This window comes from Streptomyces sp. NPDC088097 (assembly GCF_044741845.1).
GTDB lineage: Bacteria > Actinomycetota > Actinomycetes > Streptomycetales > Streptomycetaceae > Streptomyces.
Genome location: NZ_JBIUTJ010000007.1, coordinates 248,088 through 304,195, shown reverse-complemented (window position 1 = coordinate 304,195; position 56,108 = coordinate 248,088). Strand labels below are relative to the sequence as shown.

The following is a 56,108-nucleotide window of genomic DNA, read 5'->3' as shown; positions in this document are numbered from 1 at the left end:
GGGCGCCAAGACCGTACCCACCCCGAAGGACCTGGCCTCGCTGCGCGCGCCCGGACCGGCCGGCCCCGCGGCCAACGGCCACGGCGCGCCCGGAGCCCCGGCCCCGGCCCCCGGCAGCGCCCTGCGGTGGTCCTCCGACAAGGGCTGGATCGACCGCGCCGGCCCGCTCGGCGAGCCCGCCGAGACCGCCTCGCTGCCCACCCTCGCCCAGCTCACCAGCGCCGAACAGCGCTGGGCGGACCGCGAGGAGGACATCACCACCGTCGGTGGAGACCCCTTCGAGGTCGGCCAGGTCTTCGCCCGCCGCTGGATGGAACGCCTCCCCGAGACCGTCCACCTGCAAAAACTCGCCACGATGTACCCGCGCGTCCCCCACCGCATCGACGGGGAACTGCTCCGCTACGCCGCCCGCTTCGGTCTCCTCGCGCACAAGGACGACCAGATCGACGAGCACGACCGCTACGCCATCCGGGCCGGCTTCTGGCGGGAGATCGACGTCCGCGCCGCCGCCGAACACCTGCCCGGAGCCCCCGCCGCCCCCGGTGCGCCGGGCGCCGCCGTACCCGCCGGCCCGGCGACCCCGACGGCCGAGTAGGGCCGGGAGCCGCGTAGGCTGCTCCCTCGTGAGTACGGGCACAGCACAGGCAGGGCACCCCACGGCGACAACCGCCGGAGCGGCTTCCGACGTGGTCTGCGCGGTGCGTGACCTGGTCAAGACCTACCCCGCGGTACGCGGCCGGCGCGGAGCCCCCGCCCTGTCCGAGACCCGGGCCACCGACGGGATCTCCCTGGAGGTCCGGCGCGGCGAGGTCTTCGGCCTGCTCGGCCCCAACGGCGCCGGCAAGTCCACCCTGGTCCGCCAGCTCACCGGCCTGATGCGCCCCGACTCCGGATCCGTCACCCTCCTCGGCCACGACCTCGTGCGCCACCCCGAACGGGCCGCGCGCCTCCTCGCCTACCTCGGCCAGGAGTCCACCGCCCTCGACGAGCTGACCGTCTCCCTGGCCGCCGAGACCACCGGCCGGCTGCGCGGGCTGACGGCGCGCGAGGCGCGGGCCGCCCGTGACGACGTACTCGAAGAACTCGGGCTCACCGACATCGCCGCCCGCCCCCTCAAGAAGCTCTCCGGCGGCCAGCGGCGCCTCGCCTGCTTCGCCGCCGCGCTGGTGGGGGAGCGGGCCGTGCTGGTCCTCGACGAGCCCACCACCGGCATGGACCCCGTCGCCCGACGGGCCGTGTGGTCCGCCGTGGACCGGCGGCGCGCCGCGCACGGGGCGACCGTCCTGCTCGTCACCCACAACGTCATCGAGGCCGAGACCGTCCTCGACCGCGTCGCCGTCATCGACCAGGGCCGGGTCATCGCCTGCGACACCCCCGCCGGGCTCAAGGCGAAGGTCTCCGACGAGGTCCGCCTCGAACTGGTGTGGCGCACCGCCCCGCCGCTGGACGTCCCCGAGGTCGCGGCACTCGCCCCGCGCGCCGTCGAGTCCGGACGCCGCTGGGTGCTGCGGCTGGGCCAGGACGAGGCCCGGTCCGCCGTCGCCGCCGTCACCGGGAGCCCGGCCTTCGCCGCCCTCGACGATTTCACGTTGGCCACGCCGAGCCTGGAGGACGTCTACCTCGCTCTGGGCGGCCGGATGAAGGGTCTGGTCAAGTCGTGACCACCGCTGCTCATGTCGTGACCACCGCCGTCGTACCCGTCCCACCGGGCGTGCTGGCTCCCCGAGCCCGGTTCTTCCCCGCGCTCGCCGCCGTCTACCGGGCCCAGCTGTCCCGGGCGCGGGTCGCGCGGATCCCGCTGCTGTTCGTCGCCACCTTCCAGTCCGTCGGGATCATGGTCCTGATGCGGGGCGTGGTCGACGGGGGCGGCGGCTCCGAGGCGCGGGCCGTGGTCGCCGGTTCCTCCGTGCTCGTCGTCGCCTTCGTCGCCCTGAACCTGCTCGCGCAGTACTTCGGGCAGCTCCGGGCCGGCGGCGGACTCGACCACTACGCCACCCTGCCGGTGCCGCCGGCCTCGGTGGTGCTCGGCGCCGCCGCCGCGTACGCCTCCTTCACCCTGCCCGGGACGCTCGTCACCGCCGTCTTCGGATGCGTGCTGTTCGGGCTGCCGATGAGCGGGCTGTGGATCCTGGCCGCGGTCGTCCCGATGGCCGGGGCCGCGCTCGCCGGGCTCGGCGCCGCGATGGGGCTCCTCGCCCCCCGGCAGGAGCTGGCCACCCTGGCCGGGCAGCTCGGCATGTCCGCCGCGCTGCTGCTCGGCGTACTGCCGGCCGAACGGATGCCGGACCTGGTCGTCTGGGCGCGGGACCTGCTGCCGTCCACGTACGGGGTCGAGGCCTTCGCGGAGACCTTCGCCCCGCACCCCGACTGGGCGGCCGTCGTCCTCGACCTCGGGATCTGCGCCGCCGTCGGCGTCCTCTCGCTGGCCCTCGCCACCTGGGCCTACCGCCGCGCGGCGGTCCGCTGACGCCTCCGGCGCGGGCACCTGGCACGATGTGGGGGTGACCGAAGCCGTGACCCCGTTCCCGCCGCCGCCGTCCCTGCCGGACCTCCCGGAACCGGAGCCCGTCCTCACCCCGGCGGACGTCCGGGACGGGGCCGCCGTCGCCCTCGTGGTGGGGGTGGCCGGAGTTCTCCTCGGAGCCCTGTGGGCGTGGCTCGCGCCGCGCGTCCAGTACGTCTCCAACGGTGAGGCCGTCTTCCTGCGCGACACCGAGAGCGAGGCCCGGATCGGGGCCGACGGCACGTTCTTCCTGCTGGCGCTCGGGCTCGGCCTGCTGAGCGGGCTCGCGGTGTTCCTGTGGCGCCGGCGCGGGGGCGTCGCGCTCGTGGTCGGGCTGGCCGTCGGGGCGTGCTTCGCCTCGCTGGTCGGCTGGCGGACGGGGCTGTGGTTCGGACCCGGCTCCGACCTGGTGGCCGCGGCGACCAAGGCCGGCAAGGGGGTCCCCTTCGACGCGCCGCTACAGCTGCTCGCGCACGGGGCGCTGCTCGTGTGGCCGATGACCGCGGTCTTGGTCCACCTCGCGCTGACCGCCGTCTGGAGTCCGAGGGACGCCGAGCCGGCGAAGGACCTTCCCCCCGCGGAGTACCCCCCGGCGCACGTCCACGCCGACCCTTCCTGATCTCCTCGGACCCGCCCCGGACCCCCCGGCCGCGCTGGGCTACGGGCGGGCGATGGGGGCCAGGGTGGCCGCGGTGAGGGCGGCCAGGGCGGTCGGGGTGAGTTCGACCTCCAGGCCGCGCCGACCCGCCGAGACGCAGAGGGTGGGGTGCGCCGCCGCCGAGGCGTCCAGGACCGTCCGGAGGCGCTTGCGCTGCCCCAGGGGAGAGATGCCGCCCAGGACGTAGCCCGTGGTCCGCTCCGCCAGGGCCGGGTCGGCCATCGTCGCCCGCTTGGCGCCCAGGGCCGTCGCCAGGGCCTTCAGGTCCAGGGAGCCCGACACCGGGACCACCGCTACGGCCAGCGCCCCGTCGACCTCCGCGACCAGGGTCTTGAAGACCCGCTCGGGGGAGACGCCCATGGCCTCGGCGGCCTCCTCGCCGTACGAGGGGTGCGCCGGGTCGTGCTCGTAGGCGTGCGTGGTGAAGGGCACCCCGGCCGCCGTCAGGGCGACGATCGCGGGGGTGCCGGCCGACTGCTGCTGCTTCTTCTTCGCCATGGGTCCGGGGTCAGTTCGGGCTGGTCGGGGCGCGGGTCAGCTCCACCGCCGGGAGCGACGGCAGGTGGCGGATCACGGCGGTCTCGGCGCGCAGCAGCTTCAGCTCCTCCGCGAGGCGCGTCGCGGTGTCCGGGGCCTGGAGGAGGCGCTGCTTGGACGGGATGTCCAGGACGGCGGCGGCCGCCACCAGGTAGGAGACCACCGAGGGCTCGTCCGGCAGGTCGGGCGCGGAGGCCAGCGTCCGCTCGCGCGCCCCGGCCAGCCGCTTCTGGTAGCTCCGGAAGGCCCGCAGGACCCCCTCCGAGAGCGCTCCCGCCCCCTCGCCGGAGTCCTCCGGGAGTTCCTCCAGCTCGGCGACCAGGAACGGCCCCGTCGCGTCGACGGACAGCAGCCGGACCCGGGTGGTGCCGGTGGCCAGGACCTCGTAGCTGCCGTTCTCGCGTTCCCGGATCGTCGCCGCGTCCGCGACGCACCCCACCCGGTGGAAGGCCTGGATCGGGTCCGCGCCGAAGCCCGCCGACGGGCCCCGCTCGGGGAGCGCGGTCTGGTCGGGCAGTCCGGGCGCGGTCGGGGCGACCTCCCGTCCGTCGCGGATCGCGACGACCGCGAACCGGCGCGGCTCGTCCTCACCGGTCTTCAGCAGCTCGCGCATCATGGCGCGATAACGCTCCTCGAACACGTTGAGCGGCAGGACGAGGCCGGGGAACAGAACCTGGTTCAGCGGGAAGAGGGGAAGGCGAACGGTGGTCACGAGGCTCAGGGTAATGGCCCGGCGCCACCGCGTGTCACCCCCGACGCAGCAGCCGGGAGGCGCCCGCCGCCACCGTCGTGGCCAGGATCCACCCCAGCAGGACCAGCGCCGCCGCACCCCACTGCCAGCCGCCACGCGGATCCCACCGCCCCTCCTGACCGAGATCGATCACCGGCAGCAACAGGTCGAGCGCGTACAGGGCCGCGTTCCAGACGGGGTGCTCGTCCGCCTTCATCGGAGCCGGGCGGTGCCGGGCGAACAGCAGGGCGCCCGCCGCCCACAGCAACGCCATCCACAGGGCCGCCCGCCCCGGGCGGTACCCGTAGACCACCGTCCAGTCCTGTACGTACCCCCAGGCGCGGGCCGCCGGCGGCAGCGTGGCCCGGCGGCGTCGCTGCTTGGCCACCAGCACCTCGCGGGCCTCCGCGTCCTCCCCGCCGGCCCGCAGGACCGCCGCGAGCCGCTCGTACGGCTCCGGCGAGTACTCGGGGGTGGCCGCCGCGACCCACGCCAGGCGCAGGGCGAGCGGGAAGGGGCCCACGGGCACGAGGGCCTCGTAGGAGAACCCGTCCATCGACAGCCGGCCCGGTCCCGGCCAGCTCGCGACGCGGTCCATCAGCTTGACCACCTTCGCCCCGGACAGCACCACCCGCCCCCGCGCCGGCGCCTCGCCGACGAAGCGGAACTCTGGGGTCTGGATCCGGCGCAGGGAGACCTCCTGCTCCGGGGCGAGGTCGAAGACGGCCCCGTGGAAGTCGACGGAGTCCCCGAAGCGGCCGTCGTCCAGCCGCAGCCCGCCCCGGCAGTCGAAGCTCCGCGCCGGCTCCCCCCGCACCGGGGTCCGGCTCCCGTCGTCCGGGCCCGCCGCCCCGCCGCCGGCCGGACCCAGCGCGATCGAGGACAGGTACAGGGTCCGCTCGACGGTCAACGTCGGAGCGTTCAACGCCCGTCGCCCGTCCGGGTTGCGCAGCCGGGCACCGCGCAGGCTCATCGAGGCGCCGACCTTCGCCGCGCGCAGGCTGACCTCCCCGTACGCCTCCATGAGGTCGGCCTGCACGTCCTGCGCGACGGACATCCCGTCGGCGGCCAGCGCCCGGCCCTGGTTGTCCCGGCGCAGCACCGCCCGGCTCAGCACCAGGTCGGTTCCTATCTGCGCGTCGGTCAGCCGGATCCCGCGCGCCACCCGGGAGGACGCCAGGTGCAGGTCCCCCTCGGTGTGCAGCCGGGCCGCCTCCAGCCGGGGCACCGCGCAGTTCTCCATCCGGAGGGTCCCGCACCGGGTCTCGGAGAGCCGGACCTCGCCGTCGAAGCGGCAGGAGCGGATCTCCACGTACGGGGCGACCGTGCCGCCGGACAGGTCCAGACGCCCGGTGATCCGGGCCCCGCGCAGTTTCAGCCGGCCCACCCGGCCCGGGACCGGCACCGGCCCGGCCAACAGCAGCAGCGCCACGACCTCCGCCCGCACGCTGCGCCCGGGCCCCCACGCCGGGCCGGAGTGCGGATCGTCCCGCTCGGCGTGGTGCTCGGCCAGGTCGCAGACGGTGCCCGCGCGGAACGCCTCCCACATCCGGCCCTCGGCGTCGGTGAGGTCGCCCGGTCGCCCGTCGCCCCCGCCGTCGTGCCCCTCGTTCATCGCGGTCCCCCCGCTCCCAGGTACGTGTGGGGCGAACGCTAAGGGCAGGGGGTGACGCCCCGGTGACGTCCCTGACGTGTATCAGCCAGTGATACGGGCGAACGGTGGCGGGAGACGGTCTGAGAGAATTGGGAGGTGATCTCTCGTATCGACCTGCGCGGTGCCCCCCTCCCCGAGGGTGGCGCCCTGCGCGATCTGCTGCCCCGTGCCGAGTTCGACGTGGAAGCCGCCCTGGACAAGGTGCGGCCCATCTGCGAGGACGTCCATCATCGTGGCACGGCGGCGCTGATCGAGTACGCGCGGAAGTTCGACGGGGTGGAACTGGAGCGGGTCAGGGTGCCCGCCGAGGCGCTCAAGACCGCCCTCGAAGAGCTGGACCCGGCCGTCCGCGCCGCCCTGGAGGAGTCCATCCGCCGGGCCCGGATCGTGCACCGCAACCAGCGCCGCAGCGAGCACACCACCCAGGTGGTCCCCGGCGGAACCGTGACCGAGAAGTGGGTTCCGGTGGAGCGCGTGGGCCTGTACGCCCCCGGCGGCCGTTCGGTGTACCCGTCCTCCGTCGTCATGAACGTCGTACCGGCCCAGGAGGCGGGCGTCGAGTCGATCGCGCTCGCGTCCCCGCCGCAGGCGGACTTCGGCGGACTGCCGCACCCGACGATCCTCGCCGCGTGCGAGCTGCTCGGCGTGGACGAGGTGTACGCGGCCGGCGGCGCCCAGGCCGTCGCGATGTTCGCGTACGGCACCACCGGACCCGACGGGTGCCCCCCGGCGAACATGGTGACCGGCCCCGGCAACATCTGGGTGGCCGCCGCCAAGCGCTACTTCACCGGGAAGATCGGCATCGACACCGAGGCCGGCCCGACCGAGATCGCCGTCCTCGCCGACTCCACGGCCGACCCGGTCCACGTCGCCGCCGACCTGATCAGCCAGGCCGAGCACGACCCGCTGGCCGCCGCCGTGCTCGTCACGGACTCCGAGGAGCTGGCGGTCGCCGTCGAGCGGGAGCTGGAGCCTCAGGTCGCGGCCACCAAGCACGTCGAGGACCGGATCAAGCCCGCCCTCGCGGGCAGGCAGTCCGCGATCGTGCTGGTCGACAGCCTGGAGGACGGCCTCAAGGTCGTCGACGCCTACGGCGCCGAGCACCTGGAGATCCAGACCGCCGACGCCGCCGCATGGGCCGCCCGCGTGCGCAACGCCGGTGCGATCTTCGTCGGCCCCTGGTCCCCGGTCTCGCTCGGCGACTACTGCGCCGGCTCGAACCACGTACTGCCCACCGGGGGCTGCGCCTGCCACTCCTCCGGCCTGTCCGTACAGTCCTTCCTGCGCGGCATCCACATCGTCGACTACACCCGCGACGCCCTCGCCGAGGTCACCCACCACGTGGTGACGCTGGCCGAGGCCGAGGACCTGCCGGCGCACGGCGCCGCCCTCAAGGCGCGCTTCGGATGGAAGGTGCCGACCCAGTGACCTCCGCAGACCTCGGGATCGACGACCTCCCCATCCGGGACGAGCTGCGCGGCCAGACCCCGTACGGCGCGCCCCAGCTCGACGTGCCCGTCCAGCTGAACACCAACGAGAACCCGTACGGGCTCCCCGAGGAGCTGGTGGCGCGCATCGCCGAGCGCGTCGCCGACGCCGCCCGCACCCTCAACCGCTACCCCGACCGGGACGCGGTCGAGCTGCGCACCGAGCTGGCCGCCTACCTCACCCGCACCGGGAAGCACCCGGTGGCCCGGGAGAACGTCTGGGCAGCCAACGGCTCCAACGAGGTCCTCCAGCAGCTGCTGCAGACCTTCGGCGGACCGGGACGCACCGCGATCGGCTTCGAGCCCTCGTACTCGATGCACGCGCTGATCGCCCGGGGCACCGGCACGGGCTGGATCTCCGGCCCGCGCCGCGAGGACTTCACCATCGACGTGGAGGCGGCCGAGCGGGCCATCGCCGAGCACCGGCCGGACGTCGTCTTCATCACCTCGCCCAACAACCCCACCGGCACCGCGGTCGCGGCGGAGACGGTCCTCGCCCTCTACGAGGCCGCGCAGGCCGCCAAGCCGTCCCTGGTCGTCGTGGACGAGGCGTACGTGGAGTTCAGCCACCGCGACTCCCTCCTCCCGCTGATCGAGGGCCGCCCCCACCTGGTGGTCTCCCGGACCATGTCCAAGGCCTTCGGCGCCGCCGGACTGCGCCTGGGCTACCTGGCCGCGCACCCCGCCGTGGTCGACGCCGTCCAGCTGGTGCGCCTGCCGTACCACCTGTCGGCCGTCACCCAGGCGACCGCGCTGGCCGCCCTGGAACACACCGACACCCTGCTCGGCTACGTCGAGCAGCTCAAGGCCGAACGCGACCGCCTCGTCACCGAGCTGCGGGGCATCGGCCACGAGGTCACCGAGTCCGACGCGAACTTCATCCAGTTCGGGAAGTTCGAGGACTCGCACGCGGCATGGCAGAAGATCCTCGACCAGGGCGTCCTGGTCCGGGACAACGGAGTACCGGGGTGGCTGCGCGTCACCGCCGGCACCCCGGCAGAGAACGACGCGTTCCTGGAAGCGGTTCGCGCACTGAAGAAGGAGCAGCAGGCATGAGCCGCATCGGACGGGTCGAACGCACCACGAAGGAGACCTCGGTCCTCGTCGAGATAAACCTCGACGGCACCGGCAAGGTCGACGTGGCGACGGGCGTGGGCTTCTACGACCACATGCTCGACCAGCTCGGCCGCCACGGTCTCTTCGACCTCACCGTCAAGACCGACGGCGACCTGCACATCGACAGCCACCACACCATCGAGGACACCGCGCTGGCGCTCGGTGCCGCCTTCAAGCAGGCCCTCGGCGACAAGGTCGGCATCTACCGCTTCGGCAACTGCACCGTGCCGCTGGACGAGTCCCTCGCCCAGGTCACCGTCGACCTGTCGGGCCGCCCCTACCTCGTGCACACCGAGCCCGAGAACATGGCGCCGATGATCGGCGAGTACGACACCACGATGACCCGGCACATCTTCGAGTCCTTCGTCGCGCAGGCCCAGATCGCCCTGCACATCCACGTCCCGTACGGGCGCAACGCCCACCACATCGTGGAGTGCCAGTTCAAGGCCCTCGCCCGGGCCCTGCGCTACGCCGCCGAGTTCGACCCGCGCGCGGCCGGCATCCTGCCCTCCACGAAGGGCGCCCTCTAGTCGTGAACGGCCTCAACACCATCCTGATCGTCGTCGGCCTGTTCCTGGCCGGAGGCGTCTACTCCTTCCAGAAGCAGAAGATGCCCGTGTCGGTCATCGTCCTGCTCGCCATCGGCTCCGTGATGTGTCTCGTCTCCGGAGTCCTGCGGATCCAAGGAATCTGGGAATGAGCACTGCCGGCACCAAGAAGGTCGTCGTCTTCGACTACGGCTTCGGCAACGTCCGCTCCGCCGAGCGCGCCCTCGCCCGCGTCGGCGCCGACGTGGAGATCACCCGCGACTACGACAAGGCCATGGACGCCGACGGCCTCCTGGTCCCCGGCGTGGGCGCCTTCTCGGCTTGCATGCAGGGCCTCAAGGACGCCCGCGGTGACTGGATCATCGGCCGCAGGCTCTCCGGCGGTCGCCCCGTCATGGGCATCTGCGTCGGCATGCAGATCCTCTTCGAGCGCGGCATCGAGCACGGGGTGGAGACCGAGGGCCTCGACGAGTGGCCCGGCACGGTCGGCCCGCTCAAGGCCCCCGTCGTCCCGCACATGGGCTGGAACACCGTCGAGGCCCCCGCCGACAGTCAGGCGTTCGCCGGTCTCGACGCCGACGCCCGCTTCTACTTCGTGCACTCCTACGCGGCGCACGAGTGGAGCCTGGAAGTCACCAACCCGCTGATCCGCCCTCCCAAGGTCACCTGGGCCACCCACGGCCGGCCCTTCGTCGCGGCGGTGGAGAACGGGGCCCTGTGGGCCACCCAGTTCCATCCCGAGAAGTCCGGCGACACCGGCGCCCAGCTCCTCACCAACTGGATCGAGACCCTGTGATGACCGCACCCACGCTCGAACTCCTCCCCGCGGTCGACGTCCGTGACGGCCAGGCCGTGCGCCTCGTGCACGGAGTCTCCGGCAGCGAGACCTCCTACGGCTCCCCGCTGGAGGCGGCCCTCGCCTGGCAGCGCTCCGGCGCCGAATGGCTGCACCTCGTCGACCTCGACGCCGCCTTCGGCACCGGTGACAACCGCGCCCTGGTCGCCGAGATCACCCGCGCCATGGACATCAAGGTGGAGCTGTCCGGCGGCATCCGCGACGACGCCTCGCTGGCCGCGGCCCTCGCCACCGGCTGCACCCGCGTCAACCTCGGCACCGCCGCCCTGGAGACCCCCGAGTGGGCCGCCAAGGCCATCGCCGAGCACGGCGACCGGATCGCCATCGGCCTCGACGTGCGCGGCACCACCCTCAAGGGCCGCGGCTGGACCAGCGAGGGCGGCGACCTCTACGAGACCCTCGCCCGCCTGGACTCCGAGGGCTGCGCCCGCTACGTCGTCACCGACATCGGCAAGGACGGCACCCTGACCGGCCCCAACCTGGAGCTGTTGAAGAACGTCTGCGCCGCCACCGACCGGCCCGTCGTGGCCTCCGGCGGCATCTCCTCCCTGGACGACCTGCGCGCGCTCTCCGAGCTGGTGGCGCGGGGCGTCGAGGGCGCGATCGTCGGCAAGGCCCTGTACGCCAAGGCCTTCACCCTGGAAGAAGCCCTGAAGGTGGTCTCCGCATGAGCACGTCCCCCGACTCCCCGACCCCGGCCGCGGTGCGCCGCATCTCCTCCGGCGGTCCCTACGAGGACGTGATCGGCTACTCGCGCGCCGTGCAGCTGCCGAACGGGCTCGTGCTCGTCTCCGGCTGCACCGCGGGCGACGCCGGCGGTCCGTACGACCAGACGGTCAAGGCCTTCGAGGTGGCCTTCAAGGCCCTGGCGGAGGCCGGTCTCGGCCCCGAGGACGTGGTCCGCACCCGCCTGTACCTCTCGCACGCCCGTGACGTGGACGAGGCGGGCCGCGCGCACAAGACGCTGTTCGACGCGATCCGCCCCGCCGCCACGATGATCATCGTCTCCGGCTTCGTCGACCCGTCGATGGTCGTCGAGGTGGAGGTCGAGGCGTACCGGGAGCCGTCCGCATGAGCCTCGCCGTACGCGTGATCCCCTGCCTGGACGTGGACAACGGCCGGGTGGTCAAGGGGGTCAACTTCCAGAACCTGCGCGACGCCGGCGACCCGGTGGAGATGGCCAAGCTGTACGACGCCGAGGGCGCCGACGAGCTGACCTTCCTCGACATCACCGCCTCCTCCGGCAACCGCGAGACCACCTACGACGTGGTGCGGCGCACCGCCGAGCAGGTCTTCATCCCGCTGACCGTGGGAGGCGGCGTCCGCGCCGCCGACGACGTGGACAAGCTGCTGCGGGCCGGGGCCGACAAGGTGGGCGTGAACACCGCGGCCATCGAGCGCCCGGACCTCATCCGGGAGATCGCGGAGCGCTTCGGCCGGCAGGTCCTCGTGCTGTCCGTGGACGCGCGCCGCACCGCTTCGGGCTCCTTCGAGGTCACCACCCACGGCGGCCGTCGGGGCACCGGCATGGACGCCGTCGAGTGGGCGCACCGGGCGGCCGAACTGGGCGCCGGGGAGATCCTGCTGAACTCGATGGACGCCGACGGCACCAAGGACGGCTACGACACCGAGATGATCGCGGCCGTGCGGGCGCACGTCTCGATCCCGGTGATCGCCTCCGGTGGCGCCGGTCGGCTGGAGCACTTCCCGCCGGCCATCGAGGCCGGCGCCGACGCGGTCCTCGCCGCCTCGGTGTTCCACTTCGGTGACCTGCGGATCTCCGAGGTCAAGACGGCCCTGCGGGAAGCGGGCCACCCGGTCCGCTGATCGGGCGCTTGCGGGTCCGGCGAAGGGGCCCCTGCGGCCCGCGAAATCACGGTGACGCCGTCGCCCGCCCCGCCTAGTCTGGTCCGGACCAGATCCGGGGGGTGGGGTGGGCGTGGCGGCTGCCGTGTGGCGTGACGGGAACGTACTGCGCTGGCTCGGGGCGTACGCCGCCTCGCTCGTCGGCGACGGGATCTACTTCCTCGCCCTCGGCTGGGCCGCGGCCCAGACCGCGGGCCCGGCCGAGGTCGGCGTGGTCATGGCCGCCGGCGCGGTGCCGCGCGCGCTGCTGATGCTGGGCGGCGGGGTGGTCGCGGACCGCTTCGGCCCCCGCCTCGTGGTGATCTCCTCCGACGCGGTGCGCTGCGCGGTGGTCCTGGCACTGGCCGTCGTCCTCGCCCTCACCTCGCCCGGGCTCTGGGCGCTGGTCCTGGTCGCCCTGGTCTTCGGGGCCGTCGACGCGCTGTTCATGCCGGCCGTGGGGGCCCTGCCGCCGAGGGTCGCCGCCCCGGGGCAACTGGTGCGCGTCCAGGGGATGCGCAGCCTCGCCGAGCGGGTCGGCCACACCGTCGGACCGCCGGTGGCCGGGCTGGCCATGGGGGTGGGCGGGCCGGCCACCGCCTTCGCGGTGGCGGCCACGCTCTTCGGGCTCTCGTTGGCCCTGCTGCTCACCCTGCGCATCGCCCCGCTCCCGGTCGCCGCCGGCGCCGGTTCCGCCCCGGTCGACCCCGCTCCTCCCGTCCGGCCCGAGACGTCCTGGGGGCAGCTCCGCTCGGGCCTCGACTACATACGGCGCCACGGGCTGATCGGGCCCCTGGTGGTCTCCGGGGCCCTGAGCCAGCTCGGCACCTCGGCGCCGCTGACGCTCGGGCTGATCCTGCTGGCGGGGGAGCGGGGCTGGGGGCCGGGCGGGATCGGCTGGATCGTCGGCGGGTTCGGGGTCGGGGCCGCGTCGAGCGCGCTGGTGCTGGCGCTGGTGCCGCGCTTCCCCCGGGCGGGGGCCTGGCAGAACGTCACCCTGATCGTCGGCTCGGCCGGCATCGGCGCCGTCGCGCTGGTCCCGAGCCTCGCCTCGGCGGTGGCGCTGGCCCTGGTCACCGGGCTGGTCTGCGGGATCTGCGGGGGCCTGGCGGTGGCCCTGATCCAGACCGCCACCGATCCCGCCTACCTGGGCCGGGTGAGTTCCGTGATGGCCTTCACGGCCGTGGGCCTGGCTCCGCTGGCCTATCCCGCCTTCGGGCTGGCGGCGGACCTGTGGGGGATCACCCCGGTGTTCCTGGCGGGGGCGGCGGTGAGCATGGCGGGCGCGGTGGTGGGCGTCAGTGCCCCCGCGGTCCGCCGGGCGGAACTCTCCCTGGCGGTGTAGGGGTCAGACGCGGGCTTCGTCGAGGTAGGTGCGGGCCATGGAGCCGGCCCGGGTGAACCAGTCCGTGAGCACCGCGACCTCGTCGGGCGTGTACTGCGCGAAAAGTCCGCCGAGGAGCGCGTAGTAGGGCTCGTAGATGGCCCTCACCCGTTCGGCCGCTTCCGGTACGGCGACCACGCGCACGCGGCGCCGGTCCGCGGAGTCCGGCTGCCGGGTGACGAATCCGCCGCGTTCGAGCCGGTTGACGATGCCGGTCACGGCTCCCGTGGTGACCTCGGCCCGCGTCGCGAGGTCCCCGGCGGTGACGGGGGTGTCCCCGGCCTCCAGGACGTACGCGAAGCAGATCAGGTCGGTGACGCCGATGCCCAGGACCCTGGCGAACTCGGACTGCGCGGTGATGCTCGTCGCGATGAGGCCGTCCATCGCGCGGATCGCCTCCAGGGGGGTGGCGGCGGGGCGGGGGTGGCCCTCCATTGAAATCCCTTACTGACTAAGATAAATTTCTCTTACTAGCTAAGATAATTCGGCCGGGCGCCCCTGGCGTCGCCGAGGCATGTCCTGACACACCCTGACATGCCCGCCCCGGCCCCGGAGAGGAGGCCGGCGCATGAGCGCACACCACTACGACGAGGGTCACACGGTCGCGGGCTGGACCGGCTGCGCCGTGGCACTGCTCGGGACCACGATCGCGGGCGTCGGCGTCTGCGGTTGGACCCCGGGCATCTGGATCGGCACGGCCGTCACGGTGGCCGCGCTCCTGATCACCTGGGTCCTGCACCTGGCCGGCTGGGGCAAGCCCTCCGGCCCCCGACCGGTCTCCCAGTGGGCCATGGGCGTACGGGACCGCACGGCCCGCGCCGGCCACCCGGGCTGCGTCGGCTGCCGCCTGGCGGGCCGCGACCCGGCCCGCCGGACCGCCGCCGCGCCCGCTCCAGAGCAGGCCCGCCCAGAGCAGGCCCGCCCAGAGCCGGCCCGGGCCTGAGGGCGGCCGGGCCCGAGGCGGGGGGCCTGAGGCGGCCGGGCCTGAGGGCGGGGGTGGGGGCCTGCCTCAGATCCCCAGCTGCGCCGTCGTCAGGCGGGACACCGCCTCCTTGTCGCCCTCCAGCAGCACCGCCGCCGACGCCTGGCGGCCGAAGCAGAACAGCGTCAACTCGCCCGGCTCGCCCGTCACCGTCACCACCGGCACCCCCTTGTGGGCCACCGCCGTCCGCCCGTCGGGACGGCGCAGCACCAGGCCCACCGGGGAGCGGCGGCCCGTGAGGCGGGCGAGCTTCTCCAGCCGGGACCACAGCGAGTCCGAGAACACCGGATCCAGCTCGCGCGGGGACCAGTCCGGCTGGGCGCGCCGGACGTCCTCCGCGTGGACGTAGAACTCCACCGCGTTCGCCGCCTCGTCCACCTGCTTCAGCGCGTACACGGAGAACTTCGGCGGACCCGTGCGGATCAGCTGGACCAGCTCCTCGTACGGCTTGGCCGCGTACTCCTCCATCGCCTTGTCCAGGCGGGACTTCAGCACGTTCAGCAGGATCCCGCCCGCCGCGTCCGGCCGCCGCTCCCGCACCACGACGTGGGCCGCCAGCTCACGGCAGGTCCAGCCGTCGCACAACGTCGGCGCCTCCGGTCCGGCCGCCTCCAACAGGTCCGCCAGCAGCAGGCGTTCGCGCTTCGCATGGGTAGACATGCGGGCCAGCCTACGGGCGGGCGCCGTCCCCCGCCCGCTCATCAGGCGGACAGGAATCCGTGCCCGCGGGCAACTCGCGGCACAATGGCACGCATGAGTACGTCCCCCCTCGACCCCGCCGTCGCCGCCCGCCTCAAGCGCTCGCCGGACGGCCTCATCCCGGCCATCGCCCAGCAGTACGACACCGGAGAGGTGCTGATGCTCGGTTGGATGGACGACGAAGCCCTCCACCGCACCCTGACCACCGGCCGCTGCACCTACTGGTCCCGCAGCCGCCGGGAGTACTGGGTCAAGGGGGACACCTCCGGCCACTACCAGCACGTGAAGTCCGTCGCGCTCGACTGCGACGCCGACACCGTGCTCGTCAGGGTCGACCAGGTCGGCGCGGCCTGCCACACCGGTGCCCGGACCTGCTTCGACGCCGATGTCCTGCTCACGACGGCCGAATAGGTAGGGTCCCACCCCATGGATCTCGACACGTTCCGCAAGCTGGCGGTGGACCGCCGCGTCATCCCGGTGAGCCGCAAGCTGCTGGCCGACGGAGACACCCCCGTCGGGCTCTACCGGAAGCTCGCGGGGGAGCGCCCCGGCACCTTCCTGCTGGAGTCCGCCGAGAACGGCCGCTCCTGGTCCCGCTACTCCTTCATCGGCGTGCGCAGCGACTCCACCCTGACCGTCAAGGACGGACAGGCACACTGGATCGGCACCCCGCCGGTCGGCGTCCCCACGGACGGCGACCCGCTCGAAGCCCTGCGCGCCACCGTCGAGGCCCTGCACACCCCCCGCGACGTCGCGGGCGGCGCGCCGCCCTTCACCGGCGGCATGGTCGGCTACCTCGGCTACGACATCGTGCGCCGCCTGGAGCGCATCGGCGAGCAGACCACCGACGACCTGCGGCTGCCCGAACTGACGATGCTGCTCACCTCCGACCTGGCGGTCGTGGACCACTGGGACGGCACCGTCCAGCTCATCGCCAATGCGATCAACCACAACGACCTCGACACGGGCGTCGACGAGGCCCACGCCGACGCCGTCGCCCGGCTCGACGCCATGGAGGCCGACCTCGCGCGGCCCGCCCCCTACACCCCGACCCCGCTGCCCGCCTCCGAGCTGCCGGAGTTCTCGGCGCTGTGGGGCGGCGAGAAGTACCAGGCGGCCGTCGAGGACGTCAAGGAACGCATCCGCGCCGGCGAGGCCTTCCAGGTCGTGCCCTCCCAGCGGTTCGAGACCCCCTGCGCGGCCTCCGCGCTGGACGTCTACCGGGTGCTGCGGGCCACCAACCCGTCCCCGTACATGTACCTCTTCCGCTTCGAGAACGGCTTCGACGTCGTCGGCTCCAGCCCCGAGGCGCTGGTCAAGGTCGAGGACGGGCGGGCCATGGTCCACCCCATCGCGGGCACCCGCCACCGCGGCGCGACCCCGCAGGAGGACCACGACCTCGCCGTGGAGCTGATGGCCGACCCCAAGGAGCGCGCCGAGCACCTGATGCTCGTCGACCTCGGCCGCAACGACCTGGGCCGCGTCTGCGAGCCGGGCTCCGTGGAGGTCGTCGACTTCATGTCCGTCGAGCGCTACTCGCACGTCATGCACATCGTCTCCACCGTCACCGGCCGCGTCGCCGAGGGCAAGACCGCCTTCGACGTCCTCACCGCCTGCTTCCCCGCCGGGACCCTGTCCGGCGCGCCCAAGCCGCGCGCCATGCAGATCATCGAGGAGCTGGAACCCACCCGCCGGGGCCTCTACGGCGGCTGCGTCGGCTACCTCGACTTCGCCGGGGACTCCGACACGGCCATCGCCATCCGCACCGCGCTGCTGCGCGACGGGACGGCGTACGTGCAGGCCGGCGCCGGGGTCGTCGCGGATTCGGTGCCCGAGCTGGAGGACGCGGAGTGCCGCAACAAGGCCGCTGCCGTGCTGCGCGCGGTGGGAGCGGCGAACCGCCTCCACCGCGCCTGAGGGCGTAGGGGATAGTGGGGGACGTGAGTGCCGTTCCCCCGCCCCGAACCGATGCCGAGGCGCCCGAGAGCAACCGAGGCCGCCGCAGCGTGGCCGTCGCCCTGCTGCTCGGCGCGCTCGGCGCCACCGTCGTCCTGCTCTCGTCCGGCCGTGTCTGGGCCAAGGGCAACGCCCTCCTGGCCGGAGCCTCGCTCCCGCTGACCGCCGACGGGCAGGCCGTCACCGGCCTCCCGGCCGCCCTGGCCATCGTCGGCCTGGCCGCCCTGGTGGCGGTGTTCGCCGTCCGCGGCCGCAGCCGGCTGCTGGTCTCCGCGCTGCTCGCCCTGAGCGGCCTCGGCGCGGCGCTGTCCGCGCTGGCCGCCGCCGACGACCACCGGGCGCTGGACGAGCGGGCCGCCACCGCGACCGCCGACACGGCCGCACGGGTGGTGGACCTGAGCCATACGGCGTGGCCGTACGTCGCCGCCGCCGGAGCCGTCCTGATCCTGCTCGCCGGGCTGCTGGCCCTGCGCTTCGGCCGGAGCTGGCCCGCCATGGGGGGCCGCTACGAGCGTGACGGCAGCCCCCGTGCGAGGACACCCGCGGCGGTGGACCCCGACCGGCCGGAGGACCTGTGGAAGGCTCTGGACCGCGGCGAGGACCCGACCCGCTGAACACCCGCTCAACAGCCCACCCAGTGCGGGAACCTCCCGCGCCGTGCGGGACAATGACCAGCGAGCGTGCGACACAGCACGTGAGACAGAGCAACGAGGAGCAACTCATGGCGGGCACGAGCCACGGACACACCCCGGCCGCCTGGACCGGTGTCATCATCGCCTTCATCGGTTTCTGCGTCTCCGGCGCCTTCATGGTGCTGGCGAACCCCCTGGGCTTCTGGGCGGGCCTCGTGGTCATCGCCCTCGGCGGAGTCGTGGGCCTCGGCATGAAGGCCGCGGGCATGGGCGCGCCGAAGGTCGCCCACCGCGACCTCGCCGACGTCATCGCCGCCAACCGGGTTCCCGCCAAGGTCTGAGCCCGGCCCGCGAGACGGTGTTCGAAAGGCGCGGCCCCGTCGGGCTGCGCCTTTTGTCATGACCGGAGAGAATCGGCGCGTGGAACCCACTCACAGCCCTTCCGCCCCCGCCCCGGCCGGTGCCCCGCACCCGACGCCGGGCGCGGCCCACGCCCCGCCCGAGGGACCCGTACGAGCCTCGCGGGCCCGCCGGCTGGCCGCCCCGTTGCTCACCCTGACCGGGGCCGTGGCCGCCTTCGCGTACGTGGGCGCCGTGGACCCCAACGAACCGGGGCACTACCCGGTCTGCCCGCTGCTGCGACTGACCGGCATCCTCTGCCCGGGCTGCGGAGGGCTGCGCAGCGCGCACGCCTTCGCCCGCGGCGATCTGGTCACGGCGCTGGGGGACAACGCGGTGGCCGTCGCCGGCTACCTCGTCTTCGCCGCGTTCACGGCCCTCTGGCTGGTCAGGGCCTTCCGTGGCGGACCCACACCGCGCCCGGGCCTCCCGCCGGTCGCCTGGTGGGCGCTGGGGGGCCTGGTGCTGGCCTTCGCCGTGGTCCGCAACCTCCCGTTCGGTTCGGCCCTGGCTCCTTGAGGTCGGGCCGCAGCCCGGTCACCCCTAGGAGGAAGAGCGCCTTCCGGGTGTCCAGCAGCTGGGAAACGCTCAAGTCCGTGCGGAGGCCGCGGCGACCTGCGGATACCATTTGAGGGTCGACCTTGCCGGGGTACGTGTCCGCAAGGCGGCCGACCGTCATCAACCCGGAAGGGGGCCGCTCGCGTGAGTGTGCTCGACGAGATCATCGAAGGGGTCCGCGAAGACCTTGCCGAACGGCAGGCCCGCGTGAGCCTCGACGAGCTCAAGGAGCGTGCCGCCAAGGCGCCCCGGGCCAAGGACGGTGTCGCCGCCCTGCGTGGTGACAGCGTCAAGGTGATCTGCGAGGTCAAGCGTTCCAGCCCCTCCAAGGGCGCGCTGGCCGCGATCGCGGATCCGGCCGGGCTCGCCGCCGACTACGAGGCCGGCGGTGCGGCGGTCATCTCCGTCCTCACCGAAGAGCGCCGCTTCGGCGGTTCGCTGGCCGACCTGGAGGCCGTCCGCGCCCGCGTGGACATCCCGATCCTGCGCAAGGACTTCATCGTCACCGCGTACCAGCTGTGGGAGGCCCGCGCCTACGGCGCCGACCTCGTGCTGCTGATCGTCGCGGCCCTGGAGCAGGAGGCCCTCGTCTCCCTCATCGAGCGGGCCGAGTCCATCGGCCTCACCCCGCTCGTCGAGGTCCACGACGAGGAGGAGATCGAGCGCGCCGTCGAGGCGGGCGCCAAGATCATCGGCGTCAACGCGCGCAACCTCAAGGACCTCAAGGTCGACCGCTCCACCTTCGAGCGGATCGTCGGCGAGATCCCCGCCCACATCGTGAAGGTCGCCGAGTCCGGTGTCCGCGGACCCCACGACCTGATCGCCTACGCCAACGACGGCGCCGACGCCGTCCTCGTCGGGGAATCCCTGGTCACCGGCCGCGACCCGAAGTCGGCCGTCGCCGACCTCGTCGCCGCCGGCGCCCACCCCGCCCTGCGCCACGGCCGGAGCTGACCCACCCATGGCCCCCTGCCGCCCCGCCGTCCGCACCCACCCGGGCCACGCCCCGGTCGGTGCGCTGACGGCTCACGCGCCCTTGGCGCGCGGCTGCCGCCCCCGCGGCTGCCGCGCCCCGGCCCGGCGCGTGCACGGCCGGCGGGTGCGCTACGTGATCGGCTCCGAGCCCGGTCAGGTCAACGGCATGCGATGGCGTGGCGGAGCCGCGCTGTAACGACGACCCTCCCGCCCCGGTGCGCACCGCGCACCGGGCGGCCGGTCGCGTACGGAACCCGCGCCCCGGACCCTCGGGGTCCCGGCGCGGACCGTTTCCGTCCGCAGGTCCCCACCCCCTCCAGCGGGGTGCGCGGACCGCGGGCCGACGGCGCCATACGGTGCATTCCGTCCTCCCCGCCGAGCAACGCCTCGCATTCCGCACCACGTAGGAGTAGTGGCCATGTCCACCAGCTCGTTCTTCATCCCGGACCCGGAGGGTCACGTCCCCAACGCCGAGGGGTACTTCGGTGACTTCGGCGGCAAGTTCATCCCGGAGGCCCTCGTCGCCGCCGTGGACGAGGTCGCCGTCGAGTACGAGAAGGCCAAGGTGGACCCGGCCTTCGCGGCGGAGCTCAACGAGCTCATGGTCAACTACACCGGCCGCCCCAGTGCCCTCACCGAGGTCCCTCGCTTCGCCGAGCACGCGGGCGGCGCCCGGATCTTCCTCAAGCGCGAGGACCTCAACCACACCGGCTCGCACAAGATCAACAACGTGCTGGGCCAGGCGCTGCTCACCAAGCGCATGGGCAAGACCCGCGTCATCGCCGAGACCGGAGCCGGCCAGCACGGCGTGGCCACCGCCACCGCCTGCGCGCTCTTCGGCCTCGAATGCACCATCTACATGGGCGAGATCGACACGCAGCGCCAAGCGCTCAACGTGGCCCGCATGCGGATGCTCGGCGCCGAGGTCATCGCCGTGAAGTCCGGCTCCCGGACCCTCAAGGACGCGATCAACGAGGCCTTCCGCGACTGGGTCGCCAACGTCGACCGCACCCACTACCTCTTCGGCACGGTCGCCGGCCCGCACCCCTTCCCGGCCATGGTCCGCGACTTCCACCGCGTCATCGGCGTCGAGGCCCGCCGGCAGATCCTGGAGCGCGCCGGCCGCCTCCCGGACGCCGTCGCGGCCTGCGTCGGCGGCGGCTCCAACGCCATCGGCCTCTTCCACGCCTTCATCCCGGACGCCGACGTCCGCCTGGTCGGCTTCGAGCCCGCCGGGCACGGCGTGGAGACCGGCGAGCACGCGGCCACCCTCACGGCGGGCGAGCCCGGCATCCTGCACGGCTCCCGCTCCTACGTCCTCCAGGACGAGGAGGGCCAGATCACCGAGCCCTACTCGATCTCCGCCGGTCTGGACTACCCGGGCATCGGGCCCGAGCACTCCTACCTCAAGGACTCCGGCCGCGGCGAGTACCGCGCGGTCACCGACGACGCGGCGATGCAGGCCCTGCGCCTGCTCTCCCGTACGGAGGGCATCATCCCGGCCATCGAGTCGGCGCACGCCCTCGCCGGCGCCCTCGACCTCGGCAAGGAGCTGGGCCCGGAGGGCCTGATCGTGGTCAACCTGTCCGGTCGCGGCGACAAGGACATGGACACCGCCGCCCGCTACTTCGGGCTGTACGCGACCGACGGCGAAGTCGCCGAGAACGAGTTCTCCGAGGGGGACGACAAGTGAGCGCCACGCACGGAGCCGGCAACACCGGCCACACCGGCAACATCGAGCTGCTGAGCGCGACCCTCGCCAAGGCGAAGTCCGAGGACCGCGCCGCCCTCGTCGCCTACCTCCCGGCCGGGTTCCCGACCGTGGACGGGGCCATCGAGGCCGTCAAGGCCGTCGTCGCGGGCGGAGCCGACGTCGTGGAGATCGGCCTGCCGCACAGCGACCCGGTCCTGGACGGCCCGGTCATCCAGACCGCCGACGACATCGCCCTGCGCGGCGGCGTGAAGATCGCCGACGTGATGCGCACGGTCCGCGAGGCGCACGAGGCCACCGGGGCCCCGATCCTCGTCATGACCTACTGGAACCCGATCGACCGCTACGGCGTCGAGCGGTTCACCGCCGAGCTGGCCGCGGCGGGCGGCGCGGGCTGCATCCTGCCCGACCTGCCGGTCCAGGAGTCCGCCCTGTGGCGTGAGCACGCGACCCGGCACGGTCTCGCGACCGTCTTCGTCGTGGCCCCCAGCAGCAAGGACGCCCGACTGGCGACCATCACCGAGGCCGGATCCGGCTTCGTCTACGCCGCCTCCCTCATGGGCGTCACCGGCACCCGCCAGTCCGTCTGCCAAGAGGCCGCCGAACTGGTCCGCCGCACCCGCGAGACCGAGGGGGCCCGCCGTGGGCTCCCCGTCTGCGTCGGCCTCGGTGTCTCCAACGCCGCCCAGGCCAAGGAGGTGGCCGCCTTCGCCGACGGGGTGATCGTCGGCTCGGCCTTCGTGAAGCTGCTGCTGGACGCGCCCGACGAGGCCGCCGGGCTGGCCGCCGTGCGCTCCCTGGCGGGCGAGCTCGCGGAAGGCGTACGCAGATCCTGACGCCGGACGGGTCCCGATGAGGGTTCTGTAGCCCGATCGGGTGGAAGTGGGAGCGGGGAGGCACGCGAGTGCCTCCCCGTTTCGTTTGGCCGAACGTGAGCGAGAAGAACGACGGTGCGAACCGCGATGCGACGAAACGATCGGCCCGCGAGCGACTCCAGGAGGAGCGGCTCCGGCAGAAGACGCGCGACAAGCGCCGGAGGACCCTCGTCGTGTCGGCGGCCGTGGTCGGTGTGCTCGGCCTGGCGGCCGTCGTCGGCCTGATCGCCGCCAACGCGGGGTCCGGCGACAAGTCCGAGAAGGCGGGTCCGGCGGTCGCCCCGTCGGGGGCCGTGGGCAAGGACGCCCTCGCCATCCGGACCGGGAAGGACGCGGCCAAGTCCCAGCTGACCGTCTGGGAAGACTTCCGCTGCCCCGCCTGCAAGGCCTTCGAGACCAACTACCGCGACACCATCCACGAACTGGAGGCCAAGGGTCTCCTCAAGGTCGACTACCACATCATCACCCTGATCGACGGGAACATGAGCGGCACGGGCTCGCTGAAGTCCGCGAACGCCGCGGCCTGCGCCCAGGACGCCGGCAAGTTCCCCGCGTACCACGACGTCCTCTTCGAGAACCAGCCCGAGGAGACCGTCGACGCCTACGGGAAGAACGCCAAGCTGCTGGAACTGGCCGGAAAGGTCGACGGGCTCGACACCCCGGCCTTCCGTTCCTGCGTGGAGGACGGGACCCACAACAGCTGGGTCGGCAAGTCCTACGACGCCTTCAAGGCCGGCAAGTTCCGCGGCACCCCCACCGTGCTGCTCGACGGCAAGGACATCTTCGGGGACCAGGCCGACCCGCTGACCCCGCAGAAGCTCAAGCAGAAGGTGGAGGCCGCGAGCGGGGCCGTCGGCGCCTCGGGGGCCCCGAAGGCCTCCGGCAAGCCCTCGGCCTCGGCTTCCGCCTCGCCGTCCGCGAAGGCGAAGGGTTCCGGTTCGGGCTCGACCTCGGGTTCGGGCTCCACCTCGGGCACCCTGTCGGGCACGAGCGGCACGGCCGGCACCAGCGGAACCGGTGCTTCCACCGGGTCCACCGGCTCCAGGGCCGTGTCCCAGGGGGCGGGGGAGGACTGAGCGAGCGGCCGTGGCGTGTGTGGTTTTGATTTCAGCTTGCCGGGCGGGTTGCGGTCGGTACCGCCCGGCAGGGTAGCGTCAGGTCTGCCATGACCCTTGCTTACATCCCCAGTCCGTCGACCGGCGTGATCCATCTCGGACCGATCCCGCTCCGCGGCTACGCGTTCTGCATCATCATCGGCGTCTTCGTCGCCGTCTGGCTCGGCAACAAGCGGTGGATCGCACGCGGCGGAAAGCCGGGCACCGTCGCGGACATCGCCGTGTGGGCCGTGCCGTTCGGCCTGGTCGGCGGACGCCTCTACCACGTGATCACCGACTACCAGCTGTACTTCGGCGAGGGCCGCAACTGGGTCGACGCCTTCAAGATCTGGGAAGGCGGCCTCGGCATTTGGGGCGCGATCGCGCTCGGCGCGGTCGGCGCCTGGATCGGCTGCCGACTGCGCGGGATCCCGCTGCCCGCCTGGGCCGACGCCCTGGCTCCCGGCATCGCCGTCGCCCAGGCCTTCGGCCGCTGGGGCAACTGGTTCAACCAGGAGCTGTACGGCCGCGCCACCGACCTGCCGTGGGCGCTGGAGATCAGCGAGGGACCCAACCGGGTCGCCGGGACCTACCACCCGACCTTCCTCTACGAGTCGCTGTGGTGCCTCGGCGTCGCCGCGCTGGTGATCTGGGCCGACCGCCGCTTCAAGCTCGGACACGGCCGGGCCTTCGCCCTGTACGTGGCCGCGTACTGCCTGGGCCGCGGTTGGATCGAGTACATGCGGGTCGACGAGGCGCACCACATCCTGGGCCTGCGCCTGAACGTCTGGACGGCGATCTTCGTCTTCGTCCTCGCGGTGGTCTACTTCGTGCTCTCGGCGAAGCTGCGGCCGGGCCGCGAGGAGGTCGTCGAGCCGGAGACCTCCGGCTCCACCGGTGCCGCGGACGCGGGCAAGGACGCTCCGGCCACGACCGCAGGGGCCGCCCCCGCCGACGCGAAGGCGGACGCCGGGGCCGGGCCGAAGAAGGACGCGGACCCGGAGGCCAAGGCCGAGGACGCCGCCCCGGCGGGCGCCGTCAAGACCGACCTGAGCAAGCCGGACGTGGCCAAGGCCGATCTGGCGAAGGCCGATTTGAGCAAGGCCGAGCCGGAGGCCAAGAAGAGCTGAGGCTCCCGTTCACGAGGAGGCGTGCCGCGGACGACGCGGCACGCCTTCCGTGCGTCCGGGGCCGGACGCCCCGCCCGCTCAGAGCGGGGACACGCGGCGGGAGAGGCCCAGGGTGCGGTGGGCCGCCGCCACCACCGCCGGGTCCACGAAGCGGCCGTCGGGCAGGGCCAACGCCCCCGGAGTGGCCCGGGCCGCGGTGACGATCTCCTCGGCGGCGGTCACCTCGTCCGGCCCGGGGAGGTAGGCCCGCTCGATCACCGGGAGCTGGCGCGGGTGGATCGCCGCCCGGCCGAGGAACCCGAGCGCGCGGCCCCGGGCGCACGAGGCGGCCAGGGACTCCAGGTCGCGGATGTCCGGGAACACCGACTGGGCCGGCGGCACCAGTCCCGCCGCCCGCGCCGCGACCACCACCCGGGAGCGCGGCCAGTCCAGCCCGGCCTCCGCGCTGACGCCGAGATCGGCGCGCAGGTCCGCCTCCCCGAGGGTCAGGCCCTGGAGGGAGGGATGGGCGCGGGCGATCTCGTACGCCCTCTCCACCCCGAGGGCCGACTCCAGCAGCGCGTACAGCGCCACCCCACCGGCCCGGTCGGCGACCCGTGTGACCTGCTCGGGGGCGTCGATCTTGGGCAGCCGCAATCCGGCGAGGCCGTGCAGCCGGGACAGGGCCGTGAGGTCGGCGCCCGCCCAGGGGGAGCCGAGGGCGTTGACCCGGACGTGGACGGGGACGGGCGGCCGGTCGGAGAGCAACTCGGCGGTGGCGGCGCGGGCGTACTCCTTGCGGGAGACCGACACCGAGTCCTCCAGGTCCACGATGACGGCGTCGGCCCCGCACCGCAGGGCCTTGGCCACCACCTCGGGGCGGTCGCCGGGTGCGTAGAGCCAGGTCAGGATCACAGGGCCCCCTCCGTTCGGAGAGCGGTGATCTCGGCCGGGGTCAGGCCGAGTTCGGTCAGTACGGCTTCGGTGTCCGCGCCGTGCGGGCGGCCCGCCCAGCGGATCCCGCCCGGTGTGTCGGACAGCCGGAAGAGGACGTTCTGCATGCGGATCGGGCCGAGTTCGGGATCGTCGACCTCGGTGATCGTGTCCAGGGCCGCGAACTGCGGGTCGTCCATCACGTCCCGCACGTCGTACACGGGGGCGACGGCGGCCTCGGCCTTCTCGAAGGCCGCGACCACCTCCTGCGCCCCGCGCCGGGCGATCCAGCCTCCCACCGCCTCGTCCAGGACCTCCGCGTGCGCGGCCCGCCCCGCACCGTCCGCGAACCAGGGCTCCTCGATCAACTCCGGCCTCCCGACCAGGCACATCACCCGCTCGGCGACGGATTGCGCGGAGGCGGACACCGCCAGCCAGCGGCCGTCCGCGCTCCGGTAGGTGTTGCGGGGCGCGTTGTTGGTGGAGCGGTTGCCGGTGCGCTCCTGGACGTAGCCGAGCTGGTCGTACCAGAGCGGGTGCGGGCCCAGCACGGTCAGGATCGGCTCGATGATGGCCAGGTCCACGACCTGTCCGTGTCCGGTGCGGTCGCGGCCGGCCAGCGCCGCCATCACCGCGTACGCGGTCGTGAGCGCGGCGATGGAGTCCGCGAGCCCGAAGGGCGGCAGGGTCGGCGGGCCGTCCGGCTCCCCGGTGATCGCGGCGAACCCGCTCATCGCCTCGGCGAGGGTCCCGAAGCCGGGCCGGCGGGCGTACGGACCCTGCTGGCCGAAGGCCGTGACCCGGGCCAGCACCAGGCGCGGGTTGGCGGCCGACAGCTCGGGCCAGCCCAGACCCCACCGCTCCAGGGTGCCGGGGCGGAAGTTCTCGATGACCACGTCGGCGGTGGCGGCCAGCCGCAGCAGGGTGTCCCGGCCGCCGGGCGCGGACAGGTCGAGGGTCATCGTCCGCTTGTTGCGCCCGAGCAGCTTCCACCACAGCCCGACCCCGTCCTTGGCCGGCCCGTGCCCCCGGGAGGGGTCGGGGCGGCGCGGATGCTCCACCTTGACCACCTCGGCGCCGAAGTCCCCGAGCAGGGTGGCGGCGAGGGGGCCCGCGAAGAGGGTGGCGAGGTCCAGGACGCGCAGCCCGGCCAGCGGGCCCGGGGCGGGGTTCACGACGGGGCCCCGGCCCGGGCGAGGGCCGCGGTGACCTCGGCGCGGGTCGGCATCGAGTCCTGGGCGCCGGACCGCCGCACGGACAGGGCGGCGGCGCACGAGGCCCAGCCGAGGGCCTCGGGCATCGCGAGCCCCTCCCCGAGGGCCACCGCGAGGGCCCCGACGAAGGTGTCCCCGGCGGCCGTGGTGTCCACGGCCCGCACCGGGAGCGCCGGCACGGTCAGCGGCTCGCGCCCCCGCGCCGCGTACAGCACCCCGGCCGCTCCCAGGGTGACCACCACCTCCGGGACCAGCTCCAGCAGCGCCCCGGCGGCGCGGCGGGGATCGGTGAGCCCGGTGAGGGCGGCGGCCTCGTGCTCGTTCGGGACGAGGAGGTCGGTCGCGGCCAGGAGTTCGTCGGGCAACGGTTGCGCGGGCGCCGGGGTGAGGACCGTACGGACCCCGTGGGCGCGGGCGGCGAGGGCCCCGGCGAGGACGGCCTCCAGGGGGAGTTCGAGCTGGAGCAACAGGCTGTCCGCGGCGCCGATGCGGGAGTCGTCGCCCGGCTCCAGGCCCAGGACGCGGGCGTTGGCGCCGGGGATGACGACGATGCTGTTCGCGCCCTCGTCGTCGACGGTGATGTGCGCGGTGCCGCTGGCTCCCTCCACGGTGCGCAGGGCGGCCGTCTCGACCCCGTCGGCGGCGAGGGCGGAGCGCAGCCGGACGCCGAACGCGTCGGCCCCGACCGCGCCGATCATCACCACCTCCCCGCCGAGCCGGGCGGCGGCCACGGCCTGGTTGGCGCCCTTGCCGCCGGGGAGCGTGCGGAACTCCCGCCCGGTGACGGTCTCCCCGAGGCGGGGGGCCTTGGACACGTAGGCGACGAGGTCCATGTTCGTACTGCCGAGCACGGCGATGGCCGTCATGAGCGGGCTGCCTCCTGGGCGGTGAGGTGGGCGAGGGCGTCGAAGCCGATGCCGTCGAAACCGGCGACGCCCGTCGCGAGCCGGTTCTTGAGGGGCGCGGTCCACCGGTCCGGGATCCGGTCGGGGGATCCGGCCAGGAGCCCGGCGATCGATCCGGCGGTGGCGCCGTTGGAGTCGGTGTCCCAACCGCCCGACACCGCCCGGCAGACGGAGTGGGTGAAGTCCCCGTCGGCGTGGGTGAGCGCCGCCGCGATCAGGGCGGTGTTCGGGAGGGCGTGTACCCAGTGGTGGTGGCCGTAACAGGCGTGGAGGCGGTCCACGACCCGGTCGAAGTCGGCCTCCTCGCGGGCGGTACGGATCCCGAAGCGCACGGCGTCGGCGAGCCGCGAGTGGGGTGGTACGACGGCCAGCCCGGCCCGCAGCGCGTCGTGCGCGTCGGCCCGGCCGCCGGCCGCCTCGGCGATGGCGGCGGCGGTGAACAGGGCGGCGTAGACCCCGTTGGCGGTATGGGTGAGGACGGCGTCGCGGTGGGCCTGTTCGGCGGCGGCGACCGGATCGCCGGGGTTGGTCCAGCCGTGGACGTCGGCCCGGATGAGGGCGCCGATCCACTCCCGGAAGGGGTTGTGGTGGGTGGCGGTGTGCGGGGGCTCCAGGCCGAGGAGGAGGTTGCGGTACGCGATCCGCTCGGCGGTGAAGGTGCGGCCGGCGGGGAGTTCGTCGAGCCAGAGCGAGGCCAGGTCGGCGGTGGTGAAGCCCTTGCCGTGGCGTCGCAGGAGGAGCAGGCCCAGCAGCGGGTGGTTGAGGTCGTCGTCCTCGGGGGCGCCGTCGATGTTCTCGGCGAGGGAGGTGGGGGCGGAGCGCCGGTTCCACGGGTACGCGGCGAGGAGCCCGGCCGGGACCCCGCGCGCGGTGAACCAGTCGGACAGCGGCCAGTTGCCGGTGGCGCGGGCGAGGGCGCGGATGCCTTCCAGCGGGAGCTTCTCGACGGGCTTGCCGAGCACGCACCCGACGGCCCGCCCGACCCACGCGGCCTCCAGCCTGCGGCGCAGCACGGGATCCACCCCGTCGGCCGGGTCGGGGGCCGGCCCGGTGGTCCGGTCCGGGGCGGGCGGGGGCGCGCCCCGGGCGGGGGTCGGGCCGGCCGGCCGGGGCCACCCGGGGCCCAGGCGCGGATCGGGCCGGGCGGCGGCCGTCGGGCCGTCCGCCGACGGGGCGGGTGGCGCGGACCAGGTGGCGCGGATCGCCGGCCAGGGGGTCGGTTCCTCGGGGGCCGAAGGGGCCGGGATGGCGGCGAGTTCGTCCAGCAGGCGCAGCGCCAGGGCGCGGAGTTCCGGTGCGGCCGGGGTGGGGGAGGCCCCGGCCCGGTCCGGGGCCGGCCGGCCGCCCGCCGCGAGCCAGGCGCGCAGGACGGGCCCGGCGTCGCGGCCGTCCTCCGCGGCCTGGCGCAGCTCGTGCCCGATCAGGTCCTCGGGCTGCGCCCAGGTGAGCCGTACGAGGGCGTCGGGGGCAGCCTTCACCGGGGCGCCGCGAGGGCGGTGAAGGCGGCTTCGTGGGCGGCCCGCCGGGCCCGGTCCCGGGTGAAGACCTCCCGGGCGACGGTGGTCAGGGCGGCGGCCGGGGCCCGCAGGTCGAGCCGGCTGGCGTCGGAGACCTGCTTGGCCCAGGCCTCCGGGACGACGCCCTCGCCGCCGAGGGCTCCGGCGACGGCCCCGGCCATCGTGGCGATGGAGTCGCAGTCGCGGCCGTAGTTGACCGCCCCGAGCACGGAGGCCTCGTAGTCGCCGCCGGCGACGAGCAGCATGCCGAGGGCGACCGGGAGTTCCTCGATGGAGTGCAGCCGCGAGGGCCGCCGGGCGCCGAGCGAGGGGTTGCGGTAGTCGGGGCCGACCGAGTCGTACGGGGCCACCGCCTCCCGCAGCGGCGCCAGCGCGGACTCGAAGTCCCGGTGGACCAGGGCGACTTCACGGACGGCGGCGATGGCCTCGCGGGTGCCGTCCTTGGCCAGGGCCAGGGCGGTGGCCACCACGGATGTGGCGTCGGCGCCCGGCACGCAGGCCGCCGCCACGGCCGCGGCGAAGACCCCGGCGGCCTCCCGCCCGTAGGAGGACTGGTGCGCGCCGGCGATGTCGAGGGCCTCCGCGTACGCGGCCTCGGGGTTGCCCGCGTTGACCAACCCGACCGGCGCCATGTACATCGCGGCGCCGCAGTTGACGATGTTCCCGGAGCCGGCCTCGCGGGGGTCGGCGTGCGCGTAGTGCAGCCGGGTCACGATCCACTTCTCGGCCAGGAACACCCGCTGGAGGGGGAGGGCCTCGGCCTCCAGCTCCGGGATCCAGCGGGGGACCGTCATCAGGTCCGGGACGAGGTGGTCGGCGACGGAGTAGGCGTCCAGGTGGTCCCGTACGACCTCGTACACGCGGATCAGCGCGTGCGTCATCAGGGTGTCGTCGGTGACGTGCCCGTCGCCCTTGTGGTACGGCGCGATGGGCCTCGCGGTGCGCCAGTCCTTGTACCAGGGGCCGACGACACCGCGCACGCGGCCGCCGTGCCGTTCGACGATCCGGTCGGGCTCCCAGCCCTCCACCGGGCCCCCGAGCGCGTCGCCGACGGCGGCTCCGACGAGGGCCCCGGTGATCCGGTCCTCCAGTGTGAGCGTCATGTCCGAGTCATCCCTTGAAATGAGGTGAGTTCCGTACGGGTGAGCAGTGCGGCCAGTTCCACCAGGTCGGTTCCGGCGAGCCGGGGCAGGGCGCAGCCGGACAGGATGCGGCAGGCCTCGCGCCAGGCCGGCGGCAGGCAGTCGCCACCGCCGAGCGCGCCGGTCAGGGCCCCGGCGAGGGCGGGGGCGGAGTCGGCGACCCGGGACAGGCAGGCGGCGGCCGGGACGGCCTCGCCCACCCGGCCGCGGGCGGCGGTGGCCAGGGCCAGGGCGACGGGCACGGTCTCGGCGGCGGCGATGCCGTAGCTGTAGACGTGGTCGACGATCTGGTGTTCCAGGAGCGGTACGAGGGCGAAGGCGCCGGCCCCGTCGTCGGCGCGGGCGAGGTCGAGGGCGTGCCGGGCGTTGCGCCCGATCTCGGTGGAGGCGGGGAGTTGGGCGAGGGCGGCCTCGACGGCGGCGTCGGTGTCGCCGCCGGCCAGGGCGGTGGCGATGGCGGCGGCCATGGCGCGGGCGCCGTGGACGCCGTCGCCGTCCTGGGTGTAGCGGGCGTCGAACTCGGCGAGGTCGGCGGCCGCGCGGGGGTCGCCGGGGTGGACGACGGCGAGGACGCACGCGCGGACGCAGGCGGCGTCGTCGAAGTAGTGCGGGTTGTCGTGGCCGGTGGCCGGCGGGCGCAGACCGGCGGCGAGGTTGCCGAGGCCGGCGCGGACGGAGATCCGGGCGCGCAGGGGCAGGACGGCGGACTCGACCTCCGGGGCCCGCTCGGCGGCGGCCGCGACCTCGCTGGCCAGGGCGTTCCAGGCCAGGTCGATGGCGGCGCGCATGCGGCGGGACCGGGAGAGGTCGCTGAGCAGCGCGCCGGCGGCGGTCAGGACGGACTCGGCGGCGAAGGCGGCCCATTCGGCGTCGTCGGAGGGGCCGAGGCGCAGGGGTTCGGGGGGCTGGTTGAGGGCGATGGGGACGGGGAGGGTGGTGGTGGCGTTCTGCTCCGCGAAGGTGTCGAGCTCGCGGGTCAGGCGGCGGGTCCACTCGGGCATCCGGCTGGCCCGGTGGCGGGCCGCGGGCCACCCGGCGGCGTCGCCCGCGGCGAGCCCGAGGAGCAACCCCTCGATCCGCCGGGCGCCTGCGGCGGGCTCGGCGGGCTCGGCGGGTTCTACGGGGGCGCGGGGCGCCGCGCCGGGCGGTGCGGTGGTGGTCGTACGGGGCTCCGTGCGGGGGATGCCGGTCCGTCCCGGGGCGGCGGGGCGCTCGGTGGTCCGGATCCCGGCGGCGACGTGCTGCGCGGGCCCCTGCCCGTCCGGGTGCGCGTGCGGGTGCTCCGGTGGTGCCTCCGCCGACCGGCGGACCTCCCGCCAGGCCGGCTGCGCCGGATTCCCCGGCAGCACCGCCGGCGCGTGCCCGGCGGGGGACGCGTCCGCCGAGGCGGAGGGGCCCGGGACCGCCGGGGCGCCCGGGGCATCGGCGGCGGGGGGCGGTGCGCCCGGGTCGGCCGCCCGGGGCCGGGCTTCGGGTGTGGCCGGGGTGGCCCCGGGGGCCGCCCGCAGGGGCGGGGCTTCGGGCGTCACCGGGGCCGGGGTTCCCGGGGTGGCCAGGGCCGAGAACCCTGAGGCGGCCGGGGCCGGGGCTTCCGGGGTGGCCTCGGTCGGGGCCTCGGGGGTGGCCAGGGCCGAGAACCCTGAGGCGGCCGGGGCCGGGGCTTCCGGGGTGGCCTCGGTCGGGGCCTCCGGGGTGGGCCGGGCAGAGACCTCCGGCATGGCGGGGGTCGAGGCCTCCGGGGCGGTGTGGGGTGCCGGGGCCTCCGGGGCCGACCGGCCGGGGGACTCCGGTGTGGCCCCCGCCGGGGCCTCCGATGGGGCCTGGGGCGGGGACTCCGGTGTGGCCAGCGCCCGGGGCTCCGGGGTGGTGTGGGTGGGGAGTGGCGTGGTCGGTGGGGTGGTCGGTGGGGTCACCGGGAGGGCTCGGATTCGGGGGTGAGGAGGTCCGCGATGTCCAGGACGTGGTGGCCCCGCATCGAGGGGAGGCAGCTGCCCCGTACCGGCCCGATCGCCGAGGCCCAGTCGGGCGGGATGGCCGCCACCCCCGACAGGGCCCCGGCGAGCGCGCCCGCGACGGCGGCGGTGGTGTCGGCGTCCCGGCCCATGTTCACGGCGGTCAGGACCGAGGAGGCGAAGTCGCCCGCGCAGGCGGCGAACGCCCCGAAGGCCAGGCCGACCGCCTCCGGCGCCAGGTCCGTCCACGGGTAGCCGCCGATCACCACGGCCGACCGTACGGCCCGTTCCCCGCGGGGCGCGGCGGTGACCGCCCGCCGCAGGGAGCGGGCGGTCCAGGAGTCCGAGGGGATCACCGACAGGGCCGCCGAGACCACGGAGGCGGGGGAACCTCCGGCCATCGCGGCGGCGACCCCGGCGGCCACCGCCTGGCCCCCGTAGATGCCCTCCCCGTCGTGGCTGACCGAGCCGTCGATCGCGACGAGCCGCGCCGCCTCGGCCGGGCGCCCCGCCGCGAACACCCCGAAGGGCGCCGCGCGCATGGCGAGCCCGTCGGACCAGGCGTGGCGGTGCTGGGCGGAGATCGGGGCGGCCAGGCCCCGCCGGAGGTTCTCCAGGGTGCCGCGCTCCGAGAAGCCGGCCCCGCGGAAGGGGCCCTCGTCCAGATCGGCGATCCAGTGGTGCCAGGCCCGCTCGACGTGCGAGACGGTCAGGGCCGACCCGTGCCGGGCCAGGAGCAGGCCCGAGAAGATCGCGTACTCGGTGTCGTCGGTGCCGGCCGGATCGTCCGAGACGAAGCCTTCGATCCGGCCCCACTTCGCACGGATCTCCGACGGCTTCATGTTCTCCGCGGGGGCGCCGAGCGCGTCACCCACCGCGAGGCCGAGAAGAGCGCCCCTGGCCCGTTCGAGGAGGACCTGTGGATTGCATGCGATCAGCTCCATGGCGCGCCTCTCCACTTGATGGGACTCATGATGAGCCCTTGGGGGATTTGTGCCACGGCATGTGGATTGTCGCTCGTCGCGAAACACCCCTCGAACCTCGCCGTCACCCGGTCGCCGACCCACGAAACCCCAGGTAAGTACGGCCTTCCTTGCTGGCGGACCTCAAAAATCGTGCGTAGTTTCGAGGTGTTCAGGGGGAGTGGAACTCCGCGCGTTGCCTTCGCGTACCCACTCGCATGAAAAGGGGAGATACGCCGCATGTCCATCATTCAGACCGAAGCGCCACTGCACACCGCCCACCGCGACAACCACACCCACCGTGACGTCAACGGGGGATGGCTGCGGCCGGCCGTGTTCGGTGCGATGGACGGGCTCGTCTCCAACCTCGCCCTGATGACGGGCGTGGCCGGCGGGGCCGTCGCCCCCCAGACCGTCGTGATCACCGGCCTGGCCGGTCTCGCGGCCGGTGCCTTCTCGATGGCGGCCGGCGAGTACACCTCCGTCGCCTCGCAGCGCGAGCTGGTCCTCGCCGAGCTGGACGTCGAGCGCCAGCAGCTGAGCAAGCACCCGATCGACGAGATGGAGGAGCTGGCCGAGCTCTACGTCTCGCGCGGGGTCGAGCCCGCCCTGGCCCGCGAGGTCGCCATGCAGCTCTCGCGCGACCCCGAGCAGGCGCTGGAGATCCACGCCCGCGAGGAGCTGGGCATAGACCCCGACGACCTGCCCTCGCCGCTGGTGGCCGCGGTCTCGTCCTTCGGCTCCTTCGCGCTGGGCGCCCTGCTCCCGCTGCTGCCCTACCTGCTCGGGGCGACCTCGCTGATGCCGGCCGTGCTGGTGGCCCTGGTCGGGCTCTTCGCCTGCGGTGCGGTCGTCGCGCGGATCACGGCCCGCTCCTGGCTCTACAGCGGCCTGCGCCAGCTCCTGCTGGGTGGCGCCGCCGCCGGTGTGACGTACATCCTGGGAACCTGGATCGGTGGCGCCGTAGGCTAACGACGGCAAGGGTGAGACACTATGCAGTACACAACATAAGTAGTCCGTTACCCGGCGGTTTCGATCGTGTGACCGCGGGGCATCAGACCAGGGCGCCGGGCAATGATGCCCGCTCCGCGCCGGGACCTTCGCCCTGTGTCGTGTCCGCAGAAGTCCTCTTGAACACCTCTGTGGCCCTGCGAAGGTCCCTCTTTTCTGCTTCGGGCAAGTGTCCGCATGTTGGAACGCGATATCCGCTTCTCGGGATTGCCGTCATCATGTAACCTGCACGAAATTTCGCAGAGGGCCAACGTCGTCCCTCGGCTATGCACATATGCCACGACGACGACGGGAGAGCCGATGCGTTCCGCATCCACGCACTCCGCGACCGGCCTCAGCACCAACGCCTGGTCGCCCATGGACGGTCGCCCCGCCCAGCAGGGCATGTACGACCCCCGCAACGAGAAGGACGCCTGTGGCGTCGGTTTCGTGGCGAACCTCACCGGCGAGGCGACCCACACGCTCGTGGAGCAGGCGCTGACCGTACTGCGGAACCTTGAGCACCGTGGCGCGACCGGCTCCGAGCCGGACTCGGGCGACGGCGCCGGAATCCTCTCCCAGGTGCCGGACGCGTTCCTGCGCGAGGTCACCTCCTTCGACCTTCCCGATGCCGGCGCCTACGCCGTCGGCATCGCCTTCCTCCCCGCCGACGGCACCGCACAGGCCGTCGCCGTGGAGCAGATCGAGGCCATCGCCGCCCAGGAGAACCTCACGGTCCTCGGCTGGCGCGAGGTCCCGGTCACCCCGGACCTGCTCGGCAACGGCGCCCGCGCCACCATGCCGGCCTTCTCGCAGCTCTTCGTGAGCAACGGGACGACGGGCATCGAGCTGGACCGCAAGGCGTTCGTGCTGCGCAAGCGCGCCGAGCGCGAGGCCGGCGTGTACTTCCCGTCGCTCTCCGCCCGCACCATCGTCTACAAGGGCATGCTGACCACCGGCCAGCTGGAGCCCTTCTTCCCCGACCTCTCCGACCGTCGCTTCGCCTCGACGCTTGCCCTGGTCCACTCCCGGTTCTCGACGAACACCTTCCCGTCCTGGCCGCTCGCCCACCCGTACCGCTTCGTCGCGCACAACGGCGAGATCAACACGGTCAAGGGCAACCGGAACTGGATGAAGGCCCGCGAGTCCCAGCTGGCCTCCGGCGTCTTCGGCGACGGGGCCCTGGACCGGATCTTCCCGATCTGCACCCCGGACGCCTCCGACTCGGCCTCCTTCGACGAGGTCCTGGAGCTGCTCCACCTCGGCGGCCGGTCGCTGCCCCACAGCGTCCTGATGATGATCCCGGAGGCCTGGGAGAACCACGCCTCCATGGCCCCGGCCCGCCGCGCGTTCTACCAGTACCACTCCACGATGATGGAGCCCTGGGACGGCCCGGCCTGCGTCACCTTCACCGACGGCACCCAGGTCGGCGCGGTCCTCGACCGCAACGGTCTGCGCCCCGGTCGCTACTGGGTCACCGACGACGGCCTCGTCGTCCTCGGCTCCGAGGTCGGCGTCCTCGACATCGACCCGGCCAAGGTCGTCCGCAAGGGCCGCCTGCAGCCCGGCAAGATGTTCCTCGTCGACACCGCCCAGAAGCGGATCATCGAGGACGACGAGATCAAGGACGAGCTGGCCTCCGCCGCGCCCTACGCCGAATGGCTGGACACCGGCGAGATCGAGCTGACGGACCTGCCCGAGCGCGAGCACATCGTCCACACCCACGCCTCGGTCACCCGTCGCCAGCAGACCTTCGGCTACACCGAGGAAGAGCTGCGCGTCATCCTCGCGCCGATGGCCCGTACCGCCGGCGAGCCCCTTGGCTCCATGGGTACGGACTCTCCGATCGCGGCCCTGTCCGAGCGCCCCCGGCTGCTCTTCGACTACTTCACCCAGCTCTTCGCGCAGGTCACCAACCCGCCGCTGGACGCCATCCGCGAGGAGCTCGTCACCTCGCTGCTGTCCTCGGTGGGCCCGCAGGGCAACCTGCTGGACCCGACGGCCGCGTCCTGCCGCAGCGTCACCCTGCCCTTCCCGGTGATCGACAACGACGAGCTGGCCAAGCTCATACACGTCAACGCCGACGGCGACATGCCGGGCATGAAGGCCGCCACCCTTTCGGGCCTGTACCGGGTCTCGGGCGGCGGCGAGTCCCTGGCCGCCCGCCTGGAGGACATCCGGGGCGAGGTCGACGCGGCCATCGCGAACGGCGCGCACCTGATCGTCCTGTCGGACCGCCACTCGGACGCCGAGCACGCGCCGATCCCGTCGCTGCTGCTCACCGCCGCCGTGCACCACCACCTCATCGCCACCAAGCAGCGCACCCAGGTGGGTCTGCTGGTCGAGGCCGGTGACGTCCGCGAGGTCCACCACGTCGCGCTGCTGATCGGCTACGGCGCCGCAGCTGTCAACCCGTACCTGGCCATGGAGTCCGTCGAGGACCTCCTGCGCGCCGGTACCTTCCTGACCGGCCTGGAGCCGGAGCAGGCCATCAAGAACCTGATCTACGCGCTCGGCAAGGGCGTCCTGAAGGTCATGTCCAAGATGGGCATCTCCACCGTCGCCTCCTACCGCGGCGCCCAGGTCTTCGAGGCCGTCGGCCTGAACGAGGAGTTCGTCGGCACCTACTTCGCGGGCACCGCCACGAAGATCGGCGGCGCCGGCCTGGACGTCATCGCCAAGGAGGTGGCCGCGCGCCACGCCAAGGCGTACCCCGTCTCCGGCATCGCGGCCACGCACCGCGCGCTGGAGATCGGCGGCGAGTACCAGTGGCGCCGCGAGGGCGAGCCGCACCTGTTCGACCCGGAGACGGTCTTCCGCCTCCAGCACGCCACCCGCAACCGCCGGTACGACATCTTCCGGCAGTACACGGACCGCGTGAACGAGCAGTCCGAGCGCCTCATGACGCTCCGCGGCCTCTTCGGCTTCAAGAGCGACCGCCCGTCGATCTCCATCGACGAGGTCGAGCCGATCTCCGAGATCGTCAAGCGTTTCTCCACGGGCGCCATGTCGTACGGCTCCATCTCCAAGGAGGCGCACGAGACCCTCGCCATCGCCATGAACCAGTTGGGCGGCAAGTCCAACACCGGTGAGGGCGGCGAGGACCCGGACCGCCTGTACGACCCGGCGCGGCGCTCGTCGATCAAGCAGGTCGCCTCCGGCCGCTTCGGCGTCACCTCCGAGTACCTGGTCAACGCGGACGACATCCAGATCAAGATGGCGCAGGGTGCCAAGCCCGGCGAGGGCGGCCAGCTGCCCGGCCACAAGGTCTACCCGTGGGTCGCCAAGACCCGGCACTCCACCCCGGGCGTCGGCCTGATCTCCCCGCCGCCGCACCACGACATCTACTCCATCGAGGACCTGGCTCAGCTGATCCACGACCTCAAGAACGCCAACCCGGCGGCCCGCATCCACGTGAAGCTGGTCTCCGAGGTCGGCGTGGGCACGGTCGCGGCGGGTGTCTCCAAGGCCCACGCGGACGTCGTCCTCATCTCCGGCCACGACGGCGGTACGGGCGCCTCCCCGCTCACCTCGCTCAAGCACGCGGGCGGACCCTGGGAGCTCGGCCTCGCCGAGACCCAGCAGACCCTGCTGCTCAACGGGCTGCGCGACCGCATCGTGGTCCAGACGGACGGCCAGCTCAAGACCGGCCGTGACGTGATCATCGCCGCGCTGCTCGGCGCCGAGGAGTTCGGTTTCGCGACCGCGCCGCTCGTCGTCTCCGGCTGCGTCATGATGCGCGTCTGCCACCTGGACACCTGCCCGGTCGGCATCGCCACCCAGAACCCGGTCCTGCGCGACCGGTTCTCCGGCAAGCCCGAGTTCATCGTGAACTTCTTCGAGTTCATCGCGCAGGAGGTCCGCGAGCTCCTCGCCGAGCTGGGCTTCCGCACCATCGAGGAGGCCGTCGGCCACGCCGAGTTCCTCGACACCAGCAACGCCGTCACGCACTGGAAGGCGCAGGGTCTCGACCTGGAGCCGCTCTTCTACGTGCCGGAGCTGCCCGAGGGCGCGGTCCGCCACGCCCTGATCGAGCAGGACCACGGTCTGGAGAAGGCCCTCGACAACGAGCTGATCAAGCTCGCGGCCGACGCGCTGAACGCCGACTCGGCCGAGACCGCCCAGCCGGTCCGCGCCCAGGTCGCGATCCGCAACATCAACCGGACCGTCGGCACCATGCTCGGCCACGAGGTCACGAAGAAGTTCGGTGGCGCGGGCCTGCCCGCCAACACCATCGACCTGACCTTCACCGGCTCCGCCGGCCAGTCCTTCGGCGCCTTCCTCCCCAGCGGCATCACCCTGCGCCTGGAGGGCGACGCCAACGACTACGTCGGCAAGGGCCTCTCCGGCGGCCGGATCGTGGTCCGCCCGGACCGCGCCGCCGACCACCTGGCCGAGTACTCCACCATCGCCGGCAACACCATCGGTTACGGAGCCACCGGCGGCGAGATGTTCCTGCGCGGCCGCACCGGCGAACGCTTCTGCGTCCGCAACTCCGGCGCCCTGGTCGTCTCGGAGGGCGTGGGCGACCACGGCTGCGAGTACATGACCGGTGGCCAGGCCGTCGTCCTCGGCGAGACGGGCCGCAACTTCGCGGCCGGCATGTCGGGCGGTACCGCGTACGTCATCGACCTCGACCCGAACAACGTCAACGTCGGCAACACGGGCGCGGTCGAGACCGACCTCTCCGACACCGACAAGCAGTGGCTGCACGATGTGGTGCGCCGCCACGAGGAAGAGACCGGCTCCACCGTCGCCGCGAAGCTCCTCGCTGACTGGGACGCCTCGGCGGCCCGCTTCAGCAAGATCATCCCGACCACGTACAAGGCAGTGCTCGCCGCCAAGGACGCCGCCGAGCTGGCCGGACTCTCGGAGTCCGAGACCACGGAGAAGATGATGGAGGCGGCGACCCATGGCTGACCCGAAGGGCTTCCTCACCACCCCCCGCGAGACCGCCTGCTCCCGTCCGGTGGCCGATCGCCTCAAGGACTGGAACGAGGTCTACGTTCCGGGCTCGCTGCTCCCGATCATCAGCAAGCAGGCCGGCCGCTGCATGGACTGCGGCATCCCGTTCTGTCACAACGGCTGCCCGCTCGGGAACCTGATCCCCGAGTGGAACGACTTCGCGTACCGCGAGGACTGGACGGCGGCCTCCGAGCGGCTGCACGCCACGAACAACTTCCCGGAGTTCACGGGCCGCCTGTGCCCCGCTCCGTGCGAGTCGGCGTGCGTGCTCGGCATCAACCAGCCGGCCGTCACCATCAAGAACGTCGAAGTCTCGATCATCGACAAGGCCTGGGACAACGGCGACGTCACCCCGCAGCCGCCCGAGCGCCTGTCCGGCAAGACGGCCGCCGTCATCGGCTCCGGTCCGGCGGGTCTCGCCGCGGCCCAGCAGCTGACCCGGGCCGGGCACACCGTGGTGGTGTACGAGCGCGCCGACCGCGTCGGCGGGCTGCTGCGCTACGGCATCCCCGAGTTCAAGATGGAGAAGGTGCACATCAACCGCCGCATCGAGCAGATGCGCGCGGAGGGCACCAAGTTCCGCACCGGCATCGAGGTCGGCCGCGACATCACCGCCACCGACCTGCGCAAGCGGTTCGACGCGGTCGTCATCGCCGCGGGCGCGACGGTCTCCCGCGACCTGCCGGTGGCGGGGCGCGACCTCAAGGGCATCCACTTCGCGATGGAGTACCTCCCCCTCGCGAACAAGGTCCAGGAGGGCGACTTCCTGGCCCCGCCGATCACCGCCGAGGGCAAGCACGTCGTCGTCATCGGCGGCGGCGACACCGGCGCGGACTGCGTGGGCACCGCCCACCGCCAGGGCGCGGCCTCGGTCACCCAGCTGGAGATCATGCCGCGTCCCTCGGAGGACCGGCCGACCGCCCAGCCGTGGCCGACCTTCCCCATGCTGTACAAGGTCACCTCGGCCCACGAGGAGGGCGGCGAGCGGATCTACTCCGTCTCCACCACCCACTTCGAGGGCGACGAGGACGGCAACGTCCAGTCGCTGCACCTGTCCGAGGTGGAGTTCGTCGACGGCAAGCTCACCTCGAAGCCCGGCACCGAGCGCGTCCTCCCGGCGCAGCTGGTCACCCTGGCGATGGGCTTCACCGGCACCGACCAGGAGAACGGCCTGGTCCAGCAGTTCGGCCTTGCCCTGGACGCGCGCGGCAACATCGAGCGCGACGCCTCGTACCTGACCAACGTCGACGGCGTCTTCGTCGCCGGTGACGCGGGTCGCGGCCAGTCGCTCATCGTCTGGGCCATCGCGGAGGGCCGCTCGGCCGCCCGCGGCGTGGACCGCTTCCTGACCGGCAGCAGCGCCCTCCCGTACCCGGTCAAGCCGTCGGACCGCAGCCTGATGGTGTAACCCACCCGCCCCACCCCCGCCCTTCGGGGCGGGACCCCTCATACGGTCCGTACAACGGCGTACGGAATTCTGACACCGCGCCCGCCATGACCATCTTGGGATGCCGGGCTCGCACCGCTCGGCCGCAGGCGGCCTCCCGGGCTTCACCCGGCTGCGCCGGCCTCCGGCCGTCGGTGCCCACCCCCGCCCTTCGGGGCGGGACCCCTCATACGGTCCGTACAACGGCGTACGGAATTCTGACACCGCGCCCGCCATGTCCCCGACCAGGGATGGCGGGCGCTGTGGCGTTCAGGGGTGGGCTATTCGGGCTGGACGACCGTGGCGCCCCAGCGGGTGGACGGTGACGAGTCTGCTCCGGGATCCAGACCACTCCGTCGGGTCTCGGGTAGCCGATGGGCTCGTCCTGTGCGAGCGCCTGGCCCCCGCCCAGCGTCATCGCCGGTGCCGCGCCGGCCGTGAGCGCGAGGGTGCCGCGGACCCTGAACCTCGGCCGGTTGTGCTTCGCGTTTTCCTCATGTGTCGAAAGCATGTTCGGCCCCGCCGCGCTGGCCGTGCCCGCCGACGACGCCCGGGTGCGTTGCGCTCAAGGGGAGGGGGTCGAGCGGGCGGTGAGGGCGGCCAGGGCTGCTCGGGTGGTGATGCCCGTCTTGCGGTAGATGTGGGCGAGGTGGGTGTCCACGGTGCGGGGGCTGACGTAGAGGCGGGCCGCGATGGACGGGGTGGTCAGGCCCTCCGCTACCAGGGCGGCGATCTCCCGCTCGCGCGGGGTCAGTCCCGGGATCGCGGCCGGCGGGTGCGGGGGCGCGGGTGTCTGCGGTGCGGTGGGGGCGGGCGGGCCGAGTTGGTCCGCCAGGCCCGTCAGCAGCAGGGCCCCGCCCGCCTCCGCCAGGGCGCGGCCCCGGTGCCACAGCGCCGGGGCCGCACCGTCGGCGGGCGCCGCCGCCGCCCCGAGCAGCAGGGACTGCGCCTCCCACAGGGTGGCCCCCGTCGAGGCTGCCTCCCGCGCGGCCCGTACGTACAGGTCGACCGCCTCGGCGGAGCGGCCCTGCGCCGACAGCACCAGGGCCGAGCCCCGCAGGGCCGATGCCCGCTGGGTGGGCAGGCCGAGGTGCTCCGCCTCCACCGAGGCCCGCGCGGCCCACGACCGCGCCGAGGTGAGGTCCCCGCTCGCTACGGCGGCCGTCGCCAGGGCCTCCAGGAACAGGGGCCGCGTCGAGGGTTGGAGGCCCGCCAGGTCGGGGCCGGCGGCGCGGAGGACCGCGGTGCGGGCCCGCTCCGGATCTCCGGCGTAGAGGGCCGCGTACCCGAGCACGCACCAGGCCAACGAGGCCCACCAACTGGTGCGCGCACCCGCGACGTGCGCGGCCTCCTCGGCGACCGACAGCGGCTCGGGACTCCCCGGGGGCAGGGAGGCGAGCAGCACCTGGGCCTTGTTGGTGAGCGCGAGGGCGAGCAGATCGGGGCTGCCGACACCGCGCGCGATGGTCTCGGCCTCTTCGACGAGTTCCAGGGCCGGGGGCAGCCGGCCGGTGCTCATGAGCACGTTGGCCTTGCACTGCAACAGGTGGGCGAGGATGTGCGGGGGGCCGCCCCGGCGGGCCACGGCCAGTCCGAGATCGGCGTGCCGCTCCGCCTCCGCGTAGTGCTCCAGGTAGAACTCCGTGGCGCTGAGCCGTGCCCGGGACTCCCCGAGCAGGGCCAACTCCCGCTCGCCCAGTGCTTCCAGCAGGGCGTCGGCGCGGGCGGAGAACCGTCCGGCCTCCACGAGGTCCCCCTCGTACGCCTCGCCCAGTGCCGACAGGGCCAGCGCGTCGGCCTCCGCCGCCCCGTCGCCCAGACGACGGGCCAACGCGCGGGTGCGCCCGAGGTCGGCGCGGACTTCCGGGTACGGGGTGGAGTGCGGGGCGCAGGAGCCCAGTTCGAGGCCGAGGGCCAACGCGTCGGAGGGCAGCGGGGCGGGGCGCCGCGACAGCTCCCGGCGGAGCAGGGCGACAGCCTGCGCGTACCGTCCGAGGTGGCGTTCCAACGAGGCGCAGAGGGTGACGGCGGCCAACCGCAGACCGGTGTCCTCGTCCGGCGGGACCGCATCGATCAGCGCCCGCAACAGGTCGCGGCCGGCCGGGAGTTCACCGCAGATGCCCAGGGCGCGGGCCCGGGCCAGCATCAGTTCGAGCCGGCGTCGGGCGTGGCGGGGCCCGTCCGGGAGCACCCGCAGCACCACCGCCAGCCAGTGCGCGGAACTCGCCGGGGCCGTGTCGGCGGTCAGCCGGGCCGCGTCCAGCAGGACGGCCGCCGCCGCCGGGTCCCAGCCGGTCAGGGCCTGCTCCACGTGGTGCGCCCGGACGGGGGCCGAGGCCCCGGCGCGGGCCAGCGCCCCGGCGGCGGCGCGGTGCATCCGGACGCGGTGCTGGGGGTCGGCGTTCTCGTGAACGACGCTGCGCAGCACCGGGTGGCGCAGCGTCCAGCTCCCGGCCGGCCCGGGGCGGACCAGGTCGCGCAGGGCCAGCGCCCGCAGGTCGGCGTCGAGGTCGGCGGCGGTGCCACCGACGAGTTCCGCCAGCGGCCCGGGGGCGGCGTGGTCGCCCAGCACGGCCACCGCCTCGACGGTACGGCGCTGCGCCGCGGTCAGCGGGGTGAGTTCGTCCAGCAGCAGCGACCCCAGCCCGCCGAGCGGGGCCCGAGTGCCGGGGTCGGCGACGGGGCCGGCTCCGGGGCGGGGGACGGAGCCGGCGTCGGGGTCCGGGTCGGCGGTGTGGCTCTGGAGCAGGGCGAGGAAGTACAGCGGGTTGCCCCCGCTGGCCGCGTAGATCCGGGCCGCGCGGCCGGGCGGCAGCCCGGGGGCGAGCCCCTCGACGCAGGCCCGTTCGGGGAGCGGCCCCAGCTCGATGCGCAGCACGGCGCCGGTGTCGATGCCCCGGGTGAGGGCTGCGGCCAGGGAGGCCGAGGTCTGGCGGTCGCGCCGGGCGACGGCGGTGATCGCGGGGGCCCGCAGGGGGTGGCGGACGAGGTGGTCGAGGAGTTCCAGGGAGGCCGGGTCCGCCCAGTGGAGGTCGTCGAGGGCGATGAGCAGGCCCGCTCCGGTGCGGCTGAGGGCGGCCAGCAGGCGGGCGGTCGCCCGGTGCACGGCGAACCGGTCGGCGTGCACGGCCGCCGCGCGTTCCCGGCGGGCGGTGTCCGCGCCTCCCGGAGTCGAGAGCGTGCCCTGGAGCACGGGCGCCGCGGCCTCGACGAGGGCGGCCGAGGGGCCGGCGGTCGTGGCGGCGGTCGCGGCGGTTGCCCCGGTGCCTTCGGGGCGCAGCAGGTCGGGGTCCAGGTCGGCGAAGGCGTCGGTGAACAGCCCGAAGGGGGTGTGGCGTTCGTACTCGGTGGCCCGGCCGCGCAGCACGACCATGCCGCGCGCCCGGGCCCGTAAGCAGAGTTCCGTCAACAGTCGGCTCTTGCCGATCCCCGCCGCGCCGGTCAGGTCCACCACGGCGGGCCCGCCGGCGTCGCCCCGCCCGTCGAGCACCGCGTCCAGCCGCCGCAGTTCCGCCTCCCGGCCGGCCCGGTCCGGTCCTGGTCACGATGTGCCCCCCGAGTGACTACGAGGGGTGAAGCGTACCGAGGCGCGGTGGGCCCGCCTACGTAGGCGGTTCTACGGATGTGGGCGCGCTGCTCGACCTGCCACCCTCGGGAGTGACCCGTCCTCACCTGTCCTGGGGGATGCCATGCGCCGCTCACGAGGGCTCGCCGCGCCCGTTCTGGCCACCTTGGTGCTCGCCGCCGTGGCGGGCTGCTCCGACCATCGGGCGGGCGCCTCGGCCGGATCCGCGGCGAGCGCTTCGCCGAGTACTTCCGCGAGCGCGACGCCGACCGCGTCCGAGCCCCCGTCGTCGTCGCCGTCCCCGTCGTCCACGTCCGTGCCCCAGCCCGCCTGCCAGAACACGGCGGTCATGGACACGCGCACGCGGTACCGGTTCCTGCTCGACGGGCCGGGCGACGTCCTGCGCAACCAGCGCACCCTCTACCTCAAGCCCGAGGGGGTGTTCTTCGGCATCCGGACGCTCCAGCGGCCGTGCGAACCGCAGGAGGTGGCCGTCACCCGGTTCCGGGTCGTGACGAGGGCCGAGGTGCAGAAGGACCGGAAGACCGGGCAGACCTACGACCTCTCCTTCGCCTACGAGGCCCTTGGCGTAAGGAAGTTCACCGTCGGCGCGGGGGACGGGCTCGTGGGGGACAGTCGGCCGCCCGCCCCGACCGCCTGCGAGGGCACCCTCTCGGTCCTCCACCTCGGGGACGAGATCAAGAAGGGCGCCCTCCCCGAGCAGCTGGACTTCAGGCACTCCGGGTCGACCTCCGCCGACGGCGGCGCGACCTCGGTGAAGGTCGCCGGGGACCTGGTGCTCGACGCGCAGTTCCTGCCCCCGACGGCGCCCGACACCTGCAAGGGCTGAGGGGAGCCGGATCCTACCCATGAGTATTGACTTAAAGTCAGTTCGGCGCCACGCTCTCGGCGGATCCTTGTCCGCCAGGTCATGGGAGGCGCGCTGTGCATGCCGAGAACGCTGTGCATACCGAGAACTCGGGCGAACGTGCGGTACTCGAAACGGAGTTGACGGGAGGAGCGCTGCCCGCGTCCTTCGGTGCGCCGGCCCCGGGGGAGGTGACCCGGCTGGTCGAGGCGCTGCGCGCCGAGCGGGCGCGACGGGCCGACGGGCTGAACGAGGCCGCCGAGGAGGCCCTGCGGCTGGTCCCCGCCCTCGTACGGGGAGCGGTGCGCAAGGTGCTGTTCCGGTGACCCGGGCCGAGGTGGTGGCCCGGGCCGAGCCGGCGAACCGGGCCGAGGTGGAGAAGGTCGCCCGACTGCTTGGCGCGGACCCGGAGCCGTTCGCCTTCCTGCGGGAGCTGCCGGCGGCGGACGTACGGGCCTTCCGGGAACGGGCGGGCGCCGCCCTGTTCGACGGGGCGCCGGAGATGCTGGACCGGATCGCCGCCGCGACGAGGCTGGTGCCGGCCGCGGTGGCCGCCGCGATCTGCCAGAAGGCCCTCGGGCCCCGCCTGGCCGCGGCCGTGGCGGGCCGGCTCGACGCGGGCCGGGCCGCCGACATCATCGAGAAGCTGCCGGTCCCCTTCACCGCGGAGTCCTGCGCGCACCTTGACCCCCGCCGGATCGGGGCGATCGTGGACGGGCTCGACGAGGGGCTGACCGTACGGATCGCGGTGGCCCTCGCCGAGCGCGGCGACCACCTCACCATGGGCCGGTTCGTCGGACACCTCGGCGACGGGGTGCTCGCCCGGATCCTGCCGCTCATCGGGGACGGCGACGTGCTGCGCGCCGGGTTCTACGCGGACCGGCCCGAGCGGCTCCCGAGGATCCTGGAGCTGCTGGGCGACGAACGGCTCGGCCCGCTCGTACGGGCCGCGGCGGCGGGCGGGCTCTGGGAGGAGGCCCTCGCGGTCGCCGCGGTGGTGGACGTCGACCAGCGCCGGCGCGTCGCCGAGCTGACCGCGCGGCTCGACGGGGCCGAACTCGCCTCACTCGTGCGGGTGACGCACGAGACGGGCCTGTGGCGGACGCTGCTGCCGCTCGTCGCGCTGCTGGGGGAGGAGGACCGCGAGGCCGTGGCCCGGCTGGAGCCGCTGCGGGATCCGCGGGTGCTGGACGGGGTGGTGCGGGCGGTGGTCGCGACCGGGCTGTGGGCGGAGTTCCTGCCGCTGGTGGGCGTGCTGCCCGACGCGGCCCGCAAGGTGGTGGCGGACGCGGCCGGCGCGCTGCCCGACGCGGAACTGGACGCGCTCGTACGGGAGGTGGCGGAGCGGGACCTGTGGGAGCGGGCGCTGCCGCTGGTCGAGCTGATGGACGACGCGGCCCGACAACGCGTCTTCGACCTCCCGGCCTTCCACGACCATCCCTGACCGGCCCGCCCCGACCGGACGCGGACCCCCACGGGGGAGGGGCCCGGGTCCGGCCGGACGGGAGCCCGTGCCCGTGCGCCTGCCCGTGCGGGACGGGGTGGGCCGGGCCGGGTCCTGGGGGAGGGGGCGGCCCGCGCCGGGCCCAGGGGCAACGGGGGAACCGCCCGGGCCGGCGGGAGGGGCCCGGGGGCGGGACCGGGGAGTGGGGGCGGGACCGGGGAGTGGGGGAAGTGGCCCCGGGTCAGGGAGGGGGATGCGGCCAGGTTGGGGCCGGGGCCCGAGGGAGGTGGCGGGAGTCTTCCCGGCCGGCGGGAGGGGCCCCGTCCGGACCCGGGGAGCCGGGGGGAGCGGCCCGGGCCAGGGGGGAGGTGTCGGGCTGGGGGGAGGCGTCGGGCTGGGGGGAAGGCGCCGGGTCGGGGCGGGGTCCGAGGGAGGTGGCGGGAGTCGTCCCGGCCGGCGGGAGGCCCCGTCCGGACCTGGGGAGCCGGGGGGAGCGGCCCGGGCCAGGGGGAAGGCGCCGGGTCGGGGCGGGGGTTCCGGCTCGGTGGTCGGCAGAGCCGGGCGGGCCCGCTCCGGGGAGGGAGCGGCCCGCCCGCCCCGCGGGCGGTGCGCAAGCTCAGCGCACCGCCCGTCGGGACGTCTGCCCGCGAGGACGTCCCCCCGTTGGGGCACCCCCGAGTCGGGGACGTCTGCCCGTTGCGGCACCCCCTCGTCGGGACTCCTGCGCGTTGTTCGCGCTCGCCCTTCGGGTCGGCTGTGGTCGGGTGTGTCCGCAGGTCGGGGGCATGCCTGTGGGGGCTCATGCTGCTCGGCGACGCCCGCCGCTGGGCAGGCTCGCCTTTCGGGGCGCTGGTCAGGTGCCTGCGTGTGGGGGCGGCTCCTGGTCGGGGACGGGCACCAGCCGTTCACGCTTGCCTGTCGTGATGTCCGACCGCCGAGGCGCCCCACGGCGGGGACGTCCGTCTTCGGGGTCACCTGCCGTGGGGGACGCCTGCCGGTCGGGCCTGTTTGCCTGCGGGCGGGCCTGCCGTGGGGGATGCCTGTGGGGACGCGGGCCGACCGGGGCCCGGACGTGGGGCGGACGCGGGGCGGACGTGGGACCGCGCCCGGGCCTCGGGGTAGGCCGGACGGACCATCTGTGCCGTGGATCGGCGCAGTTGAGGGGCGCGGGGTCTGGTATCTGTGACCCCCATGGCCTCCCGAACGCTGCTGCGGTGCCTGCTCGGCACCGCCCTGCTGTTGCCCGTAGCCCCCCTGTCCGCCGCCGCCACCACCGCATCGTCGGCCGACGTGCGGGCGCCCGCCCCCGCCCCCGCCGTGCTTGCCCGGGCCACCGCCGCCCGGGCCGTCGACTACCGGGGCCTGCGCCTGGCGCTCCCCGCCGACTGGCGGGTCGTCGACCTCGATCGGAATCCCGCCGCCTGTCTGCGCCTCGACCGGCCCACCCTCTACCTCGGGCACGCCGGCAGCCAGAGCGAGTGCGCCGGCCGGGCCGTCGCCACCCGCCGGGCCGACACCCTGCACCTGGAGCCGATCGACGGCGCCCCGCCGCGCGCCGACATCCCGACCCTCGCCGTGGCCGGCGGGGACCGGCTGCCGCCCGACGTCGGGGACAGCGCCGAGGTGCGCTACGCCCTCGGCGGGCCGGCGGTGATGGCCACACTCTCGTACGGGGCCGCGCCCGACACCGTGCGCGACCTGCTCGAAGCGGCGGCCCGCACCGCCCCCGACGCCCCCGACGTGCCCGGGCCGGTGATCCCCGCCACCGCTCCGGCCCGCGCACCCCGTACCGCCCAGGAGCCCTTCACCGGCGAGGGCTTCGACGCCTGCACCGCCCCGACCCAACGCACCATGGACGCCTGGCGCGTCAACTCCCCCTTCGGAGCGGTCGGCATCTACATCGGCGGCCGGGCCCGGGCCTGCGCCCAGCCGCAACTGACGGCCGCCTGGGTCCGCAAGCAGACCGCGGCCGGCTGGCACCTGATGCCGCTCTGGGTCGGCCCGCAGCCCTGGAACAGCTCCACGACCGGACTGTCCACCGACCCGTCCCGCGCCAACGACCAGGGCCGTGAAGCCGCCGAGGGCGCCGCGCAGGCGGCCGGATCCCTCGGCCTCACCGAGGGCGCCGTGCTCTACAACGACCTGGAGAACTACACCGACCGGGCCACCTGGGACGCCCCCGTCGTCGCCTACCTGACCGCCTGGACGGTCCGGTTGCACGAACTGGGCTACCGGTCCGCCGCCTACGTGGCCGCCGCCTCCGGGGTCAAAGCCCTCAGCGCCCACTACCGCCAGGCCCCCGAGGCCATGCCGGACGTACTCTGGACGGCCCGCTGGAACGGCTCGGCCACCGTCACCGACGCCGACATGGGCCTCCCGGCCGGCACCGCGCAGTGGGCCGGGCCGCGCCGGGCCCACCAGTTCAAGGGCGACCACGACGCCACGTACGGCGGGGTGACCCTCAACATCGACCGCAGTTGGCTGGACGTGAACCCGGCCGCCGCCGCGAGCCCCGCCGGCGGTGTGCGCTTCCCGCTCAGCTAGCGGGGGCGTCCTCGCGGGGCGGTTCGTCGTCGTTGCCCCGGCGGACCGTCCGCAGGCCGTGCGCCGGCGTCCACGTGCGCACCACCAGGTCGTCGCCCTCCACGCCGATGTGGACCACCTCGGTCAGATCGGCGTGGAAGAGGTGGAAGGGGTGCGGGGACCCCTTCTCCTCCGCGTACCGGTGCAGCTCCGGCGGGTCGACGATCTCCACCGCCCGCCCGGAGATCCGTACGTCCCCGTCGGGCATGTCCTCGCCCTCGCCCGGATTGGTGTGCAGGGCGAACCGGGGATCGCGCTGGAGGTCGAGCGCCTTCATCGAGCCCGCCATCATGCCGAGCCACAGCTCCCCGCCGCGGAACTCGACGTTGAGCCCGGCCAGCCGGGGGGAGCCGTCCTTGCGGAGGGTGCCGAGGACGTGGTGCGGGTACTGCGCGAAGCGGGCCCGGACGGCTTCCGCGAACCGCGGCTCCGCCGTCTCGAAGGCTGCCCAGTTGTTCGTCGTCATGTCGTCATCAAACCGCGCGGGACGGGCCCCGGTCCTTCAGGCGCGCACGATCCCCGCCGCGCGCGCCGCCGCGAGCCAGCTGGGGAACTCCCCGAGGAGCCGGTCGAACAGGGTGTCGTCCGGGACCTCGCGCGGATCCAGGCCCGCGTGGAAGTAGCCCGCGTTGTCCACCACCCGCGCGGTCGGCACGGGCAGTTCGTCCAGGCGTCGAAGGAAGTCGAACTGGCTGCTGCGCGTGTTGCCGAAGCCGACGAACTGCCAGAACAGCGGCAGTCGGGCCGCCTTGCACAGGTACCGTTCCGCCGCGGGCTTGCTGACGGGGCCGCCGTCCGTCTGGAAGACGACCAACGCCGGTTCGGCCACGCCCGATTCAAGGTAGTGGTCGATGACCGCTTCCATCGCGGCGTCGTACGCCGTCCGTCCCATGTGGCCGAGACCCTCGGCGATGGCGGTGACCCGGCCCTCGTGCCCGCCGAGGCTGATCTCCTCCACGGCGTCGACCTCCGTGGAGAAGAACACCACCGGGACCCGGCCGTCGTCGTCCAGGTGCGCGGACAGACTCAGCACCCGGTCGGCCAGGGCTTGGACGCTGCCGTCCGCGTAGTAGGGGCGCATCGACCCCGAGTAGTCCAGGATCAGGTAGACGGCGGCCCGGACGCCCTCCATCCCGTGCTTGCGCAGCGAGATCCCGGCGCTCTTGTAGAGGCTCACGAGCCCCGGGGCCGTTTCCTCGACCTTGCGGAGGCTGATCGCGCTGTCGGTCATGGGCCCGAGCGTACGTCGGCAGGCCGCACGTAGCCCAGGTATCGGGCCAACCGTTCGCGGTGCTCGGAGGGGGCCCCGAACAGGTGCGCGGCGCCGTGCGCCCGCTTGAAGAAGGAGTGCGCCTCGTGCTCCCAGGTGATGCCGATCCCGCCGTGCAGCTGGATCGTCTCGCCCGCCACGTACGCGTACGCCTCCGAGCACGCGGACCGGGCCGCCGCCGACAGCTCCGGCGGGGCGCCGGCCGCGGCTGCCGCGAGGGCCAGGCCCCGGGCCGACTCGACGGCCGTGTGCATGTCCGCGAGGCGGTGCTTGACGGCCTGGAAGGAGCCGATGGGGCGCCCGAACTGGCTGCGCTCCCGGGCGTAGCGGACCGTCGCCTCCAGGGCCCGGGCGGCGGCTCCCGCCTGTTCGGCGGCCAAGGCGGTGCAGGCCCAGTCCCGTACGGAGGCCAGGACGGCGTCCCCGTCCGAGGACAGGAGCCGGCCCGGGGTGCGGTCCAGGGTCAGCTCCGCGAGGGGCCGGCTCGGATCCATGGTGGACCGTACGGTGAAGGACGCGGGCGGGGCGGTGAGTTCGTACAGGCCGAGCCGGTCGGAGTCCGCCGCCCGGGCGAAGGCGAGCAGCAGGCCGGGCTCGCCCGGGCCGGCCAGGACGTACCGCTTGACCCCCGTGAGCAGCGGTCCGGCGCCGTCCGGGGCGGACTCGGCGCGGGCGGCGAGGTCCGCGGCCTCCCAGCTCCCGCGCCCCGGGGAGGGTTCCTCCGCCCAGGCCAGCGCCCCCACCACCGACCCCTCGGCCAGGGCCGGGAGGTGCTCGGCGCAGGCCCGCCGGTCCCCGGAGGCCAGCAGCGCCCGTACGGTCAACACCGCCGAGCCGAGGTAGGGCAGGGGGCTCAGCGTGCGGCCCAGCTCCGCCATCACCACCCCGATCTCGGCGGCCCCGCAGCCCAGCCCGCCGTACTCCTCCGGCACGGCGAGGGCGGCGGCCCCCACCTGCGCGGTCAGCGGGGCCCAGGCCTCGTGGCCGGGGTGGCGGGCGAGGACCGCGCGCACGGCGTCACGCAGTTCGTCCTGTTCGGGGGTGTTCGCCAGACCCCGACCGGGTGCGTCCGTCACGTCGACTCCCCTCGCGCCGCGCGGCGCAGCTCGGTCTTCAGCAGCTTGCCGCCCGCGTTGCGGGGGAGCTCCTCCAGCAGGGTGAACCGGCGGGGCACCTTGAAGTTGGCCAAGCGCTCGCGGGTCCAGGCGGTCAGGTCGGTGGCGGTGACGGGGGCGGTGGTGACCAGGTAGGCCACGCCGACCTCGCCGAGCCGCTCGTCGGGGGCGCCGACGACGGCGGCGTCCACGATCGCGGGGTGGGTCAGCAGCACGTTCTCGATCTCGGCCGGGTAGGCGTTGAAGCCGCCGACCACGTACATGTCCTTGAGCCGGTCGGTGATGGAGAGGTAGCCCCGCCCGTCCAGCACCCCGACGTCGCCGGTGCGCAGCCAGCCGTCGGGCAGGACCGCGTCGGCGGTGGAGGCCGGGTCGTCCAGGTAGCCGGGGGTGACGTGGTAGCCGCGCACCTGCACCTCGCCGGGCTCGCCGGCGGCCAGCACCCTGCCGAGGGGGTCGGTGATCCGTACCTCGGTGTCGGGCAGCGGCCGGCCGACGGTGTGGGCGACGGTCCAGGCGTCCGCGTCGGTGGGGCAGACGGAGACGACCCCGCCGGACTCGGTCAGGCCGTAGGCGGTGAACACGTCGGGGGCGCCCAGTTCGCCGCGGATCTCCTCGACGAGGGAGGTGGGCACGGAGGCGGCCCCGGTGCCGGCCAGGCGCAGCGCGGACAGGTCGTGGGTGGCCCGCTCGGGGTGGCGGATCAGGCCGTGGAAGACGGTCGGGGGGCCCATCAGGCAGGTGACGCGCTCGGCGGCCATGCGGGCCAGGATGCGGTCGGTGTCGTAGAGGGCCTCGGGGAGCATGGTCACCCCGCGCAGCAGGCAGGCCAGCACCCCGGCCTTGTAGCCGAAGGTGTGGAAGAAGGGGTTGACCAGCAGATATCGGTCCCCGGGGCGCAGGGTGACCAGGCGTGACCAGGAGGCGTAGAGGCGGACGGTCTGGCCGTGGGTGGTCGTCACCCCCTTGGAGCGGCCGGTGGTGCCGGAGGTGTAGAGGATGTCGCAGAGGTCCTCGGGGCGTACCCGGGCGGCCCGGGCGGCGCGTTCCGCCTCGGGGACGGCGTCCCCGGCGGCGAGGTAGGCCTCGTAGGACTCGGGGCCGCTGCCGCCGCGCAGCAGCACGGTGGAGGCGAGGGAGCCCAGGTCCTCCCCGGAGGCGTGCAGGTCGCGGGCGTAGTCGGTGCCGAGGAAGCCGCGTTCGGTGAAGAGCACGCGGGCGCCGCTGCGCCGGATGACGTCGGCGGCCTCGGCGGGCTTGTAGCGGGTGTTGACGGGGACGAGCACGGCGCCGACGCCGACCGCGCCCAGCGCGGCGGTGATCCACTGGCGGCTGTTGGGGGCCCACACCGCGACGCGGTCGCCGGGGAGGATGCCGTGCGCGACGGCGGCGCGGCCGGCGGCGGCGATCTCGGCGGCCAGTCGGGCGAAGGTCCAACGGACCTCCCCGTCGGCGAGCGCCTCCATCGGCCCGTACGTGTCGGCGGCGTACCCGGGGAGCCGGGCGAGGGTGCGGGGCGGGTCCGACGGGGGTGCCGGCGGCGGCACTTGCGGGGTCTGGCGGGGGCTGGTCACGAACCCTCCCTACTTGACGAGCGAGCGTGGGCGGTATCCAATCACAGGTGTTTCGGTTAGGCATATACCTAGTAGGAATATCCTTCCCAGGAGGTCCCCCGTGTCGACCCTCGCCACCCCTGCCGCCCACGCCGCTACTGCCGCCACCGCGTCAGCCGCCACCGCCGCCGTCGCCTCAGCCGTCACCGTCGCGTCCGCCACGGCGGCGGACATGAAGGCGGCCCTCTCCAGCTTCTGCACCGGAATCGCCGTCATCACGGCGTGCGGAAGCGACGGCCGTCCCGTCGGGATGGCCGTGCAGTCCTTCTCTTCCGTCTCCCTCGACCCGCCCCTGGTCTGCTTCTGCCCGGCCCGCACCTCCACGACCTGGCCGAGGATCCACGCCGCGGGCGCCTTCGCCGTCAACATCCTGGCCGCCGACCAGGAGGAGCTGTGCCGGGGCTTCGCCGTCACCGGCGGCGACAAGTTCGCCGGGGTGTCATGGCGTCCGGGCGCGAGCGGTGCGCCGCTGCTCGACGGGGTCCTGGCCACCGTCGAGTGCGTACCGGAGGGCGTGTTGGACGGCGGTGACCACGCCATCGTGCTCGGCCGGGTCACCACCCTGACGACCCACCGGGACGGTGCGCCGCTGCTCTACTTCCGGCGCGGCTACGGGCGCTTGCCCGACTCCGCCGCGGGTCCGGCGTCGGATGTCGCGGCCCCGGCCGTGGAGGCCCGTGGTGCGGAGGTTCGCGGTGCGGAGCCGCCGGTCGGCGGGGCCGCCAGTTCCTCCAGGTCGGACAGCATCGCCGCCGCGAGGTCGCGCTCGGAGGCGTAGTACCGCTCCGCCCACTTGAGGGTGAGCGTGGGGTACGCCCACGCCTCCTCGTCCCGGGCGCCCTCGACATCGGCCTCCGCGCGGCGGCGCATCGTCTCCGCGTACTCCCGGTGCCGGTCCAGGACGTCCCGCATCTGCTCCGGCTCCAACAGGTGCCCCAGCCACAGCCGCAGCATCGGGCCGTGCTTGAGCACCGGCGGGTCCACGGGCGCCTCGCGCGCCCATTCCCGTACGGCCGTCATGCCCTCGTCGGTGATCCGGTAGACCCGCTTGTCGCGGGTGCCGGTGTCCTGGGCGACCATCCGCGAGGAGGCGTAGCCGGCCTTCTCCAGCCGCTTCAACTCGCTGTAGATCTGGCTGAACGACGGGCTCCAGTAGAAGAACCGCAGTGACCAGTCCGACCACTTCTTCAGGTCGTAGCCGGAGAGCTCCTCGCCGAAGGAGAGCAGGCCGAGCACCGCCCAGCTGGTCGCCGGGAGCCCGCGCTTGTTCGTCTCTTCTGTCGCCACGCAGCGCAGTCTACGACCGGTCCCGCAGGCACCCTTCCCCCCGAGGGGTATGCCTGCTAGAAGTATTCCTATTAGAAATACATGGACGGAGGGATCCCCCGTGAAGTTCTCGATGATCTTCGAGGCGCAACTCGTCGACCCGACCCCCGAACGCGAACGTCAGGTCATCCACGACTGCGTCGAACAGGCCGTCTTCGCCGAGGAGATGGGCTTCGACCGGATCTGGGCCGTGGAGCACCACTCCCTGACCCAGTACGCCCACATGAGCGCCTCGGAGATCTTCCTGACCTGGGTCGCGGCCCGGACGCAGAAGATCCGCATCGGCCACGGGGTGGTCACCATGCCCTTCGGCTACCAGCACCCGGTCCGCGTCGCCGAACGCGCCGCCATGCTCGACGTGCTCTCCGGCGGACGCGTGGACATCGGCGCCGGGCGGGGGGCCACCCGCCAGGAGATGTCGATGTACGGGGTGCGGCCCGAGGACACCTACCCGCAGATGGAGGAGGCCCTGCGGATCTTCTCCTCGGCCTGGAAGGAGCCGGTCTTCGAGTGGCACGGCTCCATCGACATCGGTCCCGGCGCGATCCTGCCCCGCCCGGTGCAGGACCCCCACCCGCCGCTGTTCATGGCCTGCTCCAAGCACGACACCCTCAAGCTCGCCGCCGAACTGGGCATCGGCGCCCTGGTGATGGGCTTCGCCGGTGCCGACGACGTCCGCGCGATGCGCAAGGTCTACGACGAGGCCATCGCCACCCGCAGCGGTGACCGGCTGGTCTCCGACACCGTCAACGACCACCTCTCCGCCCTCTGCCCGACGATCGTCCTGGACGACGCCGAACGCGCCCTGCGCCTGGGCACGCGCGGCCAGCGCTTCTTCGCCGAGTCCATCGCGCACTGGTACGGCAACGGCCCCGAGCCCACCGGCCACGCCGAGGACGAGGACCACGTGGGAGCCCTCGACCGCGGCCGCGAGGAACTCGTCGCCCGCCTCCACGAGGCGAACATCCCGGCCCGCCCCGTCGACACCGGCACCTACAACGCCGAGCACGCGTACGGCAGCGCCGAGACCGCCATCGCGTACGTGGAACAGCTGCGCGAGATCGGCGTCGACGAGGTGATGTGCCTGATCCAGATGGGTACCGTCCCGCAAGAGGCCTGCATGGAGACCATCCGGCAGTGGGGCGAGAAGGTCATCCCGCACTTCCGGGCACTGGAGCGCGGCGGCGACGGGAGGGACGGGCGGTGATGTCCCTCGACGGGAAGGTCGTCGTCATCACCGGCGCCGGACGCGGGCAGGGGGCCGAGGAGGCCCGGCTGTGCGCGGAGGCCGGTGCGCGGGTCGTCGTCACCGACGTCCGCGAGGAGGAGGGCCGGGAGGTGGCCGCCGCCCTGGGCGCGGCGGGCCTGTACGTACCGCACGACGTGACCGACGCCGACGGCTGGGCGCGGGTGGTGCGGGAGACGGTCGATGCCTTCGGGACCATCTCCGCGCTGGTCAACAACGCCGCCCTGTGGAGCACCGCCCACGTGGAGCGGCAGAGCGTCGAGGACTTCGAGGCCCTGTTGCGGGTCAACCTGCTCGGGCCCTTCCTCGGGATCCAGGCGGTGGCCCCGGTGCTGCGGGCGGCCGGCGGGGGCTCCGTCGTGAACATCTCCTCCACCGCCGGACTGGTCGGCATCCGGGGCCACGCGGCCTACGGCTCCACCAAGTTCGCCCTGCGCGGGCTGACCCGGTCCTCGGCCCTCGACCTCGCCGGCGACGGCATCCGGGTCAACTCGGTGCACCCCGGCGCCATCGACACCCCGATGGTGGCCGAGGCGGTCGCCGGCCGGGACTGGTCGCACGTGCCGCTGGGACGCATGGGGCGGCCCGGGGAGGTCGCGGAACTGGTGCTGTTCCTGTGCTCGGACGCCTCCTCGTACGTGACGGGCACCGAGTTCGCGGTCGACGGCGGATCGACGACCGGATGAACGCCGACCGGATGAACGCCGACCGAGACGCCGACCTCGGCCGAGACGCCGACCTCGGCCGAGACGCCGACCTCGGCC

54 protein-coding genes and 1 pseudogene (2 of these 55 cut by a window edge) are annotated in these 56,108 nt (G+C 74.0%); 36 read left to right on the top strand and 19 right to left on the bottom strand.

The features are described from left to right. The 4 genes in view from ACIOD1_RS22630 to ACIOD1_RS22615 are tightly spaced (at most 34 nt apart) and all read left to right on the top strand, a layout consistent with a single transcriptional unit that may run on beyond the window. A protein-coding gene (locus tag ACIOD1_RS22630; protein ID WP_365624806.1) for an NYN domain-containing protein crosses the window boundary here: on the top strand, positions 1-595 show its 3' end. Its footprint begins 722 nt before the window's first position; 595 of the gene's 1,317 nt are visible here — the last part of the coding sequence; its start codon lies beyond the left edge, outside the window; its stop codon occupies positions 593-595. A 28-nt stretch (positions 596-623) separates the two neighbouring features. Further along, positions 624-1,661: an ABC transporter ATP-binding protein gene (locus tag ACIOD1_RS22625; RefSeq protein ID WP_401904203.1), complete on the top strand. Its 1,038-nt coding sequence runs from the start codon at positions 624-626 to the stop codon at positions 1,659-1,661. Then, positions 1,658-2,467, top strand: a complete 810-nt coding sequence (locus ACIOD1_RS22620; protein WP_401904201.1) for an ABC transporter permease — start codon at positions 1,658-1,660, stop codon at positions 2,465-2,467. Before ACIOD1_RS22625 ends, ACIOD1_RS22620 begins: the two co-directional genes overlap by 4 nt. Before the next feature lie 34 nt (positions 2,468-2,501). Continuing rightward, positions 2,502-3,122 (top strand): hypothetical protein, encoded by a 621-nt coding sequence (locus tag ACIOD1_RS22615; RefSeq protein ID WP_365624800.1) that lies wholly within the window; start codon positions 2,502-2,504, stop codon positions 3,120-3,122. A 39-nt stretch (positions 3,123-3,161) separates the two neighbouring features. Here ACIOD1_RS22615 and ybaK read toward each other — a convergent pair whose 3' ends face one another. Genes ybaK through ACIOD1_RS22600 form a run of 3 tightly spaced genes read right to left on the bottom strand, consistent with a single transcriptional unit; the run spans position 3,162 to position 6,043 of the window. Then, a complete protein-coding gene (ybaK, locus tag ACIOD1_RS22610) occupies positions 3,162-3,659 on the bottom strand; it encodes a Cys-tRNA(Pro) deacylase (protein ID WP_365624797.1) in 498 nt (165 codons plus the stop codon). 10 nt (positions 3,660-3,669) lie between these two features. Then, on the bottom strand, positions 3,670-4,410 hold the full coding sequence (locus ACIOD1_RS22605; RefSeq protein WP_401904197.1) for an LON peptidase substrate-binding domain-containing protein: 741 nt from the start codon (positions 4,408-4,410) through the stop codon (positions 3,670-3,672). A gap of 34 nt (positions 4,411-4,444) precedes the next feature. Beyond that, positions 4,445-6,043, bottom strand: coding sequence for an oxidoreductase (locus tag ACIOD1_RS22600; protein ID WP_401904194.1), 1,599 nt, complete (start codon positions 6,041-6,043; stop codon positions 4,445-4,447). Positions 6,044-6,178: 135 nt separating this feature from the next. Between ACIOD1_RS22600 and hisD the strand changes: the two genes are divergently transcribed. The 9 genes from hisD (at position 6,179) to ACIOD1_RS22555 (ending at position 13,279) form a co-directional block, all read left to right on the top strand. Beyond that, on the top strand, positions 6,179-7,510 hold the full coding sequence (gene hisD / locus ACIOD1_RS22595; RefSeq protein ID WP_401904193.1) for a histidinol dehydrogenase: 1,332 nt from the start codon (positions 6,179-6,181) through the stop codon (positions 7,508-7,510). Next, positions 7,507-8,625, top strand: a complete 1,119-nt coding sequence (locus ACIOD1_RS22590; RefSeq protein WP_401904190.1) for a histidinol-phosphate transaminase — start codon at positions 7,507-7,509, stop codon at positions 8,623-8,625. The genes hisD and ACIOD1_RS22590 overlap by 4 nt, the downstream gene beginning before the upstream one ends. Beyond that, positions 8,622-9,215 carry an imidazoleglycerol-phosphate dehydratase HisB gene (hisB, locus tag ACIOD1_RS22585; protein WP_365624782.1) on the top strand — a complete coding sequence of 198 codons (594 nt, stop codon included), beginning with the start codon at positions 8,622-8,624 and terminating at the stop codon, positions 9,213-9,215. Before ACIOD1_RS22590 ends, hisB begins: the two co-directional genes overlap by 4 nt. A gap of 2 nt (positions 9,216-9,217) precedes the next feature. Then, positions 9,218-9,385, top strand: a complete 168-nt coding sequence (locus ACIOD1_RS22580) for a hypothetical protein (protein WP_365624779.1) — start codon at positions 9,218-9,220, stop codon at positions 9,383-9,385. Next, entirely contained in the window at positions 9,382-10,029 is a 648-nt protein-coding gene (gene hisH, locus ACIOD1_RS22575) for an imidazole glycerol phosphate synthase subunit HisH (RefSeq protein WP_365624776.1), read from the top strand. The genes ACIOD1_RS22580 and hisH overlap by 4 nt, the downstream gene beginning before the upstream one ends. Beyond that, positions 10,029-10,760 carry a bifunctional 1-(5-phosphoribosyl)-5-((5-phosphoribosylamino)methylideneamino)imidazole-4-carboxamide isomerase/phosphoribosylanthranilate isomerase PriA gene (gene priA / locus ACIOD1_RS22570; protein WP_401904186.1) on the top strand — a complete coding sequence of 244 codons (732 nt, stop codon included), beginning with the start codon at positions 10,029-10,031 and terminating at the stop codon, positions 10,758-10,760. Before hisH ends, priA begins: the two co-directional genes overlap by 1 nt. Continuing rightward, complete coding sequence (locus tag ACIOD1_RS22565; protein ID WP_365624770.1) at positions 10,757-11,164, top strand: RidA family protein; 408 nt, start codon at positions 10,757-10,759, stop codon at positions 11,162-11,164. Before priA ends, ACIOD1_RS22565 begins: the two co-directional genes overlap by 4 nt. After that, on the top strand, positions 11,161-11,916 hold the full coding sequence (hisF, locus tag ACIOD1_RS22560) for an imidazole glycerol phosphate synthase subunit HisF (RefSeq protein ID WP_365624767.1): 756 nt from the start codon (positions 11,161-11,163) through the stop codon (positions 11,914-11,916). The genes ACIOD1_RS22565 and hisF overlap by 4 nt, the downstream gene beginning before the upstream one ends. 112 nt (positions 11,917-12,028) lie before the next feature. Then, complete coding sequence (locus ACIOD1_RS22555) at positions 12,029-13,279, top strand: MFS transporter (protein ID WP_401904182.1); 1,251 nt, start codon at positions 12,029-12,031, stop codon at positions 13,277-13,279. Positions 13,280-13,282: 3 nt separating this feature from the next. On the opposite strand, the gene ACIOD1_RS22550 is transcribed toward ACIOD1_RS22555, so the two are convergent. After that, on the bottom strand, positions 13,283-13,753 hold the full coding sequence (locus ACIOD1_RS22550) for a MarR family transcriptional regulator (RefSeq protein ID WP_365624761.1): 471 nt from the start codon (positions 13,751-13,753) through the stop codon (positions 13,283-13,285). 133 nt (positions 13,754-13,886) lie between these two features. Between ACIOD1_RS22550 and ACIOD1_RS22545 the strand changes: the two genes are divergently transcribed. After that, positions 13,887-14,261 (top strand): HGxxPAAW family protein, encoded by a 375-nt coding sequence (locus ACIOD1_RS22545; RefSeq protein ID WP_401904180.1) that lies wholly within the window; start codon positions 13,887-13,889, stop codon positions 14,259-14,261. Between the two features lie 66 nt (positions 14,262-14,327). Here ACIOD1_RS22545 and ACIOD1_RS22540 read toward each other — a convergent pair whose 3' ends face one another. Next, positions 14,328-14,960 carry a TIGR03085 family metal-binding protein gene (locus ACIOD1_RS22540; protein ID WP_365624755.1) on the bottom strand — a complete coding sequence of 211 codons (633 nt, stop codon included), beginning with the start codon at positions 14,958-14,960 and terminating at the stop codon, positions 14,328-14,330. 84 nt (positions 14,961-15,044) lie between these two features. Between ACIOD1_RS22540 and hisI the strand changes: the two genes are divergently transcribed. From hisI to lgt, 11 genes are all read left to right on the top strand, one after another. After that, positions 15,045-15,410, top strand: coding sequence for a phosphoribosyl-AMP cyclohydrolase (hisI, locus tag ACIOD1_RS22535; RefSeq protein WP_365624752.1), 366 nt, complete (start codon positions 15,045-15,047; stop codon positions 15,408-15,410). Between the two features lie 15 nt (positions 15,411-15,425). Next, positions 15,426-16,916, top strand: a complete 1,491-nt coding sequence (locus ACIOD1_RS22530; protein ID WP_365624749.1) for an anthranilate synthase component I — start codon at positions 15,426-15,428, stop codon at positions 16,914-16,916. Between the two features lie 14 nt (positions 16,917-16,930). Then, positions 16,931-17,569: a TIGR02234 family membrane protein gene (locus ACIOD1_RS22525; RefSeq protein WP_365624746.1), complete on the top strand. Its 639-nt coding sequence runs from the start codon at positions 16,931-16,933 to the stop codon at positions 17,567-17,569. A 107-nt stretch (positions 17,570-17,676) separates the two neighbouring features. Continuing rightward, positions 17,677-17,928: an HGxxPAAW family protein gene (locus tag ACIOD1_RS22520; protein WP_365624743.1), complete on the top strand. Its 252-nt coding sequence runs from the start codon at positions 17,677-17,679 to the stop codon at positions 17,926-17,928. Positions 17,929-17,986: 58 nt separating this feature from the next. Beyond that, positions 17,987-18,505, top strand: a complete 519-nt coding sequence (locus tag ACIOD1_RS22515) for a DUF2752 domain-containing protein (RefSeq protein WP_401904178.1) — start codon at positions 17,987-17,989, stop codon at positions 18,503-18,505. Between the two features lie 183 nt (positions 18,506-18,688). Further along, positions 18,689-19,498 carry an indole-3-glycerol phosphate synthase TrpC gene (gene trpC / locus ACIOD1_RS22510; protein WP_365624740.1) on the top strand — a complete coding sequence of 270 codons (810 nt, stop codon included), beginning with the start codon at positions 18,689-18,691 and terminating at the stop codon, positions 19,496-19,498. 7 nt (positions 19,499-19,505) lie between these two features. Then, positions 19,506-19,715: a tryptophan biosynthesis modulator TrpM gene (gene trpM, locus ACIOD1_RS22505; protein WP_365624737.1), complete on the top strand. Its 210-nt coding sequence runs from the start codon at positions 19,506-19,508 to the stop codon at positions 19,713-19,715. A 222-nt stretch (positions 19,716-19,937) separates the two neighbouring features. Continuing rightward, positions 19,938-21,212: a tryptophan synthase subunit beta gene (gene trpB, locus ACIOD1_RS22500; protein WP_365624734.1), complete on the top strand. Its 1,275-nt coding sequence runs from the start codon at positions 19,938-19,940 to the stop codon at positions 21,210-21,212. Next, complete coding sequence (gene trpA / locus ACIOD1_RS22495; protein WP_401904174.1) at positions 21,209-22,066, top strand: tryptophan synthase subunit alpha; 858 nt, start codon at positions 21,209-21,211, stop codon at positions 22,064-22,066. The genes trpB and trpA overlap by 4 nt, the downstream gene beginning before the upstream one ends. Positions 22,067-22,161: 95 nt before the next feature. Beyond that, a complete protein-coding gene (locus ACIOD1_RS22490) occupies positions 22,162-23,181 on the top strand; it encodes a DsbA family protein (RefSeq protein WP_401904172.1) in 1,020 nt (339 codons plus the stop codon). 89 nt (positions 23,182-23,270) lie between these two features. After that, positions 23,271-24,329 (top strand): prolipoprotein diacylglyceryl transferase, encoded by a 1,059-nt coding sequence (gene lgt / locus ACIOD1_RS22485; RefSeq protein ID WP_401904169.1) that lies wholly within the window; start codon positions 23,271-23,273, stop codon positions 24,327-24,329. A gap of 78 nt (positions 24,330-24,407) precedes the next feature. Here lgt and ACIOD1_RS22480 read toward each other — a convergent pair whose 3' ends face one another. From ACIOD1_RS22480 to ACIOD1_RS22450, 7 genes are all read right to left on the bottom strand, one after another. Beyond that, positions 24,408-25,223: a CoA ester lyase gene (locus ACIOD1_RS22480; RefSeq protein WP_365624725.1), complete on the bottom strand. Its 816-nt coding sequence runs from the start codon at positions 25,221-25,223 to the stop codon at positions 24,408-24,410. Next, positions 25,220-26,416: a CoA transferase gene (locus tag ACIOD1_RS22475; RefSeq protein ID WP_365624722.1), complete on the bottom strand. Its 1,197-nt coding sequence runs from the start codon at positions 26,414-26,416 to the stop codon at positions 25,220-25,222. The genes ACIOD1_RS22480 and ACIOD1_RS22475 overlap by 4 nt, the downstream gene beginning before the upstream one ends. Then, complete coding sequence (gene rbsK, locus ACIOD1_RS22470; RefSeq protein ID WP_365624719.1) at positions 26,413-27,321, bottom strand: ribokinase; 909 nt, start codon at positions 27,319-27,321, stop codon at positions 26,413-26,415. The genes ACIOD1_RS22475 and rbsK overlap by 4 nt, the downstream gene beginning before the upstream one ends. Continuing rightward, the gene (locus ACIOD1_RS22465; RefSeq protein WP_401904165.1) at positions 27,318-28,838 is read right to left on the bottom strand and encodes an ADP-ribosylglycohydrolase family protein; all 1,521 of its coding nucleotides are present in this window, start codon (positions 28,836-28,838) and stop codon (positions 27,318-27,320) included. Before ACIOD1_RS22465 ends, rbsK begins: the two co-directional genes overlap by 4 nt. Continuing rightward, on the bottom strand, positions 28,835-29,980 hold the full coding sequence (locus ACIOD1_RS22460; protein ID WP_365624713.1) for an ADP-ribosylglycohydrolase family protein: 1,146 nt from the start codon (positions 29,978-29,980) through the stop codon (positions 28,835-28,837). The genes ACIOD1_RS22465 and ACIOD1_RS22460 overlap by 4 nt, the downstream gene beginning before the upstream one ends. Beyond that, complete coding sequence (locus ACIOD1_RS22455; RefSeq protein ID WP_401904163.1) at positions 29,977-31,737, bottom strand: ADP-ribosylglycohydrolase family protein; 1,761 nt, start codon at positions 31,735-31,737, stop codon at positions 29,977-29,979. Before ACIOD1_RS22455 ends, ACIOD1_RS22460 begins: the two co-directional genes overlap by 4 nt. A 191-nt stretch (positions 31,738-31,928) precedes the next feature. After that, entirely contained in the window at positions 31,929-32,915 is a 987-nt protein-coding gene (locus tag ACIOD1_RS22450) for an ADP-ribosylglycohydrolase family protein (protein ID WP_401904160.1), read from the bottom strand. 258 nt (positions 32,916-33,173) lie between these two features. Here ACIOD1_RS22450 and ACIOD1_RS22445 point away from each other — a divergent pair, with 258 nt between their 5' ends. The 3 genes from ACIOD1_RS22445 (at position 33,174) to ACIOD1_RS22435 (ending at position 40,296) form a co-directional block, all read left to right on the top strand. After that, positions 33,174-33,905, top strand: a complete 732-nt coding sequence (locus ACIOD1_RS22445) for a VIT1/CCC1 transporter family protein (protein ID WP_365624707.1) — start codon at positions 33,174-33,176, stop codon at positions 33,903-33,905. Between the two features lie 339 nt (positions 33,906-34,244). Then, a complete protein-coding gene (gene gltB / locus ACIOD1_RS22440; RefSeq protein WP_365624704.1) occupies positions 34,245-38,843 on the top strand; it encodes a glutamate synthase large subunit in 4,599 nt (1,532 codons plus the stop codon). After that, complete coding sequence (locus tag ACIOD1_RS22435) at positions 38,836-40,296, top strand: glutamate synthase subunit beta (RefSeq protein WP_365624701.1); 1,461 nt, start codon at positions 38,836-38,838, stop codon at positions 40,294-40,296. Before gltB ends, ACIOD1_RS22435 begins: the two co-directional genes overlap by 8 nt. A 583-nt stretch (positions 40,297-40,879) precedes the next feature. Here the strand turns inward: ACIOD1_RS22435 and ACIOD1_RS22430 are convergent. Both ACIOD1_RS22430 and ACIOD1_RS22425 read right to left on the bottom strand, forming a co-directional pair. Continuing rightward, entirely contained in the window at positions 40,880-43,804 is a 2,925-nt protein-coding gene (locus ACIOD1_RS22430; RefSeq protein ID WP_401904157.1) for an ATP-binding protein, read from the bottom strand. Positions 43,805-43,930: 126 nt separating this feature from the next. Continuing rightward, positions 43,931-44,236 carry a hypothetical protein gene (locus ACIOD1_RS22425; RefSeq protein ID WP_365624686.1) on the bottom strand — a complete coding sequence of 102 codons (306 nt, stop codon included), beginning with the start codon at positions 44,234-44,236 and terminating at the stop codon, positions 43,931-43,933. On the opposite strand from ACIOD1_RS22425, the gene ACIOD1_RS22420 reads away from it, so the two are divergent. The 4 genes from ACIOD1_RS22420 to ACIOD1_RS22405 all read left to right on the top strand — a co-directional run bounded on the left by ACIOD1_RS22420 (position 44,229) and on the right by ACIOD1_RS22405 (position 48,735). Beyond that, positions 44,229-44,729, top strand: a complete 501-nt coding sequence (locus tag ACIOD1_RS22420; protein ID WP_401904154.1) for a hypothetical protein — start codon at positions 44,229-44,231, stop codon at positions 44,727-44,729. The genes ACIOD1_RS22425 and ACIOD1_RS22420 overlap by 8 nt on opposite strands. 113 nt (positions 44,730-44,842) lie before the next feature. Beyond that, a complete protein-coding gene (locus ACIOD1_RS22415; RefSeq protein ID WP_365624680.1) occupies positions 44,843-45,073 on the top strand; it encodes a hypothetical protein in 231 nt (76 codons plus the stop codon). Then, positions 45,070-46,191 carry a hypothetical protein gene (locus ACIOD1_RS22410; protein WP_365624677.1) on the top strand — a complete coding sequence of 374 codons (1,122 nt, stop codon included), beginning with the start codon at positions 45,070-45,072 and terminating at the stop codon, positions 46,189-46,191. The genes ACIOD1_RS22415 and ACIOD1_RS22410 overlap by 4 nt, the downstream gene beginning before the upstream one ends. A gap of 1,191 nt (positions 46,192-47,382) precedes the next feature. After that, positions 47,383-48,735 (top strand): DUF1906 domain-containing protein, encoded by a 1,353-nt coding sequence (locus tag ACIOD1_RS22405; protein WP_365624674.1) that lies wholly within the window; start codon positions 47,383-47,385, stop codon positions 48,733-48,735. Here the strand turns inward: ACIOD1_RS22405 and ACIOD1_RS22400 are convergent. From ACIOD1_RS22400 to ACIOD1_RS22385, 4 genes are read right to left on the bottom strand one after another with little or no spacing between them, the layout of a single operon-like run. After that, positions 48,728-49,240 (bottom strand): pyridoxamine 5'-phosphate oxidase family protein, encoded by a 513-nt coding sequence (locus tag ACIOD1_RS22400; RefSeq protein WP_365624671.1) that lies wholly within the window; start codon positions 49,238-49,240, stop codon positions 48,728-48,730. The genes ACIOD1_RS22405 and ACIOD1_RS22400 overlap by 8 nt on opposite strands. A gap of 36 nt (positions 49,241-49,276) precedes the next feature. Continuing rightward, positions 49,277-50,005 carry a VWA domain-containing protein gene (locus ACIOD1_RS22395; RefSeq protein ID WP_365624668.1) on the bottom strand — a complete coding sequence of 243 codons (729 nt, stop codon included), beginning with the start codon at positions 50,003-50,005 and terminating at the stop codon, positions 49,277-49,279. Beyond that, complete coding sequence (locus tag ACIOD1_RS22390) at positions 50,002-51,120, bottom strand: acyl-CoA dehydrogenase family protein (protein WP_401904149.1); 1,119 nt, start codon at positions 51,118-51,120, stop codon at positions 50,002-50,004. Before ACIOD1_RS22390 ends, ACIOD1_RS22395 begins: the two co-directional genes overlap by 4 nt. Beyond that, complete coding sequence (locus ACIOD1_RS22385; RefSeq protein WP_401904147.1) at positions 51,117-52,625, bottom strand: FadD3 family acyl-CoA ligase; 1,509 nt, start codon at positions 52,623-52,625, stop codon at positions 51,117-51,119. The genes ACIOD1_RS22390 and ACIOD1_RS22385 overlap by 4 nt, the downstream gene beginning before the upstream one ends. On the opposite strand from ACIOD1_RS22385, the pseudogene ACIOD1_RS22380 reads away from it, so the two are divergent. Beyond that, positions 52,531-53,334: pseudogene (locus ACIOD1_RS22380) on the top strand (flavin reductase family protein); the annotation flags it as partial. The gene ACIOD1_RS22385 and the pseudogene ACIOD1_RS22380 overlap by 95 nt on opposite strands. A gap of 47 nt (positions 53,335-53,381) precedes the next feature. Here ACIOD1_RS22380 and ACIOD1_RS22375 read toward each other — a convergent pair. Then, complete coding sequence (locus ACIOD1_RS22375; RefSeq protein ID WP_401904145.1) at positions 53,382-54,059, bottom strand: PadR family transcriptional regulator; 678 nt, start codon at positions 54,057-54,059, stop codon at positions 53,382-53,384. 100 nt (positions 54,060-54,159) lie between these two features. Here ACIOD1_RS22375 and ACIOD1_RS22370 point away from each other — a divergent pair, with 100 nt between their 5' ends. The 3 genes in view from ACIOD1_RS22370 to ACIOD1_RS22360 are tightly spaced (at most 11 nt apart) and all read left to right on the top strand, a layout consistent with a single transcriptional unit that may run on beyond the window. Next, a complete protein-coding gene (locus ACIOD1_RS22370) occupies positions 54,160-55,305 on the top strand; it encodes an LLM class flavin-dependent oxidoreductase (protein ID WP_365624656.1) in 1,146 nt (381 codons plus the stop codon). Next, on the top strand, positions 55,305-56,030 hold the full coding sequence (locus ACIOD1_RS22365; protein ID WP_401904142.1) for an SDR family NAD(P)-dependent oxidoreductase: 726 nt from the start codon (positions 55,305-55,307) through the stop codon (positions 56,028-56,030). Before ACIOD1_RS22370 ends, ACIOD1_RS22365 begins: the two co-directional genes overlap by 1 nt. 11 nt (positions 56,031-56,041) lie before the next feature. Further along, positions 56,042-56,108: the beginning of an alpha/beta hydrolase gene (locus ACIOD1_RS22360; protein WP_401904140.1), read on the top strand. Its footprint extends 950 nt past the window's final position; 67 of the gene's 1,017 nt are visible here — the first part of the coding sequence; it begins with the start codon at positions 56,042-56,044; the stop codon falls past the right edge of the window.

Coding starts and splice junctions, on each gene's coding strand:
- ybaK (WP_365624797.1), bottom strand. CDS start 3,659: ATGGCGAAGAAGAAGCAGCAGCAGTCGGCCGGCACCCCCGCGATCGTC.
- ACIOD1_RS22600 (WP_401904194.1), bottom strand. CDS start 6,043: ATGAACGAGGGGCACGACGGCGGGGGCGACGGGCGACCGGGCGACCTC.
- hisB (WP_365624782.1), top strand. CDS start 8,622: ATGAGCCGCATCGGACGGGTCGAACGCACCACGAAGGAGACCTCGGTC.
- hisH (WP_365624776.1), top strand. CDS start 9,382: ATGAGCACTGCCGGCACCAAGAAGGTCGTCGTCTTCGACTACGGCTTC.
- priA (WP_401904186.1), top strand. CDS start 10,029: ATGACCGCACCCACGCTCGAACTCCTCCCCGCGGTCGACGTCCGTGAC.
- ACIOD1_RS22565 (WP_365624770.1), top strand. CDS start 10,757: ATGAGCACGTCCCCCGACTCCCCGACCCCGGCCGCGGTGCGCCGCATC.
- hisF (WP_365624767.1), top strand. CDS start 11,161: ATGAGCCTCGCCGTACGCGTGATCCCCTGCCTGGACGTGGACAACGGC.
- ACIOD1_RS22550 (WP_365624761.1), bottom strand. CDS start 13,753: ATGGAGGGCCACCCCCGCCCCGCCGCCACCCCCCTGGAGGCGATCCGC.
- ACIOD1_RS22545 (WP_401904180.1), top strand. CDS start 13,887: ATGAGCGCACACCACTACGACGAGGGTCACACGGTCGCGGGCTGGACC.
- ACIOD1_RS22540 (WP_365624755.1), bottom strand. CDS start 14,960: ATGTCTACCCATGCGAAGCGCGAACGCCTGCTGCTGGCGGACCTGTTG.
- hisI (WP_365624752.1), top strand. CDS start 15,045: ATGGCACGCATGAGTACGTCCCCCCTCGACCCCGCCGTCGCCGCCCGC.
- ACIOD1_RS22530 (WP_365624749.1), top strand. CDS start 15,426: ATGGATCTCGACACGTTCCGCAAGCTGGCGGTGGACCGCCGCGTCATC.
- ACIOD1_RS22520 (WP_365624743.1), top strand. CDS start 17,677: ATGGCGGGCACGAGCCACGGACACACCCCGGCCGCCTGGACCGGTGTC.
- ACIOD1_RS22515 (WP_401904178.1), top strand. CDS start 17,987: ATGACCGGAGAGAATCGGCGCGTGGAACCCACTCACAGCCCTTCCGCC.
- trpM (WP_365624737.1), top strand. CDS start 19,506: ATGGCCCCCTGCCGCCCCGCCGTCCGCACCCACCCGGGCCACGCCCCG.
- trpB (WP_365624734.1), top strand. CDS start 19,938: ATGTCCACCAGCTCGTTCTTCATCCCGGACCCGGAGGGTCACGTCCCC.
- lgt (WP_401904169.1), top strand. CDS start 23,271: ATGACCCTTGCTTACATCCCCAGTCCGTCGACCGGCGTGATCCATCTC.
- rbsK (WP_365624719.1), bottom strand. CDS start 27,321: ATGACGGCCATCGCCGTGCTCGGCAGTACGAACATGGACCTCGTCGCC.
- ACIOD1_RS22460 (WP_365624713.1), bottom strand. CDS start 29,980: ATGACGCTCACACTGGAGGACCGGATCACCGGGGCCCTCGTCGGAGCC.
- ACIOD1_RS22455 (WP_401904163.1), bottom strand. CDS start 31,737: ATGCCGGAGGTCTCTGCCCGGCCCACCCCGGAGGCCCCGACCGAGGCC.
- ACIOD1_RS22450 (WP_401904160.1), bottom strand. CDS start 32,915: ATGGAGCTGATCGCATGCAATCCACAGGTCCTCCTCGAACGGGCCAGG.
- ACIOD1_RS22445 (WP_365624707.1), top strand. CDS start 33,174: ATGTCCATCATTCAGACCGAAGCGCCACTGCACACCGCCCACCGCGAC.
- gltB (WP_365624704.1), top strand. CDS start 34,245: ATGCGTTCCGCATCCACGCACTCCGCGACCGGCCTCAGCACCAACGCC.
- ACIOD1_RS22435 (WP_365624701.1), top strand. CDS start 38,836: ATGGCTGACCCGAAGGGCTTCCTCACCACCCCCCGCGAGACCGCCTGC.
- ACIOD1_RS22420 (WP_401904154.1), top strand. CDS start 44,229: ATGGACACGCGCACGCGGTACCGGTTCCTGCTCGACGGGCCGGGCGAC.
- ACIOD1_RS22405 (WP_365624674.1), top strand. CDS start 47,383: ATGGCCTCCCGAACGCTGCTGCGGTGCCTGCTCGGCACCGCCCTGCTG.
- ACIOD1_RS22400 (WP_365624671.1), bottom strand. CDS start 49,240: ATGACGACGAACAACTGGGCAGCCTTCGAGACGGCGGAGCCGCGGTTC.
- ACIOD1_RS22395 (WP_365624668.1), bottom strand. CDS start 50,005: ATGACCGACAGCGCGATCAGCCTCCGCAAGGTCGAGGAAACGGCCCCG.
- ACIOD1_RS22385 (WP_401904147.1), bottom strand. CDS start 52,625: ATGGAGGCGCTCGCCGACGGGGAGGTCCGTTGGACCTTCGCCCGACTG.
- ACIOD1_RS22365 (WP_401904142.1), top strand. CDS start 55,305: ATGTCCCTCGACGGGAAGGTCGTCGTCATCACCGGCGCCGGACGCGGG.